58 protein-coding genes, 3 riboswitches and 1 other annotated feature (2 of these 62 cut by a window edge) are annotated in these 57671 nt (G+C 40.7%); of the genes, 17 read left to right on the top strand and 41 right to left on the bottom strand.

Features of this window, described 5'->3' with window-relative positions; translation table 11 throughout:
• The 3 genes in view from opp4B to ACIQXU_RS06300 are tightly spaced (at most 14 nt apart) and all read right to left on the bottom strand, a layout consistent with a single transcriptional unit that may run on beyond the window.
• A protein-coding gene (gene opp4B / locus ACIQXU_RS06310; RefSeq protein WP_402867905.1) for an oligopeptide ABC transporter permease crosses the window boundary here: on the bottom strand, window positions 1–78 show its 5' end (the start). The gene continues 891 nt to the left of window position 1, outside the view; only the first 78 of its 969 coding nucleotides appear in the window; it begins with the start codon at window positions 76–78; its stop codon lies off the left edge, out of view.
• Between the two features lie 14 nt (window positions 79–92).
• Window positions 93–1019 (bottom strand): ABC transporter ATP-binding protein, encoded by a 927-nt coding sequence (locus tag ACIQXU_RS06305; protein ID WP_402956014.1) that lies wholly within the window; start codon window positions 1017–1019, stop codon window positions 93–95.
• Window positions 997–2022: an ABC transporter ATP-binding protein gene (locus ACIQXU_RS06300; RefSeq protein ID WP_402987612.1), complete on the bottom strand. Its 1026-nt coding sequence runs from the start codon at window positions 2020–2022 to the stop codon at window positions 997–999. Before ACIQXU_RS06300 ends, ACIQXU_RS06305 begins: the two co-directional genes overlap by 23 nt.
• 484 nt (window positions 2023–2506) lie before the next feature.
• On the opposite strand from ACIQXU_RS06300, the gene ACIQXU_RS06295 reads away from it, so the two are divergent.
• Window positions 2507–3142 carry a Bax inhibitor-1/YccA family protein gene (locus tag ACIQXU_RS06295; RefSeq protein WP_402987609.1) on the top strand — a complete coding sequence of 212 codons (636 nt, stop codon included), beginning with the start codon at window positions 2507–2509 and terminating at the stop codon, window positions 3140–3142.
• Between the two features lie 30 nt (window positions 3143–3172).
• Here the strand turns inward: ACIQXU_RS06295 and ACIQXU_RS06290 are convergent, their stop codons facing one another.
• A complete protein-coding gene (locus tag ACIQXU_RS06290; protein ID WP_402987606.1) occupies window positions 3173–3715 on the bottom strand; it encodes an acyl-CoA thioesterase in 543 nt (180 codons plus the stop codon).
• A 166-nt stretch (window positions 3716–3881) separates the two neighbouring features.
• On the bottom strand, window positions 3882–4379 hold the full coding sequence (locus ACIQXU_RS06285) for a DinB family protein (RefSeq protein WP_402987603.1): 498 nt from the start codon (window positions 4377–4379) through the stop codon (window positions 3882–3884).
• A 184-nt stretch (window positions 4380–4563) separates the two neighbouring features.
• On the opposite strand from ACIQXU_RS06285, the gene ACIQXU_RS06280 reads away from it, so the two are divergent.
• Window positions 4564–6381, top strand: coding sequence for an ABC transporter ATP-binding protein (locus tag ACIQXU_RS06280; RefSeq protein ID WP_402987599.1), 1818 nt, complete (start codon window positions 4564–4566; stop codon window positions 6379–6381).
• 75 nt (window positions 6382–6456) lie between these two features.
• On the opposite strand, the gene ACIQXU_RS06275 is transcribed toward ACIQXU_RS06280, so the two are convergent.
• Window positions 6457–7155, bottom strand: coding sequence for a DUF459 domain-containing protein (locus ACIQXU_RS06275; protein ID WP_402867898.1), 699 nt, complete (start codon window positions 7153–7155; stop codon window positions 6457–6459).
• A 157-nt stretch (window positions 7156–7312) separates the two neighbouring features.
• On the opposite strand from ACIQXU_RS06275, the gene ACIQXU_RS06270 reads away from it, so the two are divergent.
• Window positions 7313–7822: a GNAT family N-acetyltransferase gene (locus ACIQXU_RS06270; RefSeq protein ID WP_402868553.1), complete on the top strand. Its 510-nt coding sequence runs from the start codon at window positions 7313–7315 to the stop codon at window positions 7820–7822.
• Window positions 7823–7877: 55 nt separating this feature from the next.
• Here the strand turns inward: ACIQXU_RS06270 and ACIQXU_RS06265 are convergent, their stop codons facing one another.
• Entirely contained in the window at window positions 7878–8063 is a 186-nt protein-coding gene (locus tag ACIQXU_RS06265; RefSeq protein WP_402987596.1) for a Spo0E family sporulation regulatory protein-aspartic acid phosphatase, read from the bottom strand.
• A gap of 217 nt (window positions 8064–8280) precedes the next feature.
• A complete protein-coding gene (locus tag ACIQXU_RS06260; RefSeq protein WP_402987593.1) occupies window positions 8281–8544 on the bottom strand; it encodes a Fur-regulated basic protein FbpA in 264 nt (87 codons plus the stop codon).
• A 97-nt stretch (window positions 8545–8641) separates the two neighbouring features.
• Window positions 8642–8745, bottom strand: a riboswitch (SAM riboswitch).
• Between the two features lie 304 nt (window positions 8746–9049).
• A riboswitch (TPP riboswitch) is annotated at window positions 9050–9155 on the top strand.
• 68 nt (window positions 9156–9223) lie between these two features.
• Window positions 9224–9316: riboswitch (TPP riboswitch) on the top strand.
• Window positions 9317–9421: 105 nt separating this feature from the next.
• On the opposite strand from ACIQXU_RS06260, the gene tenA reads away from it, so the two are divergent.
• From tenA to thiE, 5 genes are read left to right on the top strand one after another with little or no spacing between them, the layout of a single operon-like run.
• Window positions 9422–10111 (top strand): thiaminase II, encoded by a 690-nt coding sequence (gene tenA / locus ACIQXU_RS06255; protein ID WP_402987590.1) that lies wholly within the window; start codon window positions 9422–9424, stop codon window positions 10109–10111.
• A complete protein-coding gene (thiW, locus tag ACIQXU_RS06250) occupies window positions 10112–10645 on the top strand; it encodes an energy coupling factor transporter S component ThiW (protein ID WP_402987587.1) in 534 nt (177 codons plus the stop codon).
• Entirely contained in the window at window positions 10614–11420 is an 807-nt protein-coding gene (gene thiD, locus ACIQXU_RS06245; protein ID WP_402987584.1) for a bifunctional hydroxymethylpyrimidine kinase/phosphomethylpyrimidine kinase, read from the top strand. The genes thiW and thiD overlap by 32 nt, the downstream gene beginning before the upstream one ends.
• The gene (gene thiM / locus ACIQXU_RS06240) at window positions 11417–12232 is read left to right on the top strand and encodes a hydroxyethylthiazole kinase (RefSeq protein WP_402955992.1); all 816 of its coding nucleotides are present in this window, start codon (window positions 11417–11419) and stop codon (window positions 12230–12232) included. The genes thiD and thiM overlap by 4 nt, the downstream gene beginning before the upstream one ends.
• Complete coding sequence (gene thiE / locus ACIQXU_RS06235; RefSeq protein WP_402987581.1) at window positions 12213–12848, top strand: thiamine phosphate synthase; 636 nt, start codon at window positions 12213–12215, stop codon at window positions 12846–12848. Before thiM ends, thiE begins: the two co-directional genes overlap by 20 nt.
• 38 nt (window positions 12849–12886) lie before the next feature.
• Here the strand turns inward: thiE and ACIQXU_RS06230 are convergent, their stop codons facing one another.
• Window positions 12887–14092, bottom strand: a complete 1206-nt coding sequence (locus tag ACIQXU_RS06230) for an MFS transporter (RefSeq protein WP_402867890.1) — start codon at window positions 14090–14092, stop codon at window positions 12887–12889.
• A 284-nt stretch (window positions 14093–14376) separates the two neighbouring features.
• Between ACIQXU_RS06230 and ACIQXU_RS06225 the strand changes: the two genes are divergently transcribed.
• The 3 genes from ACIQXU_RS06225 to ACIQXU_RS06215 all read left to right on the top strand — a co-directional run bounded on the left by ACIQXU_RS06225 (window position 14377) and on the right by ACIQXU_RS06215 (window position 17989).
• Window positions 14377–15864, top strand: a complete 1488-nt coding sequence (locus ACIQXU_RS06225) for an aldehyde dehydrogenase family protein (RefSeq protein ID WP_402987578.1) — start codon at window positions 14377–14379, stop codon at window positions 15862–15864.
• Window positions 15865–16019: 155 nt separating this feature from the next.
• Window positions 16020–16583 carry an FAD-dependent oxidoreductase gene (locus ACIQXU_RS06220; RefSeq protein WP_402987575.1) on the top strand — a complete coding sequence of 188 codons (564 nt, stop codon included), beginning with the start codon at window positions 16020–16022 and terminating at the stop codon, window positions 16581–16583.
• Window positions 16584–16756: 173 nt separating this feature from the next.
• Window positions 16757–17989: an aminopeptidase gene (locus ACIQXU_RS06215; protein ID WP_402987572.1), complete on the top strand. Its 1233-nt coding sequence runs from the start codon at window positions 16757–16759 to the stop codon at window positions 17987–17989.
• A gap of 147 nt (window positions 17990–18136) precedes the next feature.
• On the opposite strand, the gene ACIQXU_RS06210 is transcribed toward ACIQXU_RS06215, so the two are convergent.
• Together ACIQXU_RS06210 and ACIQXU_RS06205 are read right to left on the bottom strand one after the other, a co-directional pair.
• A complete protein-coding gene (locus ACIQXU_RS06210) occupies window positions 18137–19237 on the bottom strand; it encodes a type I restriction endonuclease (RefSeq protein WP_402987568.1) in 1101 nt (366 codons plus the stop codon).
• Between the two features lie 461 nt (window positions 19238–19698).
• A complete protein-coding gene (locus tag ACIQXU_RS06205; RefSeq protein WP_402987564.1) occupies window positions 19699–21060 on the bottom strand; it encodes a sodium-dependent transporter in 1362 nt (453 codons plus the stop codon).
• 81 nt (window positions 21061–21141) lie between these two features.
• Window positions 21142–21363: a binding site (T-box leader), on the bottom strand.
• A gap of 302 nt (window positions 21364–21665) precedes the next feature.
• Between ACIQXU_RS06205 and ACIQXU_RS06200 the strand changes: the two genes are divergently transcribed.
• A complete protein-coding gene (locus tag ACIQXU_RS06200) occupies window positions 21666–21833 on the top strand; it encodes a hypothetical protein (RefSeq protein WP_402955962.1) in 168 nt (55 codons plus the stop codon).
• A 135-nt stretch (window positions 21834–21968) separates the two neighbouring features.
• On the opposite strand, the gene cspC is transcribed toward ACIQXU_RS06200, so the two are convergent.
• Window positions 21969–22169 (bottom strand): cold shock protein CspC, encoded by a 201-nt coding sequence (gene cspC / locus ACIQXU_RS06195; protein ID WP_010331195.1) that lies wholly within the window; start codon window positions 22167–22169, stop codon window positions 21969–21971.
• Between the two features lie 322 nt (window positions 22170–22491).
• On the opposite strand from cspC, the gene ACIQXU_RS06190 reads away from it, so the two are divergent.
• The gene (locus ACIQXU_RS06190) at window positions 22492–22752 is read left to right on the top strand and encodes a hypothetical protein (protein ID WP_402867884.1); all 261 of its coding nucleotides are present in this window, start codon (window positions 22492–22494) and stop codon (window positions 22750–22752) included.
• Between the two features lie 56 nt (window positions 22753–22808).
• On the opposite strand, the gene ACIQXU_RS06185 is transcribed toward ACIQXU_RS06190, so the two are convergent.
• The 3 genes from ACIQXU_RS06185 to ACIQXU_RS06175 form a co-directional block, all read right to left on the bottom strand.
• Window positions 22809–23381 carry a YdcF family protein gene (locus ACIQXU_RS06185; RefSeq protein ID WP_402987560.1) on the bottom strand — a complete coding sequence of 191 codons (573 nt, stop codon included), beginning with the start codon at window positions 23379–23381 and terminating at the stop codon, window positions 22809–22811.
• Between the two features lie 126 nt (window positions 23382–23507).
• Entirely contained in the window at window positions 23508–24296 is a 789-nt protein-coding gene (locus ACIQXU_RS06180) for a serine hydrolase (RefSeq protein WP_402987557.1), read from the bottom strand.
• A 189-nt stretch (window positions 24297–24485) separates the two neighbouring features.
• A complete protein-coding gene (locus ACIQXU_RS06175) occupies window positions 24486–24653 on the bottom strand; it encodes a DUF2292 domain-containing protein (protein ID WP_402867881.1) in 168 nt (55 codons plus the stop codon).
• 467 nt (window positions 24654–25120) lie between these two features.
• Here ACIQXU_RS06175 and ACIQXU_RS06170 point away from each other — a divergent pair, with 467 nt between their 5' ends.
• Window positions 25121–26509: an amino acid permease gene (locus ACIQXU_RS06170; RefSeq protein WP_402987554.1), complete on the top strand. Its 1389-nt coding sequence runs from the start codon at window positions 25121–25123 to the stop codon at window positions 26507–26509.
• 42 nt (window positions 26510–26551) lie between these two features.
• On the opposite strand, the gene ACIQXU_RS06165 is transcribed toward ACIQXU_RS06170, so the two are convergent.
• The 16 genes from ACIQXU_RS06165 to ACIQXU_RS06090 all read right to left on the bottom strand — a co-directional run bounded on the left by ACIQXU_RS06165 (window position 26552) and on the right by ACIQXU_RS06090 (window position 43510).
• Window positions 26552–27529, bottom strand: coding sequence for an aldose 1-epimerase (locus ACIQXU_RS06165; RefSeq protein ID WP_402987551.1), 978 nt, complete (start codon window positions 27527–27529; stop codon window positions 26552–26554).
• A gap of 166 nt (window positions 27530–27695) precedes the next feature.
• A complete protein-coding gene (locus ACIQXU_RS06160; RefSeq protein ID WP_402867878.1) occupies window positions 27696–27995 on the bottom strand; it encodes a YxcD family protein in 300 nt (99 codons plus the stop codon).
• Window positions 27983–28441 (bottom strand): hypothetical protein, encoded by a 459-nt coding sequence (locus tag ACIQXU_RS06155; protein ID WP_402956042.1) that lies wholly within the window; start codon window positions 28439–28441, stop codon window positions 27983–27985. Before ACIQXU_RS06155 ends, ACIQXU_RS06160 begins: the two co-directional genes overlap by 13 nt.
• Before the next feature lie 210 nt (window positions 28442–28651).
• Window positions 28652–30025, bottom strand: a complete 1374-nt coding sequence (locus tag ACIQXU_RS06150; protein WP_402988009.1) for a C40 family peptidase — start codon at window positions 30023–30025, stop codon at window positions 28652–28654.
• 521 nt (window positions 30026–30546) lie between these two features.
• Window positions 30547–31611, bottom strand: a complete 1065-nt coding sequence (locus ACIQXU_RS06145; RefSeq protein WP_402867877.1) for a sulfate/molybdate ABC transporter ATP-binding protein — start codon at window positions 31609–31611, stop codon at window positions 30547–30549.
• Between the two features lie 11 nt (window positions 31612–31622).
• Window positions 31623–32462, bottom strand: a complete 840-nt coding sequence (gene cysW / locus ACIQXU_RS06140) for a sulfate ABC transporter permease subunit CysW (RefSeq protein WP_402988006.1) — start codon at window positions 32460–32462, stop codon at window positions 31623–31625.
• 57 nt (window positions 32463–32519) lie between these two features.
• Window positions 32520–33359, bottom strand: a complete 840-nt coding sequence (cysT, locus tag ACIQXU_RS06135; RefSeq protein ID WP_402987548.1) for a sulfate ABC transporter permease subunit CysT — start codon at window positions 33357–33359, stop codon at window positions 32520–32522.
• Window positions 33360–33433: 74 nt separating this feature from the next.
• Window positions 33434–34468, bottom strand: coding sequence for a sulfate ABC transporter substrate-binding protein (locus tag ACIQXU_RS06130; protein ID WP_402955950.1), 1035 nt, complete (start codon window positions 34466–34468; stop codon window positions 33434–33436).
• A gap of 353 nt (window positions 34469–34821) precedes the next feature.
• Window positions 34822–35475, bottom strand: a complete 654-nt coding sequence (nadD, locus tag ACIQXU_RS06125; RefSeq protein ID WP_402867874.1) for a nicotinate (nicotinamide) nucleotide adenylyltransferase — start codon at window positions 35473–35475, stop codon at window positions 34822–34824.
• A 16-nt stretch (window positions 35476–35491) separates the two neighbouring features.
• Window positions 35492–36118 carry an arylformamidase gene (gene kynB, locus ACIQXU_RS06120; protein WP_402955948.1) on the bottom strand — a complete coding sequence of 209 codons (627 nt, stop codon included), beginning with the start codon at window positions 36116–36118 and terminating at the stop codon, window positions 35492–35494.
• 23 nt (window positions 36119–36141) lie between these two features.
• Entirely contained in the window at window positions 36142–36987 is an 846-nt protein-coding gene (gene kynA, locus ACIQXU_RS06115) for a tryptophan 2,3-dioxygenase (protein ID WP_402867872.1), read from the bottom strand.
• A gap of 16 nt (window positions 36988–37003) precedes the next feature.
• A complete protein-coding gene (locus tag ACIQXU_RS06110; RefSeq protein ID WP_402987545.1) occupies window positions 37004–38353 on the bottom strand; it encodes an amino acid permease in 1350 nt (449 codons plus the stop codon).
• A 14-nt stretch (window positions 38354–38367) separates the two neighbouring features.
• On the bottom strand, window positions 38368–39654 hold the full coding sequence (gene kynU / locus ACIQXU_RS06105; protein ID WP_402987542.1) for a kynureninase: 1287 nt from the start codon (window positions 39652–39654) through the stop codon (window positions 38368–38370).
• A 37-nt stretch (window positions 39655–39691) separates the two neighbouring features.
• Window positions 39692–41206 carry a carboxylesterase/lipase family protein gene (locus tag ACIQXU_RS06100; protein WP_402987540.1) on the bottom strand — a complete coding sequence of 505 codons (1515 nt, stop codon included), beginning with the start codon at window positions 41204–41206 and terminating at the stop codon, window positions 39692–39694.
• 159 nt (window positions 41207–41365) lie between these two features.
• Window positions 41366–41779, bottom strand: coding sequence for a MerR family transcriptional regulator (locus tag ACIQXU_RS06095; protein ID WP_402987537.1), 414 nt, complete (start codon window positions 41777–41779; stop codon window positions 41366–41368).
• 81 nt (window positions 41780–41860) lie between these two features.
• Window positions 41861–43510, bottom strand: coding sequence for a SulP family inorganic anion transporter (locus tag ACIQXU_RS06090; RefSeq protein WP_402955938.1), 1650 nt, complete (start codon window positions 43508–43510; stop codon window positions 41861–41863).
• Window positions 43511–44101: 591 nt separating this feature from the next.
• Here ACIQXU_RS06090 and ACIQXU_RS06085 point away from each other — a divergent pair.
• A complete protein-coding gene (locus ACIQXU_RS06085) occupies window positions 44102–44881 on the top strand; it encodes a CPBP family intramembrane glutamic endopeptidase (RefSeq protein WP_402987535.1) in 780 nt (259 codons plus the stop codon).
• Between the two features lie 58 nt (window positions 44882–44939).
• On the opposite strand, the gene ACIQXU_RS06080 is transcribed toward ACIQXU_RS06085, so the two are convergent.
• The 3 genes from ACIQXU_RS06080 to ACIQXU_RS06070 form a co-directional block, all read right to left on the bottom strand.
• Window positions 44940–46061 (bottom strand): NADH-dependent flavin oxidoreductase, encoded by a 1122-nt coding sequence (locus tag ACIQXU_RS06080; RefSeq protein ID WP_402987532.1) that lies wholly within the window; start codon window positions 46059–46061, stop codon window positions 44940–44942.
• Window positions 46062–46080: 19 nt separating this feature from the next.
• Window positions 46081–46389, bottom strand: a complete 309-nt coding sequence (locus tag ACIQXU_RS06075) for an iron-sulfur cluster assembly accessory protein (RefSeq protein WP_402867864.1) — start codon at window positions 46387–46389, stop codon at window positions 46081–46083.
• 110 nt (window positions 46390–46499) lie between these two features.
• Window positions 46500–47486 carry a Gfo/Idh/MocA family protein gene (locus ACIQXU_RS06070; protein ID WP_402987529.1) on the bottom strand — a complete coding sequence of 329 codons (987 nt, stop codon included), beginning with the start codon at window positions 47484–47486 and terminating at the stop codon, window positions 46500–46502.
• 201 nt (window positions 47487–47687) lie between these two features.
• On the opposite strand from ACIQXU_RS06070, the gene ACIQXU_RS06065 reads away from it, so the two are divergent.
• Entirely contained in the window at window positions 47688–48473 is a 786-nt protein-coding gene (locus ACIQXU_RS06065; RefSeq protein WP_402987526.1) for an SDR family oxidoreductase, read from the top strand.
• A 217-nt stretch (window positions 48474–48690) separates the two neighbouring features.
• On the opposite strand, the gene ACIQXU_RS06060 is transcribed toward ACIQXU_RS06065, so the two are convergent.
• The 7 genes from ACIQXU_RS06060 to ACIQXU_RS06030 all read right to left on the bottom strand — a co-directional run bounded on the left by ACIQXU_RS06060 (window position 48691) and on the right by ACIQXU_RS06030 (window position 56515).
• A complete protein-coding gene (locus ACIQXU_RS06060) occupies window positions 48691–49926 on the bottom strand; it encodes a multidrug effflux MFS transporter (RefSeq protein WP_402988003.1) in 1236 nt (411 codons plus the stop codon).
• Complete coding sequence (locus tag ACIQXU_RS06055; RefSeq protein ID WP_402987524.1) at window positions 49923–50924, bottom strand: 2-hydroxyacid dehydrogenase; 1002 nt, start codon at window positions 50922–50924, stop codon at window positions 49923–49925. The genes ACIQXU_RS06060 and ACIQXU_RS06055 overlap by 4 nt, the downstream gene beginning before the upstream one ends.
• Before the next feature lie 191 nt (window positions 50925–51115).
• Window positions 51116–52036, bottom strand: a complete 921-nt coding sequence (rbsK, locus tag ACIQXU_RS06050) for a ribokinase (protein ID WP_402987521.1) — start codon at window positions 52034–52036, stop codon at window positions 51116–51118.
• A 14-nt stretch (window positions 52037–52050) separates the two neighbouring features.
• Complete coding sequence (locus ACIQXU_RS06045; protein ID WP_402867858.1) at window positions 52051–53064, bottom strand: aldose 1-epimerase family protein; 1014 nt, start codon at window positions 53062–53064, stop codon at window positions 52051–52053.
• 174 nt (window positions 53065–53238) lie between these two features.
• Window positions 53239–54585 carry an L-fucose:H+ symporter permease gene (gene fucP / locus ACIQXU_RS06040; protein WP_402867857.1) on the bottom strand — a complete coding sequence of 449 codons (1347 nt, stop codon included), beginning with the start codon at window positions 54583–54585 and terminating at the stop codon, window positions 53239–53241.
• Between the two features lie 99 nt (window positions 54586–54684).
• Window positions 54685–55350, bottom strand: coding sequence for a deoxyribose-phosphate aldolase (gene deoC / locus ACIQXU_RS06035; protein ID WP_402987518.1), 666 nt, complete (start codon window positions 55348–55350; stop codon window positions 54685–54687).
• A 226-nt stretch (window positions 55351–55576) separates the two neighbouring features.
• Complete coding sequence (locus tag ACIQXU_RS06030) at window positions 55577–56515, bottom strand: DNA-binding transcriptional repressor DeoR (RefSeq protein WP_402988000.1); 939 nt, start codon at window positions 56513–56515, stop codon at window positions 55577–55579.
• A 396-nt stretch (window positions 56516–56911) separates the two neighbouring features.
• On the opposite strand from ACIQXU_RS06030, the gene ACIQXU_RS06025 reads away from it, so the two are divergent.
• On the top strand, window positions 56912–57671 hold the 5' portion of the coding sequence (locus ACIQXU_RS06025) for an MBL fold metallo-hydrolase (protein ID WP_402987515.1). 212 nt of this gene lie beyond the right edge of the window; 760 of the gene's 972 nt are visible here — the first part of the coding sequence; its start codon is at window positions 56912–56914; its stop codon lies beyond the right edge, outside the window.

Below are 57671 nucleotides of genomic sequence, written 5' to 3'. Positions count from 1 at the left end.
CATCATGAAAACGATGATGCTCAACAGAAAGAGCTGCGGAATCATGACTAATAGGCGCCTAAGGATAAATTTCCACATTACTTTCCACCTCCTTATTGTATTGCGACTCTATGAGTGGACGAAATTGGCTTTAAATCGTAGGCCCGTCCGTTTTCATCAAAGTATTGGGAATAAGACGTTTCATACTCCGCTGTCAATTTCTTTCTGAGTAGTATTTTTTGCTCACGCACTTCCGGTTCTAGGTCCGGAATGGCCGCTATCAGACGTTTGGTATAGATGTGCTGAGGGTTTTCATAGATTTCCTGGCTTGTGCCCTCTTCTACGATTCTTCCTCGATACATCACGCCCATCCTGTCACACATATGCCTGATTACTCCAAGATCATGGCCGACAAATAAATAGGTCAAGTTAAACTCCTCCTGTAAATCTTGAAGGAAGTTCAATACCTGTGCTTGGACCGATACATCCAGCGCAGACACAGGTTCATCGGCAATGATCAGTTTTGGCTTTAACGTCAAAGATCTCGCAATTCCTATACGCTGACGCTGTCCGCCTGAAAACTCATGTGGATACTTATAAATGGATTCGGGACTTAGACCGACTTTATCCAAGAAGTCCTGAACAATTTTCTTTTCTTCTCCAGGCGACAACTTTTCAAAATTCCTTAACGGCTCGGCAATGATATCGAGAACCCGCTTTTTGGGATTTAAAGAAGAATATGGATCTTGAAAAATCATTTGGATATCTTTTCGGAATGGCTTGATTTCTTTTCTGCTCAACGAAGCTAAATCCCTGCCTTCGAACATGATTTTTCCTGATGTCACCTCATTCAGCTTGACCACAGCTTTACCCGTCGTTGACTTCCCACTTCCTGATTCTCCAACCAAACCGTAGGTCTCACCTTGCTGCAATTCGAATGACACACCATCGACAGCTCTGACATGATCTACTACTCTACGAAAAAAACCGCCCCTTATAGGGAAATGCACTTTTAAATTATCTACCTTGAGTAATGTCATAAGGCGTTGCCTCTCCTTCAGATTGAAAATAAAAATCCTTATAACACGTGCACCTAACATAATGACCTTGACCAACCTCATGCAGGACAGGTGACTCCTCATGGGCCTGTTTGGGGATCCAAGGAATCCGTTCTTGGAATCGGCACCCATTCCTATCCATTTTCGCTATGGAGGGCACGATTCCTTCTATAACGTGCAAACGTTTTTTTTCAGTGGTAGCCGAAGGGATGGAATTTAGCAAAGATCGTGTATAAGGATGCATTGGTTTTTTGAATATATCTTTAACACTGCCAGTCTCGACCACTTGTCCGGCATACATCACGACAATCCGGTCAGCCACTTCGGCCACTACGCTTAAGTCATGAGTAATCAAGATGATTCCCATTTTTGTCTTGCTCTGTATTTCCTTCAACAAATCCAGGATTTGAGCTTGGATCGTCACATCGAGAGCCGTCGTTGGTTCGTCCGCAATGACCAATGCAGGATTACAAGCTATCGCAATCGATATCATGGCCCTTTGGCGCATGCCACCTGAAAGTTCATGAGGGAACTGCTTGTAGGTCCTTTCCGGATAAGGGATGCCAACCTGGGTTAGCAGTTCAATTGTTCTTTTCTTTTTTTCATTGGTTGATAGATTCGTATGATAATCAAGATTTTCCTCAATCTGTTTTCCGACAGTCATCAGGGGATTCAATGCCGTCAGAGGTTCTTGGAATATCATCCCCAATTCCTTACCTCGAACTTTATTCATTTGTGACTCATTAAGGTCAAGTAGATTCTGACCCTTATAATTTATGACACCTTCAGATTTCGTTCGTTGCATATTATGTAATTGGATGATGGAGAGGGCCAGTGCACTCTTACCACAACCTGACTCACCAACCACGGCTACAATTTCATTTTCATTCACCGTAAACGAGACATCGTCCACCGCTGCGTGATATTTATTCTTAATACGAAATGACGTAGTGAGGTTCTCTATTCGTAATATTGTCTTTTCCAACCTGATCCCCCCTAAACTGTTTTACCGATAAAATAAAAATTTTCTGATAATTAAATAAAAGTGTAATCAATTTTTAATTTTAATTCAATATATTTATATCAAATTATAACATTTTTTTAATATATTATAACTTGAGGAATAATTTTTTCCTATAATTTTATTTCTAAAAATTAACTTTATTTCTTTTTATTTACTTGGATAAGGATTCTAAAAGCTTTTGCTCATCACAAAGAATGAAGATATTTTTTTATTTAAAAATAATGAATAATTATCTTATCTTCAAACTGAAATTTTTTATGTATTAGTTCCACTTAATCAACCAATTGGAATATTTTGATATTTCAGAAAATTTATATTCTGATAAGACTCACCTTATGAATGGACGGTGCGTAGCTTTTTCTAGCAGGGTTTGGGTAATAAAGTGAAACCTTTCCCCTTATCTTTCGTAAGAATGGGTAGTAATAATTATATGGAGGTTGACCGAATGTATTCACATACCGTTAATGCGTATATGCCCTCTGTTATGCGCACATTTGCTCTATCACTCGCGATTTCCGTTTTAGGAATGGCTGCTGGAACATTTATACCCCCGGCCTTATTTCTTCCCTTGGCGATTTTGGAAATCGCCATGCTGATGGGAGCCTTTATCTTGAGAAGGAAAAAAGCAATTGGATATACATTTCTTTTTGTATTTACTTTCATATCGGGAATGATCACCTATCCCATCATCGCTCACTATCTCGCTTTGGCAGGCGCTAACGTCGTAATTTTGGCTGGAGTGACGACAACCGTCGTCTTTGGGGGGTTAGCTCTATATGCAACAACCACTAAGAGAGATCTTTCTTTTCTAAGTGGAATCCTCTTTGCTGCCTTGCTAGCGCTAATCGCCATCAGTATCTTTAATATATTCTCACCGTTAAGTTCCATGGCAATGCTTGTTTATTCCTTTATTGGCATTCTTGTCTTCAGCGGATATGTTCTATATGATTTCAACCGCATGAAGCACTATGGGGTAACGGCAGAAGAAGTCCCGCTCATGGCATTGAATCTGTACCTTGATTTCATCAACCTGTTTATAAACATCCTTCGCTTTTTCGGTATATTATCAAGCAATGATTAAAAAAACGGGCAAATGCCCGTTTTTTCGTACTTATTTATATAACCCTGGTTCTGATTTTTCAGTCCAAGGCAATTTCACACCAAATGTGCTTGCGATGAATTGTGTATCATCTCTTCTTTTTTTCCTAACGTCTGCCCGGTGTTTGGCAGATTCATTCAAGTTCTTCTCCATCTCAGTCTCCGGAACCAAGCGGGGAACTGGAATAGGTTTTCCGTTCTCATCGATGGCAACAAAGGTCAAAAAGGAAATAACGCATAGATTACGTTCTCCAGTAAGTAAGTCCTCGGCAACCACTTTTACGATAATTTCCATAGATGTCCTACCCGTATACGTAACGAAGCTTTCTAGGCATACTGCATTTCCTTCATGAATGGGATGTAGGAAATCGACAGAATCGGTCGATGCCGTAACGACATTACTTCTAGCATGGCGCATGGCAGAAATGGCCGCAACGTCATCAATGTAAGCCATTAATTTCCCACCAAACATTGTACCGATATTATTTGTATCAGGTGGTAGAACTAGACTCGTTTTTATAACCAAAGAGTCCGAGCAATGTTTTATTTCTTCCATGGTGACTGCACTCCTTTATGTCCATTTTCTCACTAGTTCACTTTAACGAATTTTGCGCGTTAAAGCAATAATCATGATTATTACCCATATTTTTCTCATCTCTCAATAGGTAAGTACTGCTTATATATTCTTTCCTAAATCAATACATATATAAAAAAAACTCAACCTATTGGCTGAGTTTTTTTAGTTTGGCCTTCAACTCTTCAATTTGCAATAAATGCCGTTTCTCATGCAAACCGACAAACGGAATCCACTGCTTCAAACTTAAATCTTTAAACAAGGGATGTGGGAATGACTTCTCTTCCAAGTCATTCTCCTTCACTTGGGAGATTACCTTTTCCAATGCCTTACGTGAAGAGGCGAGCTTAGCTTTTACTTCAGCTAATGTTTGGAACTTCTCTGACGGAATGACAAATGGAGGCGCGTCCACTTTTACGTCACGATTTAATGTATACTGGATCGGTTTATCATCTACTCGATTGCTCTCGTCACTTGCCAGTGTATCGGCAATTCCTTTTGTTACCGCCCTCTCCATTAGAAATAGATGCTCCAATACCTGAATGATGCTCCAACGTCCATCTTCGGGATGTGCATTTACCTGTTCATCCGATAACCCGTTCACTGCCTGGAGAAGTTCTTCCCTGATTTTTGTGTTTTCTTCCACTCTACCAGCTCCTTATTCACTTTTTTATAATTATTCCACCTAAGGGATAAGTTGTAAAATATAAGGTTCTTTATTAAAGAAAAGCCGCTCGAAAGTTGTCTATTTTTTTAAAACCTCTATGATAATCATAAAGGTTTTTTTACATTCAAAAACAACTTTCAATTTACCATAGGAGTGATTAAATATGAGCGGGGGACATATCCCTTTCAGCCACAAGGGTCGTAGCACCATGACAGCAACACCATCAAAAGGAAGCATTCGGTCAATGTTCAAACAAATATTCAATCGTATTCCATCCAGATGGGAATTTTCAAGTATGATCATATGCATAATGATTTTCATTTCCATGCTTGAATTCTCCATTCCACAACTTACACAATATACGATTGATGATGTCATACCAGGGAAAGAATATGGATCCTTGATTTGGGTAGGCATAGGTATCCTCATTGCCGCGATATTGTTAACTTTACTTAACTATCTAAACGGCTATATCGTATCTAAAGTGGGGCAAAAAGCGATCATGAATTTACGAAATGAGATGTATGACCATATTCAAAAATTGGATATGAAATTCTTTGATAAAAATAGAACGGGCGATTTAATGTCACGACTCATGAATGATGTGAACTTGCTTCAACAACTCATCTCATCAAGCATGCTACAAGTTATTACAGATACGGTCACCTTCTTTGCCATCGCAATCTATATGCTGTTCATCAATTGGAAACTGACCGTGGTCCTTCTCATTACCTTTCCGTTCATGTTCTATCTGACACGTGTATTTGGTAAACGAATCCGCCTCTCATTTAGAAGCGTGCAAAGTTCGGCCGGCGATGTCAGCAATCAGCTGCAGGATTCCCTTTCCGGCATACGGCTCATCCAATCCTTCACAAATGAAGAATTTGAATCAAAACGATTCGCGGACCGAAATCATGAGAATACGGTAGCAAACATCAAATCAGTTCGACTGAGGTCCATGTTTGGCCCGCTCATAGATTTAATGAATAATTTAGGTCTGATCGCCGTGATTGTATTTGGTGCCTGGCAAGTGATGCAGGGAGAATTTACGATTGGATTAATCGTGGCATTCCTGGCTTATCTCAGGCTTCTGCAAAGTCCAATCCGTAATTTCAGCCGTGTAATCAGTATCGTGCAACAATCGGCTGCAGCTTTTGAACGGATTACCGAAATAATGGAGACACAACCTGGAATCCAGGACAAAAAGACAGCAATTAATGTTCCCAAAATCACGAAACAAATCGAATTTCAAGGAATTGATTTCGCTTATGTCGAGGGGGTACCAGTACTCCGAAATCTTAACCTGATGATAAAAGCAGGACAGGTAACCGCTCTTGTCGGCTCATCCGGGGCAGGGAAATCAACGATTACCAGCCTTTTAATTCGTTTCTATGACCCCCAACAAGGGACAATAAAAATGGATGGCCATGATATTCGTGATCTCACCCTCAAATCTTTACGGAGCCAAATGGGGGTTGTTTCGCAAGACATCATTTTGTTTACCGGGACCATCCGCGATAATATAACCTATGGTAAACTCGACGCAACGGACGAGGAAATTATCGAAGTGGCTAAGGCGGCATATGCTCATGATTTCATCAAGACGTTCCCAAAAGGATATGACTCACAAATCGGAGAACGTGGGGTCAAACTTTCTGGTGGCCAAAAGCAACGGATTGCCATCGCCAGGGCCCTTTTGAAGAATCCCCAAATCATCATTCTCGATGAGGCGACGGCATCGCTCGACACGGAATCCGAACATCTGATTCAGGAAGCGTTATCCAACCTATTAGAGAACCGGACTTCAATCGTCATTGCCCATCGGTTATCAACCGTTCAAAAGGCAGATCAAATTGTCGTTCTTGAAAAAGGGGTAATTCAAGAAAATGGAACGCACGAACAACTGCTACTAAATAATGGTCGCTATCGGCAGCTCCATGACTTACAGTTTCCACAGGCGGAGGCACCATCAGAAACATAACCAACCAGAAATCCGCCCCCGATAAATAAACCTAAAAGGGCATGGAAATCAAGTCTCCATGCCCTTTTATCGTTCTTATTTAAAATCATATTTATCTAAGATTCGATTGGTTATAAGCTGATAGCCTTCTTCATTTGGATGAATTTCATCACTGAAGTATGCTTTTTTATCTTTGTTTTCGAATAAATCGTTGGTAGGGATATACTTTAGTCTACTATCCTTGTCCACCATCTTTTGAATCGAATGATTATAATCACTAATATGGTTTTCTAATTTCAAGTCGTCTTTATTGGGGTTATATAACCCTATCACCAAGATATCAGCTTTATTATTTTTCTTTAGAAGCTCAGAAAGAATTTTATCTAAATGTTGTACATACTCTTTCTTTTCATCATTTATCTTTTGATCATTGATTTTTTTTAAGTTTCCACCATTACTGTTAATTAAATCATTGATTCCGATATAGACGATAAATGTGTCAGCCTTATCCAATTTTGTGTTAATCTCAAGATCTTCGAGCTGTTTAATGACACCGTCCGTTTCCTGACCTTTAATACCATAATTCCAGAATTGGACTTTTTCTGAATCGGAATCATTCGTTTTATGTTTCAAGTCATCAATATATCCTTCCCCTTCTTTATCGCCCTTTCCATAAGTCAAAGAATCTCCAAATGCCATGACTCTTTGATCGTTTTTCGCATCTACTGCCTGAAACGCATAGGCAACTAAACAAATAACAAGTACAATAAAAAATAAGCCAACGATTTTCTTCATTTGTTTTGCTTCTCCTTTTGTATTCACTAGGAAGTATTTTATTTTTAAATACCCAAAAAGAGGACAAGCCTAACATTTGAATAACTTAATTAAAATTAAATTGCATGATGCACCTGTACTGGTGATTGGAATGCCATAATAAATGGATTGGAGCTTAATGATGAAGGAGTTTACAGAATTCAGGGAAGCAGTATTTGAGGATTTGCCTAAAATTATTGAAATTTACAATTCTACAGTACCTTCGAGGATGGTTACTGCGGATACAGAACCAGTTACAGTAGAATCACGGCTCAAATGGTTTGAAGAACATCATATTCTCAAACGGCCATTATATATGATCATACATGATGGAAAAACAGCTGGATGGATGAGTTTTCAATCTTTTTATGGTAGACCCGCATATGATTTTACCGCTGAAATTAGCATCTATATAGATGAGGAGTTCCGTGGGAAAGGAATTGGACAACTTTCAATCCAAAAGGCTATAGAGGTGAGTCCGAAGATAGGGATTAAGACACTTCTTGGATTTATTTTCGCACACAATGCACCAAGTATTAAGCTTTTTTCAAAATTTGGTTTTGAAAAATGGGCGCATTTACCGAAAATAGCAGAACTCGATGGAGTGGAACGCGATTTGGTCATTCTTGGTAAACGTGTCACTACATGACTTCCATTGCAACAGGCGATTGCCTGGATTTGAATGGTCTGGTGGGATGTACTGATTATTCGCGACAAACTCCCAGGAATTTTATATGTGTGACCGCATTCAATAAAGAATCCAACTCTTGACTTGCTTGAATGGTCATCCTGCTTGTCAAACCATAATTTTTTGCTAACATGATCATTTCTTTTCGTTTTTCTTCAATTTTTTCAACTGTTGTTATGTGAGGAGGCTGCAATATAACCACTTCCTATTTTTCAATTATTTTACATATTTATCATAACCAAAGCACTAGGCGAAATCAATCATTTTACATGTTTTAAATATGTTATTTCACTAGTGAAATGTGACAAAATACCCATTATATTTTTCTGTTTTGTACTTTTTATGTCAGTTCAAAGAGAAAAAGCATTTGCCTTTACACAGCAAATGCTTTTTCTCTTTGATTGTTCACTATAGGTTAACTAAGTCATGCACTCTGGAGGTGACTCATTACCTGATTTATCTATAACAATCTTATATTCATCTTCAAGAGCTTTTAATGGAGCATCATAGAGATGCTTTTCATCAGAGGTTTTGTATACACCATTTGATAATAGTTCTTCTATCAACAATGCTCTCCTCTGTTCTTTTTTCTCGAAAAACTCTGCCATATGAATGGCCCCTTTCCTTTTATTCATATTTTCCACATATAATGCCCCTAATCTTATAGGCTTTGCTAAAGCCAAAATATATATACCTGTTGTAGGGATTCTTAAACCCTATTTGACAAAAATAAAAACCCCTTCTAATCCAAGAAGAGGTCGACAGAGGTCCGTTCGTCTCTTCTTATCTTCCAAGCGATTGCTTGTTGGAAGAAGCACAGTTCCCCGATGGGTCTGTTGCCGAGGTTTCATAGGGCCAAGTCCCTCCACCTCTCTGGATAAGAATACAGAATATAAATGATTTTGACATGATTTTATCCCACTTGCAAGGATAAGTCAATTGCATTCAAATAATTTTTAATTTTTATATTATTTTTCCGTGTGCCCTTTTAGCACAAGGTAAGACCATATCCCTATTTTGCTAATAACAATATTTCCCTCCAATTGACCGTGGGTTAGGGATGCTCCATTTGCCAATGGGGATTTTATCCTACTACCCCTTTCACGCCACAAAATACTCATAAAATTCTATTGAATTCAAAGGTTGCAATTTCCTTTTTATCTGATATGATGACAATAATCACATACGAAATACCACTAGGGGAGTCTTCTATAAGACTGAGATGGAATGATGTTCCGGACCCTTTGAACCTGATCCGGGTGATGCCGGCGGAGGAAAGTGGATGATATCGTCGTCGTATATTTGACTTCATCCATCTGGCCCGTTCCGTTTTCAGGAACGGGTTTTTCGTTTAATTGAATAATAAACTGCTAGGGGAGCCATTAATAGGCTGAGAATCAAACCCTTTGTACCTGATCTGGTCATACCAGCGGAGGAAAGCAGGTTGAAAAAGGGATTCGTACATTCCTAGAACAGCCGCTTTCTATATGAAAGCGGCTGTTCTTCATTTTTGGACACTCCCCTCCTTTGTATGTGAATGAATTATAAGGGGGAAAAATCATGACGAAAACCCAAATGAAAACTTTCAGTGCTAGACTTCACGAACGTTCAAAAGAAATTTGGAAAAAGAATCATACTCATCCTTTCGTTCAAGCAATTGGAGACGGGACACTATCAGAAAAAAAATTCGCCTATTACTTAAAGCAGGACTATATCTATCTTATCGATTATGCCAAGCTTTTTGCCTTAGGGAGCATCAAGGCCACTAACCTTGAGATCATGACCAAATTTGCTGGTATTTTAAATGAGACTCTACAGGTAGAAATGGATTTGCATAGGAGCTACTGCAAGGAATTCGGAATTAGTTCTGAGGAATTGGAAAATACCGAACCAACCCCTACTACCCTTGCCTATACAGGTTATATGCTTAATGCCGCCCAACATGGAACTCTAGCCGATCTTATTGCCTGCTTACTTCCTTGTGCCTGGGATTACTATGAAATTGGCTCGATATTAAAAGAACAAAATGGTACAGCACTAGAAACAAATCGTTATATCGCTTGGATTCAATCGTATGCATCCCCCGAATTCGCAGATGCGCACAAATGGTTGGCCAAGCTGTTAGACGAACTGACGGAAGATATGCCTGAAAGGGAATTGAAAAGATTAGAGAAACACTTTTTAATGACCTCCCGATATGAATATTTATTTTGGGACATGGTTCACAACGAACAGGATTGGCCTCTTTGAATGCTAGATACTGGTAACTCGTTACGGAAAATGACGTTGACTAGCTTGTTCACGGCCATCACTACCCTGACTAGCTCATTCGTTTACATCCCTGTTGGTTTTGCGAAGGTGTTTCCTATTCAACATGTAACCAACGTCATGACAGCCGTTATGTTGGGGCCGCTTTTTGCTGTGACCCAGGCCTTTTTAGTATCCCTTATCAGGAACATGACAGGTACAGGTTCCATTTTTGCATTTCCGGGCAGCATGGTTGGTGCCCTGCTGGCGGCCTTCCTCTACCAAAAAACAAGAAGGATGGGACACGCCTGCTTGGGAGAAATAGTGGGGACAGGCATTCTCGGATCCATCGCCTGTTATCCGATCGCGCTTTTATTATTGGGAAAAAAAGCGGCACTTTTTGGTTTTCTGCCAGCTTTTCTTCTTAGTTCTTTAACGGGCGCAATTATAGGCTTTCTTTTATTGAAAGTTCTCTTAAAAAATCATTATATGAAGGGGTTTTTTTATGAAAAGGGCACTAACGATCGCCGGATCTGACTCTGGGGGCGGAGCCGGCATCCAAGCTGATTTAAAAACATTTTCGGCCCATCGGGTTTATGGCATGTCTGTTATCACCGCCGTTACGGCACAGAATACCTTGGAAGTTCGATCTGTACAGCCCATCGATCTCCCTGTGATCACCGATCAAATTGCGGCCGTATTTGAAGACATTCGTGTCGACGCAGTAAAAATAGGGATGCTTGGATCAAAGGAGACGGTCGAAACCGTCGCCCATTCGCTAAAATTATTTAAACCGGCTATCGTCGTCCTTGATCCTGTCATGATTTCCAAAAGTGGACACCATCTGTTAGATGAGAGGGCCGTTTCGTCGTTAAAAACTGATTTACTTCCACTTGCTACACTTGTCACGCCCAATATACCTGAAGCAGAGGTCATTACCGGATTCCCGATCCGGACGAAGCAGGACTTTTATAAGGCATGTACCGCTATTCTGGAACTGGGTCCGAAGGCTGTTTTACTGAAAGGAGGACATGCAGCAGGAAATCCAAATGACCTCTTTTATGATGGCAAGGAGTTCTCTTGGATCAAGGGTGAACGCATTCATACGAAAAATACGCATGGAACTGGCTGTACCCTTTCCTCTGCCATTGCATCTAATCTTGCTAATGGACTTCCTTTAGCGACGTCCATTGAACAAGCGAAAATCTATATTTCTGAAGCGATACGAAATAGCTTAGAACTCGGTAAGGGACACGGACCCGTTCACCATTTCCATCAATTTTATAAAAAGGAACGGAGTGATTTCACATGAATACATCCGTTGCAGACTTATTTGGCAGAGTGAGAAAAAAACAACCACTCGTCCACCAAATCACCAACTTTGTTACTGCAAATGATTGTGCCAACGCTACCCTGGCAATTGGTGGTTCTCCCGTTATGACTTCCAATCCAAAAGAAGTGGCGGACATGGTCAAACTGGCACAAGCACTGGTGATTAACTTAGGTACACTGGATGATGTTTCCTTGGAGGCGATGGCGATTGCCGGGAAAACAGCGAACGATTGCCATATACCCGTAATTTTAGATCCTGTGGGCGTCGGTTCCACCCCTTACCGAACAGAGAAAGCGATGGAACTGCTCGATTCAATGACTGTCCAGATTATTCGCGGCAATGCAAGTGAAGTCCATCGGCTAATGGGAGGCGATATCGTAACGCGAGGGGTCGATTCAGGACCGCTTTCCATGAGTAATGCAGAACTATCCCTACGTGCTGCTAGAAAACTGAAGAGTGTTGTCGTCGTGAGTGGAGCCAAGGATGCCGTTAGTGACTCTTCACGTACGTCCATCATCGATAATGGAAACCCTCTTTTAACAAAGGTGACCGGCACCGGCTGTATGTCGACGGCCTTGATTGGGGTCTTCTGCGGAATTACGGAGGATTACTATTCAGCTGCTATCGCAGGAATTTCAACCATGAGCATCTCTGGTGAGCTTGCTGCCAGAACCCTTGAAAAAAATGATGGCACAGGGACATACCGGACACGGATTATTGATGCCATCTCAGGAATGAATGATTCCATATGGAAATACGAGGTGAAAATGCATGAAGAAAGTGCCATTTGATTTGAGCCTTTATTTAGTCACGGAAGAATCATTAGCCGTCGAGGACATGACCACTATCATCACCGAGGCGGTATCAGGCGGAGTTACGGCCGTCCAACTTAGAGAAAAGCAGGCATCTTCCCTTACTTTTTATCAAAAAGCTTCTCTATTAAAAGGGGTCCTTGATGAACTTTCGATTCCGTTAATCATTAATGACCGCGTGGATATTGCGCTTGCTGTAGGAGCGGATGGAATTCATGTTGGGCAGGATGACCTTCCTCTTCCCATCATCAAGACCCTTGTTCCTGACAATATGATCATTGGAGTATCCGTCTCTACCTTGGAGGAGGCCCTTGAAGCTGAAAACAATGGCGCTGACTATATTGGTGTTGGCTCTGTATTCCCGACAAAAACGAAACAAGACGCAACTGCTTTGAAAAAAGGGGAACTGGAGAGAATTTGTCACAGTACCTCGATTCCTGCCGTTGCGATCGGTGGGATTACAGCGGATAATATCAAAAGGCTTTCTAAAAGTGGAATTGCCGGTGCTGCGGTCGTCTCTGCCATTACACAGGCAAAAAATCCAATGGACGCGGCTACACTCCTTTCATACACTATAAAAAGATTCACTAATTAATAGAAGGAGGATGCTCATTTCGAGTCATCCTCCTTCCTTTATGAAAGAATGGTATTCTTAGTTTCTTTTCCAAATGCCACAGCAACAGCACCAATTAAAATTGCGATGGTGAAAATCGTGAAGATGGTCGATATCGGTGTATCTCCAGCAACTAGATACCCGACAAGCAACGGCCCCAAAATGCCCCCGACGCGTCCGACTCCAGCTGCTAACCCCGTCCCGGTTCCACGAATGACGGTTGGATACTGTTCAGGTGTATACGCATAAAGCGCCCCCCATGCACCTAAGTTGAAAAACGATAGGAACATGCCGGATACGATCAAGAGTGATAAGCCTTCAGCGGAGCCAAAGAAAAATGCACTACCTGCCGTTCCTATTAAATATGTAATCAATACGAACTTACGCCCCATCTTCTCTATCAACCACGCAGCAGAGAAATAACCAGGCAATTGGGCTAACGTCATGATCAATACATATTCAAAACTCTGAATCATGCTGAAGCCCTTCATGACCATGACACTTGGTAACCATAAAAACATGCCGTAATAGGAAAAGACCACACAAAACCAAAGAATCCATAAAACAAGTGTCTGACGTGCGTGCCCTTTTTGCCAGACCATTTTCATGTTGTTCAGCACAGACGGTCTCTGTTTCTTTTCAAGCTCCGTATATTTAGGAGAATCGGGTAATTTCAAACGTAGATATAGAGCATATAATGCCGGAACCGCACTTAATAACAAAGCCACACGCCATCCGTATACAGGAATGATGAAATAAGAGATGAGCGCCGCCAACAACCAGCCGACCGCCCAGAAACTTTCAAGGAGTACCACAACACGTCCCCTTTTACTTGCCTCGACGCTTTCAGAAACGAGTGTTGAAGCAACGGGTAGCTCTCCCCCGAGCCCCATCCCTATCAAGAAACGCAAAATCAGGAATAAACTAAGCGTACTGACGGCTGCAGACAGACCGCTCGCAATTGAAAATAATAATAAGGTTATGATAAAGACATTCTTTCTGCCAACCCGGTCTGCCATCGCTCCAAAGAGAATCGCCCCTACTGCCATCCCGATAGAATTGATACTTCCGATCCAACCGACCTGTTGGCTCGTTAAATTCCAATCCTGTTTCAATGCAACGATGATAAAAGAAAGCATCCCCACATCCAGTGCATCAAACATCCATCCAAAACCAGCGACACCCAGCAGTTTACGCTGCGATATCACTTTCGCATTGTTTTCCATATAAACCTCCTATAATCTGATCGCTTACCAATATATTCTCCTATTTAATATTACCTATTAATTTTCCTTTTCGCCATAGTATTTACAACTGTCTTGACACTTTTCTTTACTCAAATAGAAAAAACGTTGATTTCAAGCCTTTTTTCATTTAAGAATAAAATGTCGAATAGTAATGATTGAATATTTCATCTATTTATTTTATGATAAATATTGGCATATGAAAGCGTTATCAATTAAGTCATCATGTTTTGCCCAATATAATCATTATATTCAGGAGGGAAACAATGACCAATCTAACGTTAGAAGTAAGTGGAAAGCTGGACAAGTTTTTAAAAGGTCCTAAAAAGCTCTATATTAATGGAAAATTCGTAGAAAGTGCCTCGAAGAAGACCTTTACCACTCCCAACCCCGCAACAGGCAAGAAACTCGCAGATGTATATGAAGCGGATAAAGAAGATATCAATTTAGCCGTTAAAGCCGCAAGAAAAGCATTCGATGAAGGCCCATGGTCCAAGATGAGCGCCGCTAACCGTAGCAGGTTGATGTATAAACTAGCAGATTTAATGGAAGAAAATAAAACAGAATTAGCGCAATTAGAAACACTGGACAATGGAAAGCCCATCAGTGAAACAACAAATGCGGATATCCCTCTAGCCATTGAGCATATGAGATATTTTGCTGGCTGGTCGACTAAAATCGTCGGACAGACCATTCCGGTAAATGGAAATTACTTCAACTATACAAAACATGAGGCTGTAGGCGTCGTCGGTCAAATCATCCCTTGGAACTTCCCGCTTCTTATGGCGATGTGGAAACTTGGAGCCGCTCTTGCGACTGGCTGCACGGTCATTTTGAAACCTGCCGAGCAAACACCATTATCTGCCCTTTATTTAGCAGAGCTAATCGCGGAAGCCGGCTTCCCTGACGGTGTCGTCAATATCGTCCCTGGATTCGGTGAAACTGCTGGTCAAGCCCTTGTCGATCATCCTGAAGTTGATAAGATTGCCTTCACCGGTTCTACTGAAGTAGGGAAAATGATCATGCGTTCTGCTTCCTATTCATTGAAGCGCGTGACACTGGAACTTGGAGGAAAATCACCTAACATCATCCTTCCAGATGCCGACTTCTCCAAAGCCATTCCTGGAGCTTTAAATGGCGTCATGTTTAATCAGGGTCAGGTATGCTGTGCCGGCTCCCGGGTTTATATACAAAAGAAACACTATGATAATGTCGTGGCTGATATGACAAGTCACGCTAAAAAGATCAAACAAGGAGCCGGATTGGATCCTAATACACAAATCGGGCCACTCGTTTCCCAAGAACAGCAGAATCGAGTTCTTGGTTACATTGAAAAAGGAAAAAAAGAAGGTGCAGAAATATTGGTAGGAGGAAACAATCCTAGCGATGAAGGCTACTTTGTTTCACCAACGATCTTTGCCGGTGTAGAAGAGGAAATGACCATTGCCAAAGAAGAAATATTTGGTCCAGTCATTGCTGCCATGCCGTATGAGAATATAGATGATGTAATCAACCGGGCAAATGCAAGTGAATATGGGTTGGCTGCCGGTTTATGGACAAGCGATCTAGCTAACGCCCATTATGTAGCAGGAAAGTTACGTGCCGGTACTGTCTGGGTAAACTGTTATAATGCATTTGATGCAGCCTCCCCATTCGGTGGTTATAAGCAATCCGGAATCGGACGGGAAATGGGTTCCTATGCACTTGATAATTATACTGAAGTTAAAAGCGTCTGGATTAACCTAGACAAATAATTTTTAAAAGAGAGGGTCTTCCGGGACCCTCTCTTCCATGCTTTTTGCACCCTTTTAATATATTTTACTATTGTGATTATTCTCAAATCATTTCAATAGCCTTTTCCTATGTACGTTTGATAGAATCAAGGTAGAGAAAAAGGAGGATTATTCCTATGTATGAAATTGCCATTATCGGTGCCGGACCTGCTGGCGGAAGTGCCGCCATCTTCACGGCCAAGGCAGGAAAAAAGACAGTCATTCTCGACAGTAATGCAAGTATCACAAAAAAAGCCTGGATGGAAAACCATTATGGTGTGGATGAAATCTCTGGACCTGACTTAGTCCATATCGGAATTCAACAGGCAAAGAAATTCGGTGCTGAACATATCGAAACGAAAGTTACAGGCATCGAAAAAACGGAACAAGGATTTACAATCGAAACGGAAAACGGCCTTATTGAAGCTACTTACATCATCCTCGCGACGGGAATGATCACTAATCTAGCCGAAGAAGCGGGAGTCACAACAAAAGACGGCATAGAGCCGCGCACTAAAAAAGTGTATGACGTGGATTCACTTGGGAAAACATCTGTAGAAGGAATTTGGGCCGCTGGCGCTGGTGCAGGCGTGAGCGTTCATACTATCGTTACAGCCGGGGACGGAGCCAGAGTGGCTATTAACCTATTAAGTGAAATCAACGGGGAACGTTATGTAGACCATGATGTACTGAAAAAATAATGAGAGTGTTCACAGAAGCTGAGTCCCTGCACTCAGCTTTTCCATCCTCCTCTATTTTTTTATCGGATTTATTTGAACCCCCACGTTTTATGATACATATGTGTAAAAAGTTTCTTTTTTCAGAAACTATCGATACAATTAAACTGTAGATAAGAGAAAGGAAGTTTTAAAAGATGAATGAATTTCAAACCAATTTAGAAAAATACGCAGAACTGGCCGTTAAAGTCGGGGTCAATATCCAGAAGGGACAAACCCTCGTTTTAAACACAACCTTAGAAGGAGCTGAACTTGTTCGGCTCATCGTTAAAAAGGCTTATGAAAACGGAGCACGTAATGTCATCGTTAACTGGAATGATGATATTGTCGGTCGCACAAAATATGAAATGGCCCCCGCTGAAGTATTTAACGAGTATCCAGAATGGCGGGCAAAAGAAACGATCGAGCTTGCTGAAAATGGCGCAGCTTTTCTATCGGTCATCTCCTCAAGTCCTGACCTTTTGAAGAATGTTAAACCTGAGCGGATCGCCAACTTCCAAAAGGCATCGGGTACCGCACTGAAAAAATGGCGTCAATATATGCAATCCGATAAAGTGAGTTGGTCCATTGTCGCAGTCCCTTCACAAGCTTGGGCTGATAAAGTCTTCCCTGAAGTAGCTGAAGAGAAACGCATCGATGCACTCTGGGAAGCGATCTTTAAAGCAGTCCGGGTTGATGTAAAAGAACCTGTCGAGGCTTGGAAAAAACACGACGACACGCTTCATGAAAAAGTGGATTATTTAAATGAAAAGCATTACCAGAAATTGCACTACACAGCACCAGGTACGGATTTAACCATCGAATTGCCTGAGAAACATCTTTGGTGCGGAGCTGGCAGCATCAATGAGCAAGGACATGAATTCATGGCTAACATGCCAACGGAAGAAGTGTTCACGGTTCCACTGAAAAATGGTGTCAATGGAACGGTTTCAAGCACAAAGCCACTTAGTTACGGCGGCAATATTATCGATAATTTCTCCGTGACATTCAAGGAAGGCCGGATCACAGAAGTGAAGGCTGAAAAAGGCGAAGAAATCTTGAAACAATTGGTCGATACGGATGAAGGATCACACTATCTAGGAGAAGTGGCACTAGTCCCATTCAATTCGCCCATTTCCCAATCAAACGTATTATTTTTCAATACATTATTCGATGAAAATGCATCCAACCACTTAGCAATCGGAAGCTCTTATGCATTCTGTCTTGAAGGTGGAAAAAACATGAGCCCCGAGGAACTGGCGGAACATGGTCTGAACGAAAGTCTAACCCATGTTGATTTCATGATTGGTTCGGATAAAATGAACATCGACGGCATCCTTCCTGACGGAACTTCAGAACCTGTCTTCCGTAATGGGGATTGGGCGTTTTAAGTGGAGTGTTGTTATAGAGGATTTTCAAGGTTTCAAAACTTTGGATTTCACATTTTTTAGAACAAAATTCATTAGCCACGTGTTTATAGTCACGTGGCTATATTTGTTTAATTATAAATTCATCCAATGACTAACTATTTTTACCTATTAGTTAAATTGTTCGGTAACCCTTAATATTTCATTTTTATATAATAAAATATCGTTTACACTATCTAATTTATGGGTAGTTTTTAATTCATCATTTAATTGGATATACTTATTACTAGTATTAAAACCTAATCTACAAATCCATTTACGGATATTATCATCCAGTAAAACATTAAAATAACTTTTATTATCTCTATAGTAAACTCTATTTGCATCTAGGTTTTCCTTAAGCATAAGTTTTATTAAAACATATCCCTCTATTTCTTCTTCGGTTGTCACAATCACAGGTCCATCTACTACTTTTTCCAGTTCATCAATTAGCTCTTCTTCGTTTGTTGGTGCTATATCGTCATTTATTTTTTCCGTCGTATTCAACTCATTTCCATCAGTTGAACTTAAAGCTTTTTGAAGCTTATCATTTACTTTATCATTGACGAATTGATTAAGGGATTTTTTTACTATTTCCCGAAAATTTTCGATTACTTTTTTTGTCTTTACACCTTGATAAACATCATTTAATACAAATTTGATAAACTCTTCATTTGGTTCCTCCCATTGTTGAGTTAAAAAATTCTTAATTTCATTTGTATATTTTAATTCGGAGGCAGTAGTTAATACATTTTCTATATTGAAAAAGTTTTTTCTAAATTTGGCTAACTCCAGAAGATGATTCTCTCTTACTTCATGTAAATTAAATATAAAGAATGGTTTGTCATCCATTTTATTAGGTTCTTCTAAATCGGTGAAGAACTTATATTCAACACCATTGGTCAAGATTGCAAACTTAGCTTTAGTAGTTCCAAAATACCTAAATAATTGCGAATCATGTTTATGTAGTTTTTCATGCACACATTTTGCTTCAACTAAAATAACAGGGTGTCCGTTTTCGATTATGGCGTAATCAATTTTTTCACCTTTTTTTATTCCAACGTCAGCTATGAATTCTGGTACTAATTCCTCGGGGTTAAAAATATCATATCCTAATGCTTGTATTAATGGCATTATTAATGAGGTTTTTGTTGCTTCCTCAGTTTGAATGTTATCCTTTATTCGTTCTATCCTACTTGATAGCGCTTTAATTTGTTGTATAAAGGTTTCCATATTCCTACCCCCATTTTTAAAAGTTTGCTATATTCGTACCCCCATTTTTAATATAATATGCTATATAACAAGCAAAATTATACTAATCTGTAAAAAATATTTATATCTCTGATCCTAGAAAAAGTGACTATTTGTAAAGTTTGAAAAGAAATCTTGTATTAAGAGTTTGCCAAGATACAAAATAAGTACCTAGATCATGTAATTTAATCGCTAGAAGGGCAAGGAAAATTTTTAGAGTTTTAAAAGTCTAATCGTCTTATCTAATCGGCTTAATAGTACTTTTATTTTCCTTTTAGTATGATAACAAAAATTTATTGCCTATAAATAAATTTTAAACATCAAGCTTAATAGCCACGTGCTAAGATGCACGTGGCTATTATTTTATACGTAAAATACTACCTTAATCATTTACGCAAATCCATTTACTGTCCAATAGGTGGCTTTCTATAACCTCAATCCCATTAGAAGAGCCCCACTACCCTATCAAGTATCCCAGTCACATCAAGAAACACGATGATAATTACCAGAGGAATGATGAACCTCATGATAAAGAACCATATATTAAATGCTTGGGCGCCTAGGCGTGAATGCTGTAATAGTTCCTCTCTCAAGGTGCTTTTCTTAATCTTATATGAAACGAAGATCGAGATTAATAGTACTCCGAGTGGCATTAATATGTTGCTGACTAAATAATCGGCTGAATCGAACAAGTTCTTCGAGAAGATTAAGATATCAGAAAAAGTACTATAGGATAATGCAGAGGGAATGCCTACTGCAAAGATTAAAATGCCAATGAAATAGGCATATTTGGTTCTCATCTCCTCTTTTCCTTTAACGATGGCTGCCACGATAATTTCCAACATGGAGAAGGCCGACGTTAAAGTGGCGAATAGGAATAATGCTAAAAACCCTAATAAGAAAACTTCTCCAAATACGATTTGGTCAAACACCGCAGGCAATACAACGAACAGTAAACCCGGCCCTTCAGCTGGCTCTAATCCTAGTGAAAATACAGCTGGGAAAATGGCCAATCCTGCTAATAAGGCAATCAATAAATTCATCGCGACGATGGATATGGCTGGTTGGATTAAGCTTTCCTTTTTTGAAAGGTATGAACTATAAGTCACCATGACCGACACTCCAACACTTAAGGAGAAGAAAGCCTGGCCCATCGCAAACAGGACACTTTGAGAAGTCATGCTAGAAAAATCAGGTGCTAGAAAGAATTTGACACCTTCCAGAGCGTTATCTAATGTAAGTGAGCGAATGATCAAAACAATAAAAAGCAGAAATAAAGCAGGCATCAATATTTTACTCACTTTTTCGATCCCATTTTGAATTCCTTTCGCTACAACCAAAACTGTAAAGGCTAAGAAGATAAATTGAGCTGCAAGGACCAACAACGGATTGCCGATCGTCCCGTTAAAGACAGAACCATAATCTGCACCCTCACTAATTATTCCACCAAACAGACCTTTGCCGAAATAGATGACAATCCATCCACCAATTACGCTATAGAAAGATAGTAGAAGAAAACAGGTGAATACCCCTAATCTTCCAATCCAATGCCAGTTGCTGTTGGGAGCTAAACTACGATATGCACTGATGGCTTCCTTTTGTGTGCTCCTGCCTATAATGAACTCAGCCAATAATAAGGGAAAACCCATAAACAAAGAGAATAAAATAAAAAGAAGAAAGAATGCCCCTCCCCCACTCATCCCAGTAACATATGGGAGCTTCCATATGGCACCTACCCCTATCGCCGATCCTGCTGCGGATAAAATAAAACCAATCTTCGATGACCATTGCTCTGTTGTTTGCATGCTAACCCTTCCTTATCCCTTTTTATTATGGTTCCCTAAAAACAAATCAAAGACAAAAAAAGCCACGTCTCTATCTGTAACGATAGGGACGTGGCTTCACGCGGTACCACCCTAATTGGAAACAATACTGTTTCCCACTTGTTAAAATAACGGTTTAACCCGTTTTATACCACTTTCTCTTTTGCAGTATAAAAAAAGCTCCAAGAATGAAATTCACCTAGTCTTTGTATCAGTTTTCACCAACCACTGATTCTCTATATAACAGGGAGACCGGCTTAATGGGTTTCTTTTCGTCGCTCGCTCGATATGTTAATTAACAAGATTATAGTACGATAACTCTTATAGGTCAATCATTATTTAAATATTTAGACTATACAAGAGGGATTCTTCTCACATCTCATTCCCTTCATCATCGCGGCGAAGATCTATTATTACAGCATAATTATATGAGTTTTGGAAGAATGAATTACTTCGAATAAAATAATAAAGTTATTCATAATCTACATGAATATAAGGATTCTTTCCATTTATGGCCCCTTTGGAATATCTTGGACACATTTTTTATCGTGAAATATGTTATACTATTAGTAAAGAGGGTGCATAAATTGAAAAGTAATAAATACAATAGTGGCGAAACCGTAACGATCCTTGAAACTGATGAATTAGTTACAATTAGTAAATGGGCATATGTAAAAAACATGAAAAGATATTCTTATACAGTCAAAGAACATCCAACAACATTCTTCTTTGAAGAAGAACTGGAGAAAGCATAAGCTTTCACTTTTTTTGTATGCAATGATTTCCTTACTCTTCAATGGAGTAAGGTTTTTTTATGTATAAACGGCGACAACAAAGAACAGACTCCCCTAGGGGAGTCTGTTCATATAGGTTACGATTTAGTTTTAAAATTAAGCTTTTTGAACGTTAGCTGCTTGAGCTCCACGAGCACCTTGCTCAACGTCAAAAGTTACTTTTTGACCTTCGTCTAAAGATTTGAAACCTTCGCTTTGGATAGCTGAGAAATGTACGAATACGTCGTCTCCGTTTTCACGTTCGATAAATCCAAAACCTTTTTCTGCATTAAACCATTTAACTGTACCTTGTTCCATTTTTGTTGCCTCCTAGTGCATAACACACATTGTATTACTATTTTTGATTTTTCAAGAAGATACTAATACCTTTTTTCATTACCAAAAACAATTCTTTATTAGAATAACACGAAACGATAAAAATAGCAACTACGCTGCAGAGAAATTAAATTTGTTATTTCATAAAAGGCCACTAGCAAATAATTATGAAGAGATTGCCCGCTCTTTTGCTTTTCATAATTTTTCCAATTATATGATTTAGATTTTTAATTAGGGGTATATCAGAGTATAAGAAACCGTTCTTTTACTTTCGTACAGATTAAACAACATAGGAGGTTTATTAATGAAATATTATAAGGTCTCGAATAGAGGATTCGATAGTAAGGTCATTGCCGCCAGTAGCGATTATGAAGCGCTTGGCTTTTATTTAATGGAGATCGATGATCAACTTGGTTTTGTTGATGATATAGATATAGAAGAAGTCGATGCTGAAGAAAAAGTTGAGGTTTCCTATATTGGATACCCTGTTTATAAGACGATTGAACAAATCTATCAAGAGAATGAGTTCTGGGAGGTGCCTAATATAGTAGTGGAAGTCGAGTGAATTTGAAATGCCCACCTTTTCACGAGGGGGCATTTCATAAATATTGAATGAACGTCTCAAAACAGTTGGGTCAAATAGTACTTTGTTATGGCCAAGTATTCACGGATATATGATTTCACTAAAGCGATTCGCGGCGTCTTTGCAGGAACCCCTGTCACTTTCAATCCTTCTCTTTCAGCCATTTTCACGGCTCGATAAAGATGAAAATCATTCGACACAATCAATCCAATCGATGAAGGATCCGGAATGAACTCTTTCGAGAAAGCAATATTTTCACTGGTTGATGTAGATTCGTCCTCCATGATGATTCTTCCTTCTTCAATTCCCTGGTTGATAAGCCCTTGTTTCATTGCCTCGGCTTCTGAAATGTCTTCTCCAGGACCTCTGCCACCAGAGACGATGGCCACCGTACTTCCATTCGATTTTAAATAGTCTGCTGCCTTATCAATCCGGTATTGTAATGATAAAGATGGAACATTCCCTTTTACTCTTGCTCCTAAAACGATAAGGTATCCCGCATCTTCAGGGATTGGCTGATGGCTGCTTTCCATGATCTTCATATGTAAGATTCCAAAGTATACGAGCAGCACGACCATACCCATACCGCCAAGCTTTATCCCCTTTTTCATAGTACCGCTCCGTTTCTTTTTCGCTTACCATTTTCCCTTTTTGTTCCAAACTGCATTACAAAAGTGGAGCAATCAATGAAATTATTAATCTGACAAAAAGATGAAATTAAAAGTGTAATAGAAGTTTTAATCTTCCCCCATCATGTCTTCGTAAATCCACTTTCCTATTAGACTAATGACTTGACGGCTTTCTTCCTCGGTTTTCATGTCCTCAGTCAGGACTGCGGCGTAGACGGTTTGTTTGTCTGAACGGATGATCCCACAATCATGGGCGACACCACGAATCCCCCCCGTTTTACTTGCCACTTTCACACCCTTCCCCATTTGTGACGGAAGCTTATCCCTTAACTGTTGATTATCCATTATACGCAATATTTTTTCCTGGTTCTCTTTCTTTAAAAAGTCTCCAGTATATATCGCCTTTAGACAGGTAATGGTATCCGCTGCGGAGATGGTATTATCCCGGCCTTCTTTCAATGCTTTAAAATCCTGCATTTTCCGTTGAAGAATAGTCTGTTTAAGTCCAAGATCCTTTATACACTGATTAATTTCATCTTGGCCAAGCAAGGTCATCATCATATTGGTGGACGTGTTATCGGACACTGTAATCATCAATGACAAAAGATCTTCAACCGTTAAAAAAACTTTATTCGATAGAACATGCAGAACCCCTGATCCACCCGTCACTTCTTCAGGCGGGATCGTCACCGGCTGATTCAAATAAATCTTCTTTTCTTCGCTCTGACGATATCCTTCAATAATCATCGGAATTTTAATCAAACTAGCTGATTGGAAAGATTCATCCTCATGATATGCGATGGATTCCCCATCACTATTTTCAATTTTATAAGCAATGCGTCCATCAAATGATCCCACTGCATCCAAAATCTTGTGTTCAATGGTTTGTAAAGACATGGTTAACCCTTCCCTTCTAACGATTCATTAATTATGTAACACCTTACTAATTCTACCATGTAAAAGCATCACTATCTTCTATATATGCTTTATTGATTTATTTTCAAGATAGAACGTAAAAAGGCATTAAAATTCCCAAACAAAAAAGAGCATTCGATGAGAAAGCTCCTTTTCAGGTACATTATAATCTTATCTTGCTTTCATCGGTCTTCCTTTCACTATTGGAAACCGCTTCTTTTCGGTGGTGTCAACCTGGGTGATTTCCCCATCATGCACGGTTATGATAACTGACCCATATTGCAGTTCTTCCAAACTGGAAATGATATGTTTGATTTTTAACTCCTCTTTTTTTTCCATAGTGGCCCCCTTGAATAATGTTTATGAAGAAAACCCATGATAAAGGAACGATCTACCTCTAACGCTTTCTGTACTAGCGGTCAAATCATTCCATCCTTCTCTTCTTTTCCAAAAGATAAAGGCACCTTTTATCTATTATTAGATGGAAAGGTGCCTTTAGTTGACTAATCGGCATTATGAGAGTTGCTTGTCATTATGGCTGGTAATCGAACATACTAAGGAAAAGACGATGGCTTAATACACGCTAAACTATACTTTATTATCCTTACCTATAAACTTGGTATTATTACTATAATCCGTCTTTCATTATTTGTCAATGACGTTTTATAATATTCCGACTAATTCGTATATTTTATTCTGCCTATTTAGCACTTTACCAAACTAAACTATTTACGATATACTATTTTAAAATAAGTTTTTCGTTGAACATTACAATCATTGTCCTATAGAAAGGTTCGATTATAAATATGAAAAATAATAAATGGGGATTGCTGATCCTAACCACATTTGTAGTTGGCAATATGGTGGGCGGCGGTATCTTCATGCTTCCCGCCCAATTGGCGCAAGTATCAAGTCCGTTGGGAGCCACGATGGCGTGGGTTGTCACAGGCTTGGGAGTATTTTTAATAGCACTCGTTTTCGGTAACTTGGCTGTGAGAAAACCAGATTTGAAAGCCGGACCACAAAGTTATGCACAATCATTATTTAAATCACCTGTAAAAGGCAGATTTGCTGGATATAGCATGGCCTGGGGTTATTGGGCGGCTAACTGGGCGGCAACGGCCTCCGTCATCATATCATTCGCAGGTTATTTATCGACGTTTTTCCCAGTCATGCACAGTACGAAAGTGCTCTATACAGCAGGATCATTTGACCTTGAACTTGGTAAGGCACTAACATTTGGTGTTTGTAGCTTGGCACTTTGGGGCATACACTTCATTTTAGTCAGAAGTTTTAATGGTGCTGGTAAACTTAACCTTGTCGCAACAGTCACAAAAGTGATTGGCTTCTTATTTTTCATCATCGTTACTATTTTCATCTTTGATTCTTCTAACCTGGGAGACGGCGCTAAATTTTATAACGAAGAGGGTACATCATTTTCCTTAGGTTCCCAAATTAACAATGCAGCGATTTCTACCTTATGGGCATTCATCGGCATCGAGGCAGCCGTTATGCTTTCAAACCGTGCGAAATCACAGAATGATGTCAAAAAGGCGACGATCATTGGCTTGCTTATCGCTGTTGCCATTTATATAGGGATTACCATCTTGACGATGGGTGCTTTATCGCAAGAGGAATTGAGGGCATCTCAGAAACCACTAGTCGATGCTTTACAGACTGTGGCCGGTTCCAGCGGCACATATCTTATGGGAGCACTAGCTGTCATTTGCTTATTAGGTTCAACGATAGGGTGGGTCGTCGTTGCATCGGAAGTTCCTTATCAAGCAGCGAAATCGGATATATTCCCAGCTTACTTTGCAAAGGCAAATAAAAATGGAACGCCGGTACGCTCCATGACGATAACGAATTTAATGACGCAGCTGTTCTTGTTTTCCACTATTTCAGGAACCATCTTAGTCGCATACAAATTTTCCATGATCGTTGCAACTCTTGCTTATTTGGTCCCTTATCTCGTATCAACTTTGTATCAATTAAAGTTAGTTTTGACTGGAGAAACGTACGATATCATGAAGGGATCCAGGACTCAAGACGGCATCATCACCTTCCTGGCATTGATATACTCCATATGGGTCATCAAGACAGGCACAGCCGACATGGAAACGTTCATGTTAGGTATCTATTTATATGTTCTAGGCTTTGTTCTATACCCGCTTTGGATGCGGAAGAGAGCTTAACAGGAAAACGCCCTGGCATTAATTAATATGCCAGGGCGTTTTCTATATTTCATCCAGAATTATTTTTGTATCCAGATGTATGGATTCTCCTGGTTGCAAATCCTGCAAACCCGTTACTTCCACTGGTAATTTCAGATTGGGGGCATTCGTGATCCATGTGTAAGGCTCGGGACACAAGAACCCGTCCTCATTGAACACTACCCAATATTTAAAATGGTGATCCGCTTGATAACGCACTTGTATACCAGCTTTCGGATCGGTTAAAATAGCTTCATTTGTTCGTTTTTTTTCCTCATCATAGCTAAAAATGTCATCATATTCCCGTCCCTCTCCTATTATCCTCCTTTGAATTTCATCCTTATTTGGCAACGTGATGTATTTTCCAGTCGGCAATGACCTTCCATTCAGCTCCCACTGTTTATTTACGGGCAAGGAAATCTCGCAATCCGAATAGTCATTTCTTGATATAAACGGAAAATTGAAGATCGTATGATACCCTGCACCCCACGGAAATGACTCGCGACCGATATTGTGAATGTTCATTTGGATATCCAGTCTCTCTTCCTTTACTATATACGTCATGTTCACTTTGAACTCATGAGGAAAATGCGGATACATGGAAGGAAAATCACTGCTCAAAAATTCCGTAACGATTACGACTCCCTCCTTGCCTGCCTCTCTTTTTAGGACCTTCCAAGGCTTATCATGCAAAAAACCATGAATGTGATTATGTTTCTCCCATTCATTTACCGGAAATGTATAGGTTGTTTCCTTATATGTAAAGGTCCCATCTTCTATGCGGTTAGGTGGGAACAGGATTGGCATGCCGTATAGGATCGGCACTTTTTTGTAGTCATCCAACGACTTTGGAGTCCTCAATATATCTACATCTTTTTTCTTGGATTTTAGCGATAGTAGATTACTTCCCAAAGCTGGAACGATCATTGCTTCAATGATATCATTGCCAAAGATTATAGCCTCTTCATTTAAAAACATCTGGTCTTTTATATAGGATTCCATCTTCTTTCCTCCTCTTAGATTCCATATACTTACACTCATCCTACTAGTCTAGTACCCTTTTGACAACTGGCTCTCACCACTTTTCCATAATCTGATTCTTTCCAATATAACTTGGCCTCTAAAATAGAAAAAAAAGGATGCTCCCCTAGGAACATCCTTTTTTTGCTCAGTTATTGCTTTCGCTTATTAAGGCGACTATGCCTTCTTCGTCATCCAATACAAGCTCGATGCCTGAATATGGGTCGATATTTAAGTATTCATCCAGCCATAATCGAAGCGCTTCAATCAAGTTGATCGTGATCAATACTTGCTTCCTGCCATCAACGAACGTTTCAGCTGAGAAGCCATAATCATCATCATACATCAATTCAACTTCCACTTCATTGGGCTCGACCTGCTTTTTACGAGCAATGTATACACATACTGCATTAATGATATCTTGTTCGGAAATTCTTAGCCTCTCCATGGGTTTGGATCCTCTTTTTTCTTCTTATCTTGGAAGTAAACGAAAATCTTGCGGATAATGACCACGATGGCAACGATCGCAATAACGTTGACTAATAGTCCAAGGATGGAACCGAGAGCTCCCATATTGGCAAATAGGCTACCAAAAAGTAAACCTGCAAGCCCTCCAAGCATGATTCCTTTCATTAAGCCGCCCTTAGTAAATGAGTTGCCGCTTTTTGTATCGGTTTTCGCTTTGTTTGTATTTGCATCGGATTTATTCGTTTGTTTATTTTGGAAATTCGAGTTGTTATTCGTATTGTTATTCGAGTTATTATTGTTGAAGCTTCTTTTCCCGGATTTATAACCCCTTGCATCAGCGGATTGTGAATGGTCCTGGAATACATACGCACCAACTGGCGAGAAAGCTAATGTGATAGTTAGTAAAGCAGCCATAATTTTTTTCATCATGTGTTTTTTGCCTCCATTTTTTAGTAGTAGGAATGTTGTTTCATTAAATGTCAGTAAGTTTACAAGTTAAATCCACATCACCTATCCTTATTTCATCTTAATAGTATTTACGATATTAATCAAAATAAGTTTCACTTTTTTTGTTTTTATCCGTATTTTTTATAAAAAATGGGCAGGGTGATCATCACCCTGCCCATTAAGACACTATTATTTCACCCGAACTACACGGCCATTGAATTTACTTGCCCAATATCCGCTGCTCATGTTAGCAACAGCCACTCCTGTTGAACTTTGAGAGCCAATGAACTTGCCTCCTCCAACGTAAATACCAACGTGTCCATCAGTTTTATACGTGTTGAAGAATACTAAATCTCCCGGTTGCATCTGGCTTTTTGAAACTTGCTTTCCTGCACCTGTCAAGGCACCAGTGCTTGGTGGTAGATTAACACCTGCTTGTTTGTAAGCCCATGCAACAAATGCTGAACAATCGAATCGGCCGTTTGCAATATCGGATGCCGTTCTTCCGCCACCGAAAACATATGTTGAATTACCGATGTATTTATAACCTGCTGTGATTGCAGAACCTACGTTAGCTGTGCTTGGTGCTGCTATAGTCTTGCTTTCACTCTTTGGAGTTGTTGAAACATTACTTTTTGGTGAACTTTTTGACGTACTTGATGAAGATTCAGTTGATGATGATTCATTTTTAGAAGAACTAGTAGAAGGCGCTACATTGCTATCTACATGATCATCTACATGGTTAGTAGAAGATTTCTGAACTTCTTCCGCCACACGGTTTAGTTCGGCCTTTTCAGCCGCTTTACGTTCTTCTTCTTTTTTAATGTTTTCACGAATCGTTGCTAATTTGCCCGCTAAATCTGCATCTTCATTTTGTAGGGCCTTTTTAAGAGCTTCTGTTTCAGACTGTTTCTTTTCAAGTTTAGATTTCATTTTTACACTAGCTGCTTTTTGTTCCTTAATTTGAGATTTCATACCTTTTAGGTCAACTTGCATCTCTTTAAGGCTTTGTAATTTCTTCTCTACTTCTTCATGTTTTGCTTCTAGCTCAGCTTTATCCGCTTCTTGCTGAGTAAGAATCTCCTGATCTGCTTCAACGATAGCCGCAACTGCTCCTACACGGTCAACAAGATCACGGAAACTAGTAGATCCTAAAACTACTTCAAGGTAATTAACGTCACCGCCGCTCTCTTGGAAAGAAAGGGCACGCTCCTTTAGGATTTCTTCGCGTTTTGCAATTCTTTCCTCTAAAGCAGTAATTTCTTTTTTCAATGAATCAATATCTTTTTCCGTTTCAGTTACTTCTATATTGGTTTTCTTGATTTTTTTATCGTTTTCTTCCATTGCATTAACGATTTCTTTAATCCGGGAATCCATTTTCGCTTGCTCTTTCTGTAAGTCCTGAATGACTTTTTCAGCATCTGAAATATCGGATTGAATTCCGGCACGTTCTGATTGAATATCTGAAACAGATTCCGCATTGACCATCGGTGCGGCAAAAATGCTTCCTAAACCGAGCATAATAGTGGTATTTAATACGATTAACTTTTTCTTCAAACTCATTTCCCCTACTTTCTTCCCTAGCAATTCAATTGACCCACTTCTTTCTATCTAAGAAAATAGCAATCAAATTGAACCACAGGAATCTCTTCTCTATTTTTAAAAGCATTATGTACTTTTCTAGGATTGATTTCATATTACATAAAATACAGAATTTCTTTGAGCTCATTACCTAATACGTAGTATATCACCGCTTTTTGTCAAATACGTAATAGCAATATTACATTTATATTTCATTTTTAACATTAAACATATTTTTTCGACATTCAGACGAGATATATAGACCAATATTTGACAAGTTCCCTCTAGTAAAACGACAAACTCCCACATGATAATCTATCCAATTATTAGTATAGAAGAACCACAACTTATGATAGTCAATAGGTTTGGTGTTGTCAAAAAAAGGCACTTATTACTTTTTAAAAAGAATATGGTCCGAAACCTTGATTCGGTTCCGGACCATATTTTTTACATTTTTTCGCTTTCATTAGGGAGTTCTTATTAGTATGATTCCCTTACATTTTTCAGATTCCGGCCATATAGTCAACAAAAACTTTCAACTCTTTTGGACGAACAAACACAATATCTCCCTTTTTTAAAGAAAGCTGATTAAATTGGTCTTTTGTAAGTTCGATTTCGAGCGGTTCCTGAATGTCCTGACGAATCACTTCAATACGGACAATCGGTCCGATTGCATGAATATGATCGATGACGGATTCAATAGAATCGACATTGGATGGTCCTTTTTCGATAATGAAGTTATGAGATCTTACATATCCTGTGCTATCTCCGTCCTCACTATCCGGTACGTGAATTTCCACATTCCCGGTTGCAAGCTTTCCTTGATGGACCTTTCCCTTGAATAGGTTAACACTGCCGAGAAAGTCATAAACAAATGGATTCTTTGGATGTTCGTATACTTCATCTGGTGTTCCAATCTGTTCGATTTTCCCCTCATTCATGATGACGACCCGATCGGCGACATCCATCGCTTCTTCCTGATCATGTGTTACAAAGACACTCGTGACATTGAACTCGTCATGCAGCTTTCTTAACCAACGCCTAAGTTCTTTACGGACTTTGGCGTCCAGTGCCCCAAATGGTTCATCGAGCAACAAAATATTTGGCTCTACGGCCAGTGCCCTGGCTAAAGCCACGCGCTGACGCTGGCCCCCGGATAATTGAGAGGGATAGCGATCTTTATATCCTTCCAGTTTAACCAGTTGGAGCAGTTCCGTAACTTTTTCTTCAATTGCTTTTTTGCTAGGTCTTGTTTTTCTGGGCCGTACCTTTAAACCGTATGCAACATTATCAAAAATGGTCATGTTTCGGAAAAGGGCATAATGCTGGAAGACAAAACCGACGTTCCTATCCTTCACGTGCTTGTTTGTGTAATCCTCTTCATTAAATAATATATGTCCGTTTTCTGACTGTTCAAGACCAGCTATGATGCGGAGCAACGAAGTTTTCCCCGAACCCGAGGGACCCAGTAACGCAACAAGCTCCCCACTTTTTATTTCTAGATTGATATCTTGTAGGGCCTGAAACGACCCATAATATTTTGTAACGTTTTCGATGATGATGCTCATTGTACATCCCCCTACCTAGCTTTTGTAGATTTCAGGTCCGTTTTCCATTCTATTAGACTCTTTAAAACCAACGTTATAATTGCAAAAATGGACATTAACGATGCCACGGCGAATGCCGCTGAAAATTGATATTCATTGTATAGGATTTCAATATGAAGTGGCATCGTGTTCGTCATGCCGCGTATATGGCCTGATACAACCGATACGGCTCCAAATTCCCCAATCGTCCTCGCATTGCACAAAATGATTCCGTATAATAAGCCCCATTTAATATTGGGCAACGTTACATACCAAAAAGTCTTGAACCCGCCAGCACCAAGGGTAAGGGAGGCTTCTTCTTCAGAGGTTCCCTGGCTTTGCATAAGTGGAATCAATTCCCGTGCTATAAAAGGGAAGGTAATGAATAGGGAAGCAATGACAATGCCCGGTATGGAAAATATCACTTTTATATCGTACGACTGCAAAAATGGACCAAGCGCTCCATTCAGACCAAATAATAGGACGAATATCAAACCGGCAATGACCGGTGACACGGAAAATGGAAGATCGATCAACGTAACTAAAAAGTTCTTCCCTTTAAATTCATATTTTGTAATCGTCCATGCCGCCACTACCCCGAATATGGCATTCAAAGGTAATGTGATCAGGACAACGATCAAAGTTAATTTAATGGCAGCCAAAGAATCTGGGTGAGCAATCGCCGCAACATACGCTTCTGCTCCCTTTTCAAAGGCTTTTACAAAGATAGCAATCAACGGAACGACCAAAAAAAGCGTCAAGAATAGCAATACAATGGAAATAAGGGTCCATTGGATAAGTTTTGGCTCCTTCGTAGCGTTTCTTGTTAAGATGACTGGTTTATTTGGCTCTGTAGCCACAGGATGATGATTGGCCAACAAGGTCCCCTCCTATTGTGCGGAATATCTTCTACTAGTCCACCATTGCAAGATATTAATGGTGAGCAAAATCAGAAATGTAATGACAAGCATAACCGTCGCCACGGCAGTTGCCCCTTGGTAATCATACTGTTCAAGCTTCGTCATGATGATAAGAGGGGAAATTTCTGTCTTAAAAGGCATATTGCCAGCAATGAACACGACGGATCCGTATTCGCCAAGTGCCCTCGCAAATGATAGGGCAAACCCCGTCAAGATTGCGGGAATCAATTCTGGAAAAATAATTTTAATAAATGTCTGCATTCGGTTTGCCCCTAGTGAAGCAGATGCTTCTTCCATCCCCTTTTCTATATTTTCAAGCACGGGTTGAACCATTCGTACAACGAAGGGAAGACCAATAAAAATGAGGGCAATGATAATCCCGATAGGGGTAAAGGCAATCTTAAATCCAAAAAACTGTCCAATCCACCCGTTCGGTGAGTATAAAGTGGTTAACGTAATGCCGGCAACTGCCGTTGGAAGGGCAAAAGGCAAGTCGACCAGGCCATCGATGATCCGTTTCCCTGGAAACTCATAACGTGTCAGAACCCAGGCAATTAAAACGCCAAAAACTGCGTTCACAAATGCCGCAGTTAAAGCCGTCAGAAAACTTAATCTATAGGAAGCAACAACTCTTGGTTCAGTGATGGTCTCCCAAAAATCCTTCATTCCCATTGAAAATGTATTTAAAAAAACCATGGATAGGGGAATCAAGACGATGATGGATAAATACAGTAATGTCAATCCCATCGCCAACCCAAAACCAGGTATCGTCCTTTTTCTCTTACGCTTGACTTCAGTCACAATATTCATGGTATCTCCCCAGCTCTTTCTACTTAATTAGTGAAGGAGAAGAAGAATCAAACATCCCTCTTCCCCTCTAACACTTATTTTGGTTGATATATTTCGTCGAATGTACCACCATCATTGAAGTGGGTCTTCTGGGCTTCATTCCAGCCGCCGAACTTCTCATCAACCGTTACCATGTCAATGTCGGCAAACTGTTCTTTATGGTTTGCCAGAACCTTTTCATCCCTTGGTCGATAGAAGTTCTTAGCCGCAATTTCTTGCCCCTCATCCGTATACAAATACTCTAGATATGCTTCCGCCACTTCCTTCGTTCCCTTTTTCTCAACCACTTTGTCGACTACCGCCACTGGAGGTTCGGCTAAAATACTTATGGAAGGATTGACGATTTCATATTTATCATCGCCGAATTCCTCAAGCGTTAAATACGCTTCGTTTTCCCAAGCAATTAGTACGTCACCGATTTCTCTTTCCACAAATGTAGTCGTGGCACCCCTAGCACCGGAGTCCAACACTTCCACATTTTGATAAAGTTTTTTCATGAACTCTTTTACTTTCGCTTCATCATCATTGAACTTCTTCTCGGCAAATGCCCATGCGGCCAAATAATTCCACCTTGCCCCCCCGCTTGTTTTTGGGTTTGGAGTAATGACGGAAACATCCTTTTTGATTAAGTCATCCCAATCTTTGATGCCTTTCGGGTTATCCTTTTTTACTAGGAATACAATGGTCGACGTGTAAGGTGTTGAATTTTCCGGCAGGCGCGTTTGCCAATCTTTTTCCAAAAGGTTACTGGCTTCATTGATGGCATCGATGTCATAAGCCAATGCAAGCGTCACGACATCCGCTTCCAATCCGTCAATGACCGCTCTTCCTTGCTTACCAGAGCCTCCGTGCGATTGCTGAATCGTAACATCTTGACCTGATTCTTCCTTCCAATGTTTCGCGAATGCTTTATTATATTCTTGGTACAACTCACGGGTCGGGTCATAGGACACGTTCAGTAATTCTACGGATTTAGGCTTTCCTTCTTTTCCTTCAGTCTTTTCGGAACTACAACCAGCTAGCACCCCAAATGCTAAAACCAAACTTGAAAACGCCAATAACCTTTTCATAATCTTTCCCCCTGTTTTTAACTTTCTTTAAACAAAATAGGCATACTACTTCCTCATTTAAAGTTAGGAAATAGTATGCCTTCAGTTTTCTGATCAGCAAATATTCTGTTTTCTTTTTTACGTATCCCTACCTTAAAGCAAAGTATCCCAAGTTGTCAACTGTGTTTTTTGTCTTCCAGACCGTTTTAAGCATTCCCGTTAAGAATGCTCCCTTCCAAAAGCCCTATACTATTACGTTTAGCACCGCTTCAACTTTTTATAATATTCTGATTAAATTTCATTTTCAATCTAAATCACACGAGTTAAATAAAAAAGGAAAGAGCCCACATCACCTAAGTGATTGGGCCCCTTCCTTAAACATTTTGAGTTGTTTTATAGAGTCCATGATCTACAATATACTGATAACAAACATCTGGCAGTAAATATCTTGGCTCTCCGCCCATGCTGAACTCGTCTCTTATATATGTTGAACTGATTTCCATGGAAAGACCTTTATCAATTAGGTGAAATGTATTGCCATTATCATAATTTCTCAGTAAAGGGCTTTTGGAGATGACCTTGAGCATATCTATTCCTTCTCGGGCCATGATAATGAATTTATGATTCGCAATCAATTTTTCTCTGAATTTCCAGCGAAGATGCACCGGTAATTCCTGATTATCCATATCTTGAAGCAAATCGGCCCCCATGATGAAATATACCTCATCCTTCGGATACTGCGCTTTAAAGTACTCCATCGTATACCATGTATACTGTTTGCTGATTCCTGCTCGTTCATATATTTCATAATCACTCACTTCAAATAACGGATTTTCCTTGATGGCGAGACTTAGCATATTCCAGCGGTGCTCATTGCTTGTTTTCATCTGTTTATCAATCCGATTATTGGCACATGGTAAAAAAATGACTTTATCAAGCTTGGCTCGATGCGCAATGGTCGATGCCGTCCATAAGTGTACATTCGTAATAGGATCGAAGGAAGATCCATAAATACCGATTTTGCTCATCCTTATCTCTCCTCACCTAATCCTTTCGTTTCAACACCGCTCTGACCGGACTGCCATCCCCCTTCTCCAAAGCGAGTGGCAGTGCGGCCAAATCATACAGACCCGGTTCTACGCCTTGAAGAACAAGGCCTTCAAGAATGTGAATCCCGCAACTTGCCAGGGCATGGTGAGCAGGTAATTCTTTACTGTCTAGATAATCGACGGAAGGCAAATCCAATCCGAGCAATTTCACCCCTTTTTCAGCTAAGAAGGAGGCTAAGTCCGGTTCGATTGCCGGAATTGCATCAGGGAATTGGCTGAGGTCCTTCCACTTCCCCGTTGCCAGCAATAATCTCTCGATCCCATTCAATTCGATGTCAACTAAAGCTTCTATCCCAATACTTCTATCGACATCGACCTGGACGACAAGTGCTTCCCCGATATATAAATCCAAGTCCAGCTCCAGGATTTTCTTTCCTTCTTCATCAAAATGAAAAGGTGCGTCAATATGTGTACCTAAATGTGTGCTCATGCGAATTTCGCCAACATTTACGGAAGATCCCCTGGCTATCTCAGCATTCAAGCGATAGGAATATGGTGTATCTCCTGGCCAATATGGCGTATTTTCATTAAGCGGCTGAGAAATATCTTTCCATTTATGCATCGTTACCTCTCCAATCATTCCGTTCACAATTTTGTCCGAAGTGTCCAGAGTTCGGGGAAAAATGGCTGATTCACTACCTTCTTTAAATAGTTCACGCCAGTAGAACCTCCAGTTCCCATTCTCTGTCCTATAATCCGCTCCACCGTGCTCATATGATTGAATCTCCAGAACTGCTGTTGACTGCCGATATCCACCAGTTTTTCAGCCAATTCATATAGATCCCAATATTGATGTACATCCCTGTACACCGCGAGCCAGGCTTTCTCGACACTCTCGTTTTCCACATAAGGTTCTGACCAATCTCTGTTCAACATCGATTCTTCAATAGAAAACCCCCTCGCGGCCAAGGCTCCAATTGCCGCATCGTAAATACTGGGCTTATTCAACTCGGACACCAGGGATTCATAAAGGTCAGGCTGATGACGAAACACGGCCAAGATTGGCTTGTTTTTTTGTCCCATTGCACTTTCAATCATTCGGTTTTGAAAGGATTGGAAGCCCGATGAGTTTCCGAGTTTATCCCGGAACTCCATATAGTCGGATGGGGTCAAGGTCGAGAGCACATTCCATGACTGAACGAGCTGCTGTTGAATTCTCGAAATCCGTGATAGCATCTTGAAGGAAGGTTCCAATCTTCCTTCCGTGATATGCTCCGTAGCCGCAGTCAATTCATGAAGAATCAATTTCATCCATAACTCGCTGGTTTGATGGATAACGATAAATAGCATTTCGTCATGATGACCGGAAAGCAACCTCTGACTCGATAATACTTGGTCCAAATTCAGATAGTCACCGTAGGACATCTCTTTTTCAAAATTCGTTACCATTCCTTCTTCCAAGCGACTTTCTTCGATTGATTCCTTATCCATGCATGCGTCACTCCCTTTATCTTCTTTTTACTCTCATCATCAACATGTATGTGAGCCATAGAAAGATCAACCAAGGAATACCGAACTGCAAAACGATTTTAAAGGGTTCGGTAAACCAGGTTGTTACCGTTAAGGCCAATAGAAAAACCGCTCCAAGTATCGTTAAATAAGGATAACCGTACATTTTGACAGGTAATTTCCGCCCCCCTGTTCTTTCCCAGTTTCGCCTGAAAAACAGATGGGAGATGAACACCATGAACCAAGTGAAAATGGCCCCGAACATCGATATCCCCATCATGAATGCATAAGATGTATCGGGAAGAATGACCTTTATCCCCGCAGCCAGAAAAATACCCAATGTGGAGATGAGCAAGGCGCGGACCGGTACTCCTTTTCGACTCACTTTCTTAAAGAAAGGCGGTGCCTGCCTTTGTTCGGATAGTGAAAAGATCATTCTTGTGGAAGCATACAGCTGACTATTCATTGCTGATAAAGCTGCCGTCAAAATGATAAAATTCATGATTCCGGAGGCTCCCGGGATATTTAATATTTCCATGACCTTCACGAATGGGCTCACTTCAACGCCCGCTTTCTGCCATGGAACGATCATCAACATGATGCCGATTGTAAGTACGTAAAAAGTCGACAGCCTGAAAACGGTTGCCTTCAAGGCTCGTGGTACAGCGATATCCGGATCTTTGGCTTCGCCTGCAGTCACTGCAATCATTTCTGTCCCTAAAAAGCTGAAGAGAGAAATGAAAACAGCCACCCATAATCCCCAAAAACCAAAAGGCATGAACCCCCCTGCATTCACATAGTTCTCCATCCCCATTCCCGAGGCTGGTTCGGCACCAATCAAAACATAAGCTCCCAGTAAGATGAAAATGACGATGGCGCTGACTTTAATCAAGGAAAATACATATTCAAAATTCCCGAAAGTATTGACACTGGTTGCATTTACATAGATGAGTAAGGCGGCAAAAAGAAAAATCCACACACTCCCTGGTACATCAGGAAACCAGTATTTCATATAAACAGCGATTGCACTGACTTCGACCCCAATGGCAAGGACATTGGCTATCCAGTAGGAATATCGGACAAGAAAGCCTGCAAGTGGACTGATGTACTTCTCGGCAATCGTCCCAAAGGATCCGGAAGTTGGATAAGCGACCGTTATTTCCGCCAAGCATCCCATTAATAACAAAACAACGAACGCACCGACAGCATAGCTAATCAATACGCTTGGACCGGCTATCGATATCGCTAGACCGCTCCCTAAAAACAAGCCGGTCCCAATCGCACATCCCATTGCGATCATCGTGATTTGATTGGTTGATAACTCTCTTTTCAATTTATTATTTTCCATGTTTATTTTCCAAACTAGGCAATGATTCCCCGTATATTTTCATAACTCTCATATAACTTCCCTTGCATGATTTTTTTTAGTGCCTGGACCGTTTCCCATACTTCCTGATAGGAGGTATAGAGGGAGACAGGTGCAAGCCGGATCATATCCGGTTCGCGGTAATCCGGAATGACGCCCTCATTCTTCAACGCTTTACATATCCGTGCTGCTTCTGGGTGCTCAAGGATAATATGAGCCCCCCTTCGAAAATCATCTCGAGGGTTCCCGAATGAAAACCCATACTCCATAAGTTCAGAGTCAATCAAGTCCATAAAATATTGTGTCAAAAGCAAAGATTTTGTACGAATCTGTTCGATACCCACTTCGGCAAACATTTCAAGCGAACCGACTAGTGGAGCCATACTTAATATATGTGGCGTTCCGATCTGAAAGGCCCCTGCTGAATCAGACTTGGAGAATGAGTGTTTCATGTCGAACTGTTCATCCTTTTTTGACCCGAACCATCCAGTCAACCCTGGCCTTTTATCGAAATGTTTTCGATTGACATATAAGCCTGCAACACTTCCCGGTCCTCCATTCAAATGTTTATAATTACACCAAAATGCAAAGTCGACCTCCCACTCGTCAAATTGGTGTGGAACAGCACCCACTGAATGACACCCATCAAACCCAATGATGATTCCTCTAGTGTGCGCTTCCTTTGTTAATCGTTTCATATCCAGAATCTGTCCGCTGCGGTACAAAACCGTTGGCAACACGACCAAGGCTACTTCCTCTGACATCGCGGCAATGATATCGTCTTCCATAAGAAGTTTACCATCACGGCTTTTCACCTGCACTAAATGTGTTTCCGGATCAAGCCCGTGTAGCAAAAGCTGGCTTTGAAGCGCATAAATATCACTCGGAAACGTCAGCTCATCGGCCAATATCTTGTTCCGTCCTTCCTTCGGTTCAAAGAAAGTTGCCACCAGCTGATGAAGGTTCCCTGTCGTCGAGCCACTCATAATTACTTCATCACCTGACGCCCCCACCAAAGGGGCACTCAACTCTCCCAATCTCTCAGAGAAATAAAACCAAGGGTTATCACCTTCCGTCCATCCCTCGATTCCATATCTCTTCCAGTCTTCCAATGAATTCAAAAGACTTTTTTCCGCCCTCTTCGATAATAGTCCCAATGAATTTCCGTCCATATAGATGGTCCCGGGAGTCAAGTAAAATTCCTTCCGATAAATGGCTAAGGGATCACGTTGGTCCAATTTTCCTGCAAACTCTTTCATTGGCTGAAAATGATATGTATCCATGTTTATTTTCCTCCGTTTCTTCCATGCTGGTTTTCTTTCATTTATATATTCTTACACCCTCCCAAACCAACCGGTGAACCCTATTGGGATCCTTTTCTATATAATCCCTTTTATCAAAAATCATCGTATAATGATTCGTTTCGTCATACTTCGGCCAGACTTCTCCTTCCGGCGGATTGGGATTCCCATATTTCGCAAAGTTAATCCAGTGACCTTGCATCCGTCGAGATAATTTCAAGGCAGCACGCTTAGCGCCAAAGGCAGTAATCCGTTTTCCAACTATAGAATCGAAAGTCTGGAAAACATATAAAATCTCCATCCCATGCGTCGCCCCTAGTTTGCTAAACTTTAAAGAGGGGGTTTGGTAATCGAAGCGGTACATCCATGTTTTCTCCTGACGGCTGTATGCCTCTGCATACCAAACCGAAGGCATATGAAAAGTCGCATCACGCCCCAAGCCTAGGGTAGCCTCTTTATTAGGGAAGGTTAGGTAAGCGTTGGTGATTCGCTCCTCCGCTTCAGGATCTGTATTTTCGAACATCTTATGAATCATTTCTTCGGTTGTCGGAATTAACGGGGGATCCATTTGGTCAAATAAAGTCGCTTCATCTTTATTTGTACCAATAAGAAGGGGAATGCCAGCAGTGGCTCCTGAACGAATGGCTTCCAATGGATAGTCAGGTAAAAAGTCACCATCAACGACTGGACCAAAAGAAAGCGAACCAGGGAGATCTTGAGAGTTTTGCTGTAATAATTCATATGAAGCTGTAACGATTTTCTGGACGGGAAGTGTTTTTAACACATCGACTTCATTCTCTTCAATCCCGAGAATATCGAGAAATTTCTTACTGAACTGTCGTGCAAAACCTTTTCCGTAAACTGAAGTAGGAGCAGGACTTTGGGCAATGGCCTGTTTAAAAAGCCCTCTTGCAGAAGGTACTGTGAGTAAAGTCGTAACGGCATTGCCACCAGCTGATTCACCAAATACCGTAACATTCTCCGGGTCTCCTCCAAATGCTACAATATTCTCTTTTATCCATTTCAACGCAGCGACTTGGTCACGTAAACCTAGGTTGGAATCAAAGAGTTCCTCCTCATGATTCCACTCCGTAAAATCCAAATATCCTAAAGCACCTAACCGATAATTGATGCTTACAACCACTACATCTCCTGTTTTGGCTAACACATGACCGTTGTACATATCAATCGAACCCGATCCCGTAATATATGCTCCACCTGGAATCCAAACCATGACCGGGCGCTTCCGATCATCAGCATTAGGAGACCAGATATTCAGGAATAAACAATCCTCATCCATTTCTTCACTGCCTGTCATCCCCATCCTGGCTGCCCTTTCCAACGGTTGTGGTGGCACAGCGCCGAAATTGACTGCATCCAGGACACCGTTCCATCTTTCAACAGGCTCCGGGGAGCGAAAACGCAATTCGTCGATTGGAGCTCTCGCATACCTGACGCCTTTCCAAACGCCTACACCATTTTCTACGGTTCCTTGAAGATGCCCTTTTGCCGTCGTTACAATTGAACCAATCATCCACTCACCCTTTCTGAATCTATATATTATAGTTCTTCTTTTCCCATTCCCCTATCTCCTTCCCCTTTGCCGAAAAAAAGTTTTTATTACTCTTACAAGCTACGGAAAAAATAAAAAAAAGACCAAAGTGGTCTTTTTTGAATGAGGAAAAACTTTTGTTCATGTAAGCGCGTTCATGATACTAATCAAAGATCCGCCTCTTAGGGAGAGCTGATGAACAGCAAACTTCAGTTGCTGTTCATCCAGCTGTTCCAAGAGTGGCTTTAATTCAAGAACTTCCCGCTCCAGTTCTTTCAGGTTTAAAGAAATCTTATCGACTTTTGCTAGTACCTCTCCCGAATCCACAGGTTTGTCGGACCAGATCTGCAGCCGCTCCTTGATTTCGGTCAACGGCATGTTTTGCTCTTTATATCGATCGATCATACTAAGTCGATTGAGCGCATCCTTCGTATAATATCGATACCTCGATCCAGTCTTCTCATAGGTGAGCAATCCCAATTGTGTATAATAGTCTATGGTTCTCCTTGATACATTAGCTAGTTCAGCAAGCTGGCCAATCCGATATAAATCCATCCAGACAGTCACCTTCTTTTATAATCTCTCATTACGGTAACTATACCATAAAAAGCCGAAAGGATGACTTTAGGGTTACATCTATAAGACTACTTGATCTGATTTGACATTTACATATTGCTTGGCAAAATATAAAGCTTCTTCCTTGGATTTAAAGAAATGCTGTTTTTCTATTTTATGATATAACCCGGTACTTATTAGCAACTCCTTAGGTTGTTGCTGAATTCCGGAGATGACTAATTTCCCTTTATATTTCCTTATTCGATTGACAATGGCCAGCAGAGCGGCCTCGGCTGACGTATCCATATAGGATACCCTTCGCATGCTCAATACTAAAACGCCCGTCTTATTATCTAAATTTTCCAAAATATTAGATTCCAGTACATCAATGGATCCAAAGAATAAGGGACCTTCCAAATTGTAAACATCGATTCTTGAATCCGAGCTTGCAGTCGTTGGAATAATTTCCGGATAAACTTCGTGACTTCTTTCCCTGATTTTTAATGAGTGGCTCATCTTAATGATAAAGGTGATGAAGGCAATCAATAAACCGATACCGACACCCATGATTAAATCCGTTAAAACAGTGACAAGAAATGTCACAAACAGTACAACAGAATCAGCCGACCTTGTTTTTAAGACATGGGCAAATTCCTTCCGTTCACTCATGTTCCAAGCGACAAACATGAGGATTGGCGCCATGCTGGCTAAAGGAATATGTGTGGCATAAGGAGATAAGACGAGCAGGACCATCAAGACCACGATTCCATGGATAATCCCTGACATTGGTGAAACGGCCCCAGTCTTAATATTCGTGGCCGTTCTGGCAATAGCACCTGTAGCCGGGATTCCGCCAAAGAATGGTGTAGCGATGTTGGCTATGCCTTGACCGACTAATTCCTTATTGCTATCGTGTTTTGATCCACCCATGTTATCTGCCACGGTTGCCGATAACAATGATTCAATTCCTCCTAATAATGCGATTGTAATCGCCACTGGGAGAAGGTTGATAATGATTTCCACCGAAAGCTCTGGCACTTTAAATTCAGGGAAACCTCTTGGAATCGCTCCATATGTAGATCCAATCGTAGCCACCTTACTAGGGAAGAAATAGAAGGCTACCACTGTGGAAACAAGTAATCCAAGAAGAGGTCCTGGTACTCGTGGAAGTACTTTCGGTGCTAACAGGATCACAATAAAGCATATTAGCGCCACACCTATGCTATAGACATTTATCGTATCTGCTTTAACCACCAATTCTTTCATATTAGCTAAAAACGTTTCATGCTTTTCCACCTTCATGCCTAAGAAGTTAGCAATTTGGCCGGAAAAGATAATGATCGCAATGCCTGTCGTAAAACCAATGATAACGGGGCGGGGAATGAATTTCATCATATTCCCTAATTTAAGCAGTCCCATCACCACCAACATAATCCCGGCTAAAAACCCGGCAATGAGAAGACTTTCGTAACCGTATTGCATGACGATTCCAAATAGTAATGGAACAAAGGCTCCAGTCGGCCCACCAATTTGGTACTTAGACCCACCCAAAAGCGAAATGAGAATTCCTGCAATGATCGTCGTATACAAGCCATATATGGGTTCCACTCCGGATGCAATGGAAAAAGCTAGTCCAAGGGGAATGGCTACCACTCCCACTACCAGGCCTGCCGTCAGGTCTTTTTGAAATCCTTTCATGTTGTATCCTTGGAATCTACTATCCTTCATCATAAATTCACCCTCACATCCTTCATTTTTTTAGTCCACTCTATTGAAAACGGTTATTGAAAAAAGTAGGTGTACATATTTTGGGGTAGCGACGTAGTCGCCTTACATCTTAGAAAAAGAAAAAGTGTAAGGGGAGTTTTCTTTTCACGGTAAACCTTTGAGGATTTGATAGATTGTAAGAAGTAACTCTCATATGTAATCTCCTTTGTCGGGTTTATTCATGGTTTCGAACCATGTTCCCATATTATATAGTAAAACGTAAAACTGTACATTACTTACATTGTAAACAATTCTTTACAATCCATTACGTTTTGATTACAAAATAGGACCATCCCTCTACACTAGTAAATTAGGTGCCCGACCTATTAATGAGTTTTAGGAACATAGAATGCGAGTCCATATACCTGAAACAAAAATTGGACAAATGAAAGGGCTTGTCGTCTTCGTATTGAGTAACGATGGTAGAGATGCGAATAAAAGAGGCGCAAAAGAAATAAGCTGATTTCTTTCTGCGCCTTGTATGTTAATTTTCAGCCTGAAAGGTAGCAGGATTAATCCAATCGAGCAACGAATATTTAACACAAACCAGGGGAGATGATGACTTATATAATGAAAAATGAAATGACGTTCAAACGACCTTATTTAACTCTTATCGGACTTGAAATCATCACTTTGCTTTTCGTTTCAATAGGGGCTGCCATCACTGAAATAACAAAGATGAGTAACCCCATTGCGCCTTTTATGGGCTTCATTCCGCTAGCACTCCTCTTGATTTTTTATTTTACTATAAAGAATCGATGGGGCACCTTTTATTTTCATTCAATCCGGAAGCTATCCGTCCGGGAATGGGTTTTATATACGCCCTTGCTCTTCTTTTTAATCCTTCTTGTCATCTTCAACGAAGGAGTGTCCATTCAATCCTTTTCTTATCTAGTCTTATTAAGTTTGGGGATTATGACAAATGCCTTTGTTGAGGAATCCGTATTTCGTGGCTTGATGCTGAAGATCCTCCTACCAAAGGGAGAGATCAAGGCCATCATCATTTCAAGCTTATTCTTCGGGATTGGGCACTTTGCCCAGGCATTTCAAAATCCATCCTTTTCTATTTTCATACAAGTGTTCTATGCATTACTAATAGGTCTCGTCTTAGCTTTACTCGTCATTCAAACTCAATCGATCATCATTCCGATCATCTTTCACTTCCTCCATAACCTTTTGCAATATACCGGTCGAATTGTATCAGATGTTGCCACGATACGAATGACGGATATTATTTTAATAGCTTTTCTCATCATTTATATCATTGGTTTGCTTATGTTTAGAAAAAAGAAGAGAAGCTCTCATTCTCATTCATCGGTTACAATCGATAGATAAATTTCATCCAAAAAAATACCCGTCCTTAACAAAGGACGGGATCATTTATTATTCATACTCAATCCACGACTGGAAGCCAGCCTTTTACATTGATTAATTTTTCCCAAAGGGGATCTGGAATGACCAATTCATCTTGATCCTTCTTCGAAAGTGTCGTGCGTATTTCCTTTTCTTTACCGGCCTTGATTTTTTCAATCCAGTACGGTTCCATAAGCAGCTCCCTGCCAAGTGCAATAAAAGGAACGCCCGTTTCCATGGCCTCTGCCACTTCTTCAGGTGTATGAAGGGCCCCTACTCCGATTACTGGAATTCGATTGCCCACTTTTTCATATATTTTAACGATTCTCGATTCCGTTCTATCACTCTCACGGAATGAGCCGTTCCAGAAATGACCTACCGATACATGGATGTAGTCCAGGTTTTGATTCGCAAGCCGGTCTACGAATTGAAGCGTATCATCCAAAGTGATGCCAGGCTCGCTACCCTCTTCCGGAGAAATGCGGTAGCCGATGACAAACGGATTTTTCGCATGCTCTTCCACAGTCTTTTCTACTTCATTAACAATGGAAAGTGGGAATATCATACGTTTTCCAAGCGTTCCCCCCCATTTATCTGTGCGACGATTGGAATGAGGAGAGAAGAACTGCTGAAGTAAATATGTATTCGCCCCGTGAATCTCGACACCATCAAATCCTGCTTTGATGGCTCTTCTCGTTGCCTCTCCAAACGCTTTAATCACTTCTTGAATTTCATCTTCCGTCATTTCACGAGGAACAGGTGCACCCTCGCTTGATGCAACGCTGCTTGCAGAAACCGGTTGATTATCCGGTAATAAATCGGGCGGACTTTGGCGACCTCCATGATAAATTTGCAAAATGGCTTTGGCCCCTTTGCCTTGAATGGTTTCTGCCACTTTTCGGAGTGATGGAATAAATGCATCATCATCAGCACTGAATTGGCCAGGGAATCCTTTTCCACCTGCAATTACATAGGCACACGCTGTGATTACCGTACCCACTCCTGCCGAACGCTCTGCATAATAAGCTAATTCCTCTTCCGTCACGTATCCTTGGTCATCTGAAGAATAATGCGTCATCGGTGCCAACATGATACGGTTTTTCACTTCGACCCCAGAAGAGAATTTATATGGTTGAAAAAGCTTTTCGTATAATTCTGTCATGCCTAATTCCCCCTAATTTTTAATGATGGTGATGGCCGTGAGGCTCTTTCGAAGGATTGGTTATTTCGAAACCTTCTTCTGGCACATAAAAATATTTAATCCATACTCCGTCCAAGAATTCTTCACGTGAATCCAGCAGTATATCGATATCCTTATCCGTCTTGACAATTTCATCATGCTCCGTCGGAACATCAAGCTTCATCTCATAGTGGGCATGATCGCCGTGCATATGCGTGATATACACCCGAATCATTTTCCCTTCCGCTTCTTCGCTACTCAACATCTTTTGTAATACCTTTGCTGCATTTCGATTAATCTTGCATTTCATATTAATTCCTCCAACATCTGAAATTTCTATGTACTAAAAATCTACCCAAAAATAGGCATTCTGTAACATCCATTTATACGCTTTTTGCCGAATCATGTCTAATAAAATGCTTATCTTCGGTCTGCGGGAAAAACGACACCTATCTGTTTTCTAGCTTCATCCATGATTTCCATCGACCATAATGAATGGGCAAATGTATTCTTATCCGATTCCGTTTTCCCCTGCTGGATCAATTTTACAAACTCCTTCGCTTCATAATACATCGGAGGAAACTCTTGTTTAACCGAAAGACTCTCCCTTGTTCCATCACGGTAGCAAATATCCACTTCGTTCGGACTGGAAATTTTGTCGATGAGGATGGTACCTGCTTCTCCCTGTATTTCTGAAGGTTGAGTCGATTCAGTGATCTTGGAAAACATCACGATGGCTTCCATGTCATTATATGAAAGGAGGATGGTACCCTGACCGTCAACTCCTGACTCTAGTAGTGTTCCAGATGCCTGGATCTTATTCGGTTTACCGAATAGAACGACAAGCGGATAAACGGCATAAATACCTAAATCCATTAAAGAGCCGCTTGAAAACTCAGGGTTGAATGCATTCAATATGGTACCTGATTTATACGAATCGTACCGGGAAGAATATTGACAGTAACTTCCTTGGTAACGGCGAACCTCACCAATTTTATGGATGTTTTCCTTTAGGCTTTCAAAACTTGGCATGATCGTTGATTTCATCGCTTCCATGAGCAGCACTTCGTTTTGCTGTGCCGCCTGTATCATTTCCCTCACTTCTTCGGCGTTCGAAGCCAATGGTTTTTCACATAAGACATGTTTCTTTTGCTGTAAAAACATGACTGCCTGGCGACTATGGTGAGAATTGGGACTGGCTATATAGACCGCATCAATCTCGGAACTGCTCGCCATCTCCTCCAAGTCTGTAAATGTATGTTTAACTCCATACTTATCTGCAAAATCCCTGGCCTTTTCTTCTGTGCGCGAATAGACCGCATTTAATGAAAAGCCTTCCACGTGTTTTGCCGCATTCAAAAAACGCTCTGTAATCCAATTTGTACCAATAATCCCATAACGTATCATTCGTTAGATTCTCCTTTTAATTAACAGACTTTGTCCTCAATATAACCAGACTTTGCAAAAAAATAAAGAAAAACGCTAAAAAATTTGGTTTATATTGGATTTTTCAATCTATTTTCCTTTATACTTTTCCTATTACTACTGACTTGATGTTTCTACATACTCCCTCATGGGAAGTACATTAAAAAGGAGCGTGTGAAATCAATGACAGAATTGATGAAGAATAAACTCGCCATCATTACCGGCGGAGGATCCGGAATTGGCCGGGGTGCCGCCATTAAACTTGCGGAAAACGGTGCAAACATCGTTTTTTTTGACCGCACAGTTGAAAATGCCGAAAAGGTCAAGGAAGAAGTCGAAAACCTCGGACGAGAAGCTTTAATCATCAAAACGGATGTTTCCCAACCCGAACAGGTTGAGAAGGCTTTCCAGGCCGCCTTCGAGCATTTTGGAAAAATTGATTTTGTGTTTGCCAATGCTGGTATTAACGGGGTAATTGCCCCCATTGAAGATATTAAGCCGGAAGATTGGGACCAAACACTCAACATCAACTTGAAAGGAACCTTCCTAACCATAAAATACGCCATTCCCTATATGAAGGAAACAGGCGGCAGCATCACCATTAACAGTTCCATTAACGGAAACCGTTTTTTCAAGAACTTTGGTTTTTCCGCATACAGCTCATCAAAAGCCGGTCAGGTCGCTTTCGGCAAGATGGCTGCACTTGAATTGGCCAAGTACAAAATACGCGTGAATATCATCTGCCCAGGCTCCATCGACACCAACATCGACGACAATACCTATCCTGAAGATGAAAACTTGGAAAAAATCAAAATACCGATTGAGTATCCCGAAGGTTCTCAACCACTTGCAAAGAAAGCCGGAACGATTGAACAAGCAGGAGACCTTGTTTTGTTCCTTGCATCGGACATGTCCTCCCACGTTACCGGGACTGAAGTGTATATTGACGGAGCTGAATCGCTCTTATAAGAATCGAAAGACTTGAGAAGAGGCAGAAGTGTATGATGTGACCACACTTCTGCCTCTTCTTACTAAATTAAAAAAGATTGGGCAAAGTTTTTAGTTGAACTTTTTTGTTCCCTACCAATAGAAATTATACATAAGAGAGTGGGATTGCTTTTCATGTTTTCTTAAAGAGCCACCCCTCTTACTTTGAACTTTTCCTATAATGGGTTGGCCACTTTCCTTATGCAACAGCTTTTCTCAAACCGCCTCGGGCGATAAATAGATAAGAGGATAGGGCAATAACATGACAACTTACCATCACGATTCCCATCGGCAGAGGTGAATCACCTCCACCAATCCCCACTAAAGGGGCCATGAGCGAACCTAGTACGAAAGGCAGAAGACCGATTAAAGCCGAGGCACTCCCTGCCGTTTTCCCCTGGTCCTGCATAGCTAATGCGAAACTTGTCGTTCCCACGATCCCGACACTCGAGACAGATAGAAATAAAGCAATTAAAATTCCCGCAATTCCAACTCCCAGAATGATGGACATGAGCAGAATGATCCCGCCAAATAACGCAAGACCCAACCCTATTTGTAGGAGTTTTTCTTCTTTTATCTTCCCAGCCAGTCTGCCAGTTGTTTGGGATGCAATAATGATCCCTATCCCATTCATCGCAAAGATCAGGCTGAATGTTTGCGGAGAAATACCATAGATATTTTGAATTACAAAAGGTGAACCTGAGATATAAGCAAACATAGCCGCCGTTACAAACCCTTGAGAAAGTGCATATCCCATAAACACACGGTTTTTCAGTAAATCACCGAATGTACGTATTGTATTGGTTATGCCCCCTGTACTTCGTAGGTCTGATGAGAGTGTTTCCTCTATCCCCCAAAAAGCAGCGGCAACCATAATAACACTTAGAGCAAAAATGACGATGAAAACTCCCCGCCAAGATGTAAATTGTAGCAGTTGCCCTCCTAAAACCGGTGCCAAAATCGGTGCCGCCCCATTCACAAGCATTAACATGGAAAAGAATTTGGTCAAATCCGTACCAGAAAAAAGATCGCGGACAATGGCCCGGGAAATGACAATTCCCCCAGCACCTGCAGCTCCCTGGATGAACCGTAATAATAAAAGCATTTCAATGGAGGGAGCAAAGGCACATAGCAGAGAAGACACACTATAAATCGACAAAGAGATGATTAACGGGGTCCGTCTCCCCTTCGCATCACTCAGGGGGCCTAAATATATTTGTCCTAATGCCAATCCTAGTAAACAAGCGGTCAAACTGAGCTGAGCCAAAGACGTACTGCTTTGCAGATCATCTGCAAGTGTTGGTAGACCAGGCAAATACATATCAAGTGACAGAGGCCCGATTGCCGCAAAAGAACCGAGCATAAGTGCCATCCATAGTTTTTTTGTTGTCGGCATTTTATTGCTAGTATATATGGTTTCTTTCAATTCCATTATGAATGTCCTCTCCCTTTTTGCACACTTGTTAGTTCTGGATTCACTAGATTGCCAGGAAGGGCGCCCGTCAGGCCTGCCATCAAGTTTTCTGCAGCAAGGCTGGCCATTTTCATTCTCGTGGCGATGCTGGCGCTGCCGATATGTGGGAGTGTCACCACATTAGGTAGGGTCAAGAGAGGGTGATCTAAAGGAACCGGTTCTTCTTCAAATACATCCAAGCCGGCAGCCCAAATTTCTTGGTTTACCAAAGCCTGGTACAATGCCCTTTCATCGACGATATCGCCCCTTGCCGTGTTGATGAGTACGGCCGTCTTTTTCATTAAGGCTAATTGCTCGGCACCGATCATATAGCTAGTTTGGGAAGTGAGTGGCACCAAGACACAGACAAAATCCGAAATCTTAAGGAGCTCTTCAAGTGATACAAACTCGATTCCCAACTCTTTTTCTTCTTCAAGTTTACGGCTACGATTATAGTATACAAGATTCATATCAAATCCTTTTGCCCTTTTCGCCAGGGCTTTACCGATCCTTCCCAATCCGATGATTCCTATCGTTGCGCCATGTACATCCTGTCCAGTCAACTGCATCGGGGACCATGTTTTCCATTGACCACTTTTGAGATAACCTGTCGCCTCTACCAATCTTCTGGCCGTTGCAAGCAGCAAGGCAAAAGTTAAGTCCGCTGTCGTTTCCGTCAGAACCCCCGGTGTATTCGTCACCATGATTCCTTTATCTGTCGCGCTTTGTAAATCAATATTGTTATACCCCACAGCCATGTTCGCAATGATTTTTAGGTTGGTCGCCTTCTCCATCAAGGATTCATCGATTTGTTCCGTCAACAAGCAAAATAGACCGTCAACCTCCACTATCTCTTTTTCCAGGACCTCCCTAGGAACCGGAGTCGTTTCATCTTGCCACATCGTTACCTCAAACTTTTCACTTAGGCCATTCACGATTTGGTCTGGCATTTTTCTCGTTATATACACTTTAGGTTTCACAAATAGCCCTCCTACTTACAGATTGATAGTTATGTACTTTTTACTTACATATCTACAATTTCGATAATTGAACATTAATCTCCTTCTCTACCTATTCATTTATACTTATCTTATCTCTACCCATCTCGTTCCACACGAACGTAAAAAGGGATGTTCCAACAATTGTGGAAGCACCCCTAATACTATGATATTCAAACCTGTTTCTCAAAAAATCCCTTTAACTGGTCTTGATCTGGATAAGAGGATTGCGTTCCGCGTTTTGTTACGCTCAAGGCAGAAAATCCAGTGGCCATCTTGATGGCGTGAAGGATATCTCCATTTTTGACAAAGAAGTGGGCGAAGCATCCAATGAATGAATCTCCGGCTCCAGTAGTGTCAATGGCGGCGACTTCATATGCATCGATCCGTTCCACTTTTTCTTTTGTAACCCACATCACCCCACGGCTTCCAAGTGTCACTATAACATTTTTCACCCCTTGCTCGATAAGGGTTAAAGCTGCCTCCTGCACTTGTTGATCCGTTTCTACTGGCATCTGGGTTAAAATTTCCAGTTCCGTTTCATTAGGAATGAAGAAATCGCACTTGCAAACGTAATCAAAATTCAACTCTTTTGAGGCAGGAGCAGGATTCAATATAACCGGTATATTATTCTCCTTACCGAAGTCAATGGCACGATAAACAGCTGGTAAGGGGATCTCCAATTGAAGAATGATTAAGGAACACTTTTTCAGCTTTTCCCCCGCGTTGTCGATATCCCTGGGTACAAGATATTCATTTGCTCCTTTGATGATTAATATCCGGTTCCTCGATTGTGGGTCCACAAATATCGGTGCCACACCACTTGATGTTCCCGGGACCTTACTTGTAAATTCAGTATCTATTCCATAACGTTCTAGATTGCTAATCGTATTATCTGCAAATAGATCATCTCCGACTTTAGTAAGCATCATGACCTTAGAGCCCATTTTGGCTGCGGCCACTGCCTGGTTGGCTCCTTTTCCACCACACCCAATTTCGAAACTTGGTGCCTCGAGGGTTTCCCCTTCTTTTGGCATTTGGTCAATGTATGAAATTAAATCCACCATATTGGATCCGATAACTGCTATATCCATATTCTATTTCCTCCTTATTTCTTTCCAGTTACAATTGTAAATGATCTTTCCTCACCTGAGGCCAACTTAATTAAGCTTCCTGAATCTTGGGCTGCCAAAAACCCTTCAGGCCGGCATGTAGCGGGCAATACAAATGCTCCAACCTGCTGGTCCTCATTAAACAGTAACCATCTTGTCGCATAATTAAATTCATCCGTAGAGAACGTGGTGAAAAAAGTAGTTCCTTCCGGCGAAGTCATTTCAAAACTTGCTTCTTTCTGATGCTTACTCAATCCATCCATAAAGAAAACAATTTCCGGGTCATACATATCTGGACGGTCCAAAATCGATATAGGTTCCTTGCCTACACGGATTTCTTTATTAAAGTCCAACCACTTTTCAGTAGGTTTCACATGGTCAGGGATGGAGGCACGTAACTCAAACGCACTATTAGGAATGTTTTGCTTCATTACTGCATGATCCAGGTAGGCGTAGTTGGTATGGCACATGTATTGTAGAGGCATGTCTGTGCCAGATAAGTTTTTCACGTACATGCCCATTTCGATGTTGGCTTCCCCAGCAATCATCTTGACGCTTGGCTTAGCGATATAATGATGGCCAAACCCTTTTATGTATTCTGTCGATCCACCAATTTTCACACTATTTTCCGTAACCTCCAGCCAGGCATGGTCCATATTCGCGCAGGCCATCTCACCATGTAAGACATGATCATCCTCAGGTCCTGGACAGCCATTGCTAATCAAACCGGAATGAAAAGCAAAACATCCATATGTATCGACAATTTCATCTACTTGTTTCGGTTGAGTGAACATATTTTTCATCTTCAGTTCAATTCCATCAAAAACTAAGTCCCAAACAATTTGACCTAAATAAGGAAGAACCACCATTTTCCCACGGGAATTTGTCACTTCTATCGCTTCAACTCCAGATGGATAACGAAATAAAGTAACAGTAAACTCGGTACTTCTAAAAAATACTGTAGGGTTTTCTTTGAAGAATCCTCTTTGTAGTTCAATCGTTCCTACCATACTTATCCTTCCTTCCTTCCTTCGAATAACAGCTAACAGGGTCCCCTTAGGAAACCCTGTTACATCCAGAGTTCATTCCAGGGCCCCCTGCCTCTTTTCTTATTATGCTTACTGAGTTTGTCAAAAATGATTGCCGATATAATTGAGGACATAAGCAAAGCTCGAACCTAATTTTCAAGAAATTAATTCGCTTGTTTGTTCTGCATCCTTTTTCATGTTTGCAGACCTTTTCATTTCTCGATAAAAGTAAATGCCTATATACACAAAACATAGCATGGATACGACAAACGCATATTGCATTGATCCCAAAGTGTCTGACACTAACCCTTGAAGAGCCGGTATAACGGCTCCCCCTACAATGGACATTACTAAGATGGCACCCGCCACTTCAGTATATTGCTTATCAACTACAGCTAGAGTTTCTGCATAAATCGTGGCCCAACATGGTCCAAAAAGCATACTAACAACGATTGCCGCATATACAGCAGTCATATTCGGCACGACTGCCACGTAAGCCAATAAAGCTGATCCAAAAACTGCATAAATGACCAAGATTTTAGAAGACGAAAATCTAGCAATCAAAAAGTTTGCAATGAATTTCCCAATGAAAAATCCTATAAAACTATAAATCATAAAGTTTGAAGCAGTTCTTTCATTGATATGTGGATTTAGATGTAAGGCTAACCTGATCGTGAAAGCCCAAACCGTGGTTTGCATTCCCACATATAAAAATTCTGCGATGATTCCATTTCGGAATCGTTTATTTCCAGCCAGGTGCTTCAACGCTTTTAGGATATTTGGAGCCGGTTTAGTGCCATTTTGTTCGACTTTTTCCGGTTTGCATGTTGGAAATTTAGTGAAGAGGAATATCACCAGCACTCCGATTAGTATGAAAATCATATATTTATATGGTTCTAGTGTATGCTGTAACATCTCGATTCCAAAAGCCTGTGCTTCTGCAGGAGACATTTTGGACATTTGAACATGAAGACTTTCGCCTTCCTGGAAAACTAGATATTTTCCTAGCAAAATCCCTAAAATAGATCCAACGGGATAAAACGTTTGGCTAATATTCAGGCGGAGCGTCGCATATTGCTTGGGACCTATCATGGAACTATAGGTATTGGCTGCCGTTTCAAGGAAACCTAAACCGATTGCAATAGCAAAAAGTGCAAACAAGAACATAGTATATGTCGCCAAGTGTGACGCTGGGAAGAATAAAGAACATCCAATGATATAGAAGCATAATCCTGTTATGATGGCAAACTTATAGTTCGTCTTCTTAATAACCATCGAAGCTGGAATGGCTACCAAGAAATAGCCTCCATAAAAAGCACTCTGTACTAAAGCACTAGCGAAATCACTTAATTCGAACACACTTTTGAACTGAGTAATTAATATATCATTCAAACTAGCTGCCACTGCCCACATGGAAAATAATGTGGATAAGAGAATGAATTGTAGAATAGGAGTCCGATTAAGGTATCCATCCGACAGTTGAATTATTTTTGTCTTTGCCATTTTTGTAATCTCCTTATTCAAGTAAGAACCCCTACTGATATTTACCCACTAATGAGTCCAATTGCATTCGGTTTTCAAACGAGGGACTAGCTATCTAAATTAATAGCCTCCATTAACGGCTTCCCCCTGCATGATTTTGACACCTGTGCTCGCGCCAATACGAGTAGCTCCCGCCTTAGCCATCTTTTCTAAATCGTTTTTATCCCGAATTCCTCCAGATGCCTTTACACCTAAATTCGGTCCAACGACCTTTCTCATTAACATTACATCTTCCACAGTGGCACCTCCCGTAGAAAATCCGGTGGATGTTTTAACATAATCAGCTCCAGCATTAACGACCAGTTGACATGCACGGACCTTTTCCTCTTCTGTCAATAAGCATGTTTCAATAATCACTTTCAGAAGAGCTTTTCCATGTGCAGCATTAGCAACCGCTTTCATATCAGCTTCAACTGCATCATCATTACCAGCTTTCAAGAGGCCAATATTGATTACCATATCTACTTCTTCTGCGCCGTTTGAAATAGCGTCTTGCGTTTCGAATACTTTTACTGCTGTAGTAGACGCGCCTAAAGGAAATCCAATGACTGTACAAACTTTTACGTCACTTCCCTTTAATTCTTTCGCTGCAAGTGACACCCATTGTGGATTCACGCAAACGGAAGCAAAACCGTATTCCTTGGCTTCTTCTGCTAATCTAACAATCTCCTTTTCAGTTGCGTCAGCTTTCAGTAGTGTATGGTCAATTAATTTAGCCTTATTCATTTTTAACGGCCCCTTATCCTATTATTTTTCACTATAATTTTTTATCTTTTTTGATTTTTCAATAAGAAAAGCGCTTTCACAACCAAATAATACCACGGTGTGGAACATATGTAAATTTTAATTTGAAATTTTGTTCAAATATTTTTACAACCTATTCAACTAAATGTTTATAGACATAAAAAAATAAGGTCAGCGCTTTTTAGGCGCCAACCATATATTCTTTCTTTTAACACTCTAATAGAGCTTTAGCCGTGAATTGATCTGTAATGAGGGTATTAGCATATTTTCCCACTAACGCTGCCTGGATGGCTTTGATCTTATCTTCGCCTCCAGCAACTAAAATGCTTCTTTCTTTCTTTTGCAATTCTTCTAAATCAATGCCCACCGTGCGGCTATTAATAACTTCATTACAGATGTTCCCCTCTTCATCAAAAAAACGAGAGCAAATATCACCTACGGCCGTACGTTGGATATCAGCTTTCTCCCCTTCACTTAAATAACCAAGTTTAAAAAGTAAAGCATCATCTCTGACCGTACCGACCGTAAATAATGCAATATTCGCTTGTCTACCCATTTCGATGATCCGTTCTATATGCCGATCTTCCTCAACCATCTGCTTAAGTTCTGGCTTATCGAAAATAACAGGTAAAGGTAAATAGCGGGTGACCGTATAATAAGCTTCGGCAAATAGATTGGCAACTTCAGCCGCGTAAGTAAGGCTATACGAATGGCTTACACCGCCTTTTAGCTGAACTACTTCTACACCTTTCACTCGCTTGCTTTTAAGTTGTGAGGCCACTGAAAACAATGTGGTACCCCAGGTAATGCCGATGATATCTCCGTCTTTTACGATTTTGTGTAAAAATTCGGCGGCAGTCCGCCCGATATGCTTAGTTATCTCCTCATACTCATTAAGTGGGGAATATGAAACGCTTACATGATCCAATCCATACCGTTCCTTTAACTGTTTTGAGAGTTCGTCCACATCTTCTAACGGGTCTTTAATGTGTATACTTACGTAGCCCTGCTCCTTCGCATATTGCAACAACCTAGAAACCGTTGGTCGCGACACGCCAAGGCGTGCACAAATCTCTTGTTGACTATAATCCGATTCATAGTATAGTCTTGCAGCCGCAATACTGAGCCTTTGTTTATCTTGATCCATACATGCCCTCATTTCTTCTGTCATTCCGATTATCACCTTTTAGTTTACATGGAATAATGCCCATCCAATCTGTTAAATTAACCATATACTAAAACTTGCATGGCGAGAAGATTAATTTACATAAAAATATAAAAAAGGTAAATTTAGTTATATAAAAAATCCACCAGTACGATAAGCGATTCAGGAAAATTATCTTGCTATTATAATATAAATGTTTCATTTTTCAGAATTTACTTTAAATAAAACAAATAGTAAGCTAAAGGTATAACTATCGTTTATTAATAAATTGAACTTTAAGGATCGTTCATTCATTTATAAGCTTGAGTGATTCATTGATACAGCATAAATGAATAAACCTTCCTTCCAAAAGTTCATTCATTTCAGGGGGAACAAGGGATGCTCATGAAAAACCGGTCAACACTTAAGATTCACCCAGTTATAGCGCCAAGTGCACTCGCATTGAAAAGTATAAACTTTTATTTAGTGGAACAGAATGAGTCCCTTACGCTGGTGGATGCTGGCATGAATGATGATGTTTGTTGGGACGCTTTACAACACACATTAGAGGAAAATAGCCTAAAGCTTGAAGATATTACAGAGATTCTCCTGACCCATCATCACGGGGATCACGTGGGACTCGTTAACCGTATCACTGAGCCTCACCCGATTCCTGTTTATGCTCACTCTAAATCCATACCAAGGTTAAAGCGAGATCCGGATTTTCTTAGCATGAGGATTGAGTTCTATAAACGACTTTACGTTCAGATGGGCTGTGGGGAACTTGGAGATAAACAAGTGGCCTATTTATTCAATGCCGTCAATAATAACAAAGATCAAAAAATCAATAGTGAAATCATCGAGATTAAGGAAAACCAATTATTAAATTTTGAAGTGATTCATTTTCCCGGTCATGCACCAGACCAAATTGCCTTTCTTGATAAAAGCGAGAACCGACTTCTTGCTGGAGACTTATTAATTGAACATATCTCTAGTAATGCATTGGTGGAGCCCGATGAAAACGGCCAAAGGATGCGGACTCTAGTAGACCATATTGAATCGTTGGAGCGCTGTTTGGCATTAGGGGTGGATATCCTTTACCCTGGACACGGAAACATCATCTATCAAGCAGGTCCATTAATAGAAAAAAGGCTCCGTA

The sequence above is a fragment of the Peribacillus sp. NPDC097284 genome, from assembly GCF_044761765.1.
Classification (GTDB): Bacteria; Bacillota; Bacilli; order Bacillales; family DSM-1321; genus Peribacillus.
This window is presented reverse-complemented; position numbering and strand designations above follow the sequence as displayed.

What these genes read in the sequence shown, in the direction of transcription:
- ACIQXU_RS06305 (WP_402956014.1), bottom strand. Translation starts at nt 1,019, where the DNA reads ATGACATTACTCAAGGTAGATAATTTAAAAGTGCATTTCCCTATAAGG.
- ACIQXU_RS06295 (WP_402987609.1), top strand. Translation starts at nt 2,507, where the DNA reads ATGTATTCACATACCGTTAATGCGTATATGCCCTCTGTTATGCGCACA.
- ACIQXU_RS06290 (WP_402987606.1), bottom strand. Translation starts at nt 3,715, where the DNA reads ATGGAAGAAATAAAACATTGCTCGGACTCTTTGGTTATAAAAACGAGT.
- ACIQXU_RS06280 (WP_402987599.1), top strand. Translation starts at nt 4,564, where the DNA reads ATGAGCGGGGGACATATCCCTTTCAGCCACAAGGGTCGTAGCACCATG.
- ACIQXU_RS06275 (WP_402867898.1), bottom strand. Translation starts at nt 7,155, where the DNA reads ATGAAGAAAATCGTTGGCTTATTTTTTATTGTACTTGTTATTTGTTTA.
- ACIQXU_RS06270 (WP_402868553.1), top strand. Translation starts at nt 7,313, where the DNA reads ATGATGAAGGAGTTTACAGAATTCAGGGAAGCAGTATTTGAGGATTTG.
- tenA (WP_402987590.1), top strand. Translation starts at nt 9,422, where the DNA reads ATGACGAAAACCCAAATGAAAACTTTCAGTGCTAGACTTCACGAACGT.
- thiW (WP_402987587.1), top strand. Translation starts at nt 10,112, where the DNA reads ATGCTAGATACTGGTAACTCGTTACGGAAAATGACGTTGACTAGCTTG.
- thiD (WP_402987584.1), top strand. Translation starts at nt 10,614, where the DNA reads ATGAAAAGGGCACTAACGATCGCCGGATCTGACTCTGGGGGCGGAGCC.
- thiM (WP_402955992.1), top strand. Translation starts at nt 11,417, where the DNA reads ATGAATACATCCGTTGCAGACTTATTTGGCAGAGTGAGAAAAAAACAA.
- thiE (WP_402987581.1), top strand. Translation starts at nt 12,213, where the DNA reads ATGAAGAAAGTGCCATTTGATTTGAGCCTTTATTTAGTCACGGAAGAA.
- ACIQXU_RS06230 (WP_402867890.1), bottom strand. Translation starts at nt 14,092, where the DNA reads ATGGAAAACAATGCGAAAGTGATATCGCAGCGTAAACTGCTGGGTGTC.
- ACIQXU_RS06225 (WP_402987578.1), top strand. Translation starts at nt 14,377, where the DNA reads ATGACCAATCTAACGTTAGAAGTAAGTGGAAAGCTGGACAAGTTTTTA.
- ACIQXU_RS06220 (WP_402987575.1), top strand. Translation starts at nt 16,020, where the DNA reads ATGTATGAAATTGCCATTATCGGTGCCGGACCTGCTGGCGGAAGTGCC.
- ACIQXU_RS06215 (WP_402987572.1), top strand. Translation starts at nt 16,757, where the DNA reads ATGAATGAATTTCAAACCAATTTAGAAAAATACGCAGAACTGGCCGTT.
- ACIQXU_RS06210 (WP_402987568.1), bottom strand. Translation starts at nt 19,237, where the DNA reads ATGGAAACCTTTATACAACAAATTAAAGCGCTATCAAGTAGGATAGAA.
- ACIQXU_RS06205 (WP_402987564.1), bottom strand. Translation starts at nt 21,060, where the DNA reads ATGCAAACAACAGAGCAATGGTCATCGAAGATTGGTTTTATTTTATCC.
- cspC (WP_010331195.1), bottom strand. Translation starts at nt 22,169, where the DNA reads ATGGAACAAGGTACAGTTAAATGGTTTAATGCAGAAAAAGGTTTTGGA.
- ACIQXU_RS06190 (WP_402867884.1), top strand. Translation starts at nt 22,492, where the DNA reads ATGAAATATTATAAGGTCTCGAATAGAGGATTCGATAGTAAGGTCATT.
- ACIQXU_RS06185 (WP_402987560.1), bottom strand. Translation starts at nt 23,381, where the DNA reads ATGAAAAAGGGGATAAAGCTTGGCGGTATGGGTATGGTCGTGCTGCTC.
- ACIQXU_RS06180 (WP_402987557.1), bottom strand. Translation starts at nt 24,296, where the DNA reads ATGTCTTTACAAACCATTGAACACAAGATTTTGGATGCAGTGGGATCA.
- ACIQXU_RS06175 (WP_402867881.1), bottom strand. Translation starts at nt 24,653, where the DNA reads ATGGAAAAAAAAGAGGAGTTAAAAATCAAACATATCATTTCCAGTTTG.
- ACIQXU_RS06170 (WP_402987554.1), top strand. Translation starts at nt 25,121, where the DNA reads ATGAAAAATAATAAATGGGGATTGCTGATCCTAACCACATTTGTAGTT.
- ACIQXU_RS06165 (WP_402987551.1), bottom strand. Translation starts at nt 27,529, where the DNA reads ATGGAATCCTATATAAAAGACCAGATGTTTTTAAATGAAGAGGCTATA.
- ACIQXU_RS06160 (WP_402867878.1), bottom strand. Translation starts at nt 27,995, where the DNA reads ATGGAGAGGCTAAGAATTTCCGAACAAGATATCATTAATGCAGTATGT.
- ACIQXU_RS06155 (WP_402956042.1), bottom strand. Translation starts at nt 28,441, where the DNA reads ATGAAAAAAATTATGGCTGCTTTACTAACTATCACATTAGCTTTCTCG.
- ACIQXU_RS06150 (WP_402988009.1), bottom strand. Translation starts at nt 30,025, where the DNA reads ATGAGTTTGAAGAAAAAGTTAATCGTATTAAATACCACTATTATGCTC.
- ACIQXU_RS06145 (WP_402867877.1), bottom strand. Translation starts at nt 31,611, where the DNA reads ATGAGCATCATCATCGAAAACGTTACAAAATATTATGGGTCGTTTCAG.
- cysT (WP_402987548.1), bottom strand. Translation starts at nt 33,359, where the DNA reads ATGAATATTGTGACTGAAGTCAAGCGTAAGAGAAAAAGGACGATACCT.
- ACIQXU_RS06130 (WP_402955950.1), bottom strand. Translation starts at nt 34,468, where the DNA reads ATGAAAAGGTTATTGGCGTTTTCAAGTTTGGTTTTAGCATTTGGGGTG.
- nadD (WP_402867874.1), bottom strand. Translation starts at nt 35,475, where the DNA reads ATGAGCAAAATCGGTATTTATGGATCTTCCTTCGATCCTATTACGAAT.
- kynB (WP_402955948.1), bottom strand. Translation starts at nt 36,118, where the DNA reads ATGCATAAATGGAAAGATATTTCTCAGCCGCTTAATGAAAATACGCCA.
- kynA (WP_402867872.1), bottom strand. Translation starts at nt 36,987, where the DNA reads ATGGATAAGGAATCAATCGAAGAAAGTCGCTTGGAAGAAGGAATGGTA.
- ACIQXU_RS06110 (WP_402987545.1), bottom strand. Translation starts at nt 38,353, where the DNA reads ATGGAAAATAATAAATTGAAAAGAGAGTTATCAACCAATCAAATCACG.
- kynU (WP_402987542.1), bottom strand. Translation starts at nt 39,654, where the DNA reads ATGGATACATATCATTTTCAGCCAATGAAAGAGTTTGCAGGAAAATTG.
- ACIQXU_RS06100 (WP_402987540.1), bottom strand. Translation starts at nt 41,206, where the DNA reads ATGATTGGTTCAATTGTAACGACGGCAAAAGGGCATCTTCAAGGAACC.
- ACIQXU_RS06095 (WP_402987537.1), bottom strand. Translation starts at nt 41,779, where the DNA reads ATGGATTTATATCGGATTGGCCAGCTTGCTGAACTAGCTAATGTATCA.
- ACIQXU_RS06090 (WP_402955938.1), bottom strand. Translation starts at nt 43,510, where the DNA reads ATGATGAAGGATAGTAGATTCCAAGGATACAACATGAAAGGATTTCAA.
- ACIQXU_RS06085 (WP_402987535.1), top strand. Translation starts at nt 44,102, where the DNA reads ATGATGACTTATATAATGAAAAATGAAATGACGTTCAAACGACCTTAT.
- ACIQXU_RS06080 (WP_402987532.1), bottom strand. Translation starts at nt 46,061, where the DNA reads ATGACAGAATTATACGAAAAGCTTTTTCAACCATATAAATTCTCTTCT.
- ACIQXU_RS06075 (WP_402867864.1), bottom strand. Translation starts at nt 46,389, where the DNA reads ATGAAATGCAAGATTAATCGAAATGCAGCAAAGGTATTACAAAAGATG.
- ACIQXU_RS06070 (WP_402987529.1), bottom strand. Translation starts at nt 47,486, where the DNA reads ATGATACGTTATGGGATTATTGGTACAAATTGGATTACAGAGCGTTTT.
- ACIQXU_RS06065 (WP_402987526.1), top strand. Translation starts at nt 47,688, where the DNA reads ATGACAGAATTGATGAAGAATAAACTCGCCATCATTACCGGCGGAGGA.
- rbsK (WP_402987521.1), bottom strand. Translation starts at nt 52,036, where the DNA reads ATGGATATAGCAGTTATCGGATCCAATATGGTGGATTTAATTTCATAC.
- ACIQXU_RS06045 (WP_402867858.1), bottom strand. Translation starts at nt 53,064, where the DNA reads ATGGTAGGAACGATTGAACTACAAAGAGGATTCTTCAAAGAAAACCCT.
- fucP (WP_402867857.1), bottom strand. Translation starts at nt 54,585, where the DNA reads ATGGCAAAGACAAAAATAATTCAACTGTCGGATGGATACCTTAATCGG.
- deoC (WP_402987518.1), bottom strand. Translation starts at nt 55,350, where the DNA reads ATGAATAAGGCTAAATTAATTGACCATACACTACTGAAAGCTGACGCA.
- ACIQXU_RS06030 (WP_402988000.1), bottom strand. Translation starts at nt 56,515, where the DNA reads ATGGATCAAGATAAACAAAGGCTCAGTATTGCGGCTGCAAGACTATAC.